Source organism: uncultured Tenacibaculum sp. (assembly GCF_947502995.1).
In the GTDB taxonomy this organism is placed as follows: Bacteria; Bacteroidota; Bacteroidia; order Flavobacteriales; family Flavobacteriaceae; genus Polaribacter.
Map to the genome: position 1 here is coordinate 173,015 of NZ_CANNBW010000003.1, position 57,671 is coordinate 230,685.

A 57,671-nucleotide genomic window follows, 5' to 3' on the forward strand; every position below is an offset into this window, starting at 1 on the left:
ATTTATAAAAAAAATCTTAGTGTTCACTTTACCGCTTTCAGCTAAAAAACCTCCTTTTTTAACTTTCTTTGCTTCTCCTTGATTTATAAAATTTTGTATTTCATCTTCAGATAAAATCTGAAAACTTTTCAAATAATCTTCTAGCATTATTATTTTATAAAATTCACTTGTAAAAATAAAAAAACCGGATAATTTATCTTATCCGGTCTTTTCTCTATTATTTTAAAAAATATTAAATAATTAACATCGCATCTCCATACGAATAGAATTTATATTTTTCTTTAATTGCTTCTTGATAAGCTTCCATTACAAAATCGTGACCAGCGAAAGCTGAAATCATCATTAATAATGTTGACTTAGGTGTATGGAAATTTGTTACCATACTATTTGCAATACTAAAATCATATGGAGGAAAAATAAACTTATTTGTCCACCCTTCATATGTATTTAATCTTTGACTAGCAGAAACTGAAGACTCTACAGTTCTCATTACAGTTGTTCCTACTGCACAAATTCTTCTTTTCTTTTCAATAGCATTGTTAACTACATCACAAGCTTCTTGAGGAATAATAATTTTCTCAGAATCCATCTTGTGCTTCGATAAATCTTCTACTTCAACTGGATTAAAAGTACCTAAACCAACGTGTAAAGTCATTTCTGCAAAATCTACTCCTTTAATTTCTAAACGCTTCATTAAGTGCTTAGAAAAGTGAAGTCCAGCAGTTGGTGCAGCTACAGCTCCTTCATGCTTAGCGAAAATAGTTTGGTAACGCTCTTCATCTTCTGGCTCTACATCTCTTTTAATATATTTTGGTAATGGTGTTTGACCTAATTCGATAAGTTTTCTTCTAAACTCATCGTAAGAACCATCAAATAAGAAACGTAATGTTCTTCCTCTAGATGTTGTGTTGTCAATTACCTCTGCTACTAAGCTTTCATCTTCACCGAAAAATAATTTATTTCCGATACGAATTTTACGAGCTGGATCTACTAAAACATCCCATAATCTATGCTCTGCATTTAACTCTCTTAATAAAAAAACCTCGATTCTTGCTCCAGTTTTTTCTTTATTACCGTACATACGAGCAGGGAATACTTTGGTGTTATTCAACATCATTACATCTCCTTCATCAAAGTAATTAATTAAATCTTTAAACAACTTATGTTCAATAGTTTGTTCTTTACGATTTAATACCATCAAACGAGCTTCGTCTCTGTGCTCAGAAGGATATTCTGCTAATAATTCACTAGGTAAATCAAAGTTAAATTGAGATAATTTCATTATAGTTATTTATTAATGGCGGCAAATATACGATTTCAATATAGGGCTTGTCAAGCGTTTCATCTTTTATTTTAAGACTTCTTGTTCAATCCCAACCTTTTCAAAATCAGACCAAAAATCTTGATATGACTTTGTTACAACGGTAGCATCTGCTATTTTTATTGGAACTTTTAAGGCTAATGGCGCAAAAGCCATTGCCATTCTATGATCGTGATATGTCTCTATCGTTACGTTTTCTTGTATTGAATTTGAAGTATTTAAAAATAATTCTTCGTTCGTAACAGAAATATCACCACCTAATTTAGTAATTTCTTCTTTTAACGCTTCTAAACGATCAGTTTCTTTTATTTTTAATGTGTGTAATCCTTTTAAAGCACAAGGAACTTTTAAAGCAAAACAAGTAACAGCAATAGTTTGAGCAATATCTGGTGCTTTTACTAAATCTAACACTAATTTATCTTGAGTTCCTAATCTTTCTTTCTTTAGCGTAATTGTATGATTATTGAATTCGGTAGTTACTCCAAAATGCTCATAAATTGAAGCCAAACAACTATCTCCCTGTAAACTTTCTTTTTTGTATGAAGATAACGTAATTTCTGTACCTACCTCACTTAAAGCAACCAAAGAATAATAATATGAAGCCGAACTCCAATCCGCCTCAACAATAATATTTTTTGAGGAAACACTTTTTTTATTGAAAACTTCTATTGTATTTCCTTCAAAATTTGTTTCAATTCCAAGCTGATTCAATAAACTTAAAGTCATTTTGATATAAGGAATAGATGTAATTTCTCCAGTTAATTCTAACTTTAATCCGTTAGGTAAACTTGGCGCAATTAACAATAAAGCTGAAATATATTGACTACTCACATTTCCTGCAATAGCAACATGATCTTTCGTAAAAGCTTTTCCTTTTATTTTTAGCGGAGGATATCCTTCTTTTTCTAAATAGGTAATATCTGCTCCTAAATCTTGTAATGCATCTACTAAAATTTTAATTGGTCTGTTATGCATTCTTTCAGATCCCTGTAAAACTTTAGTAGTTCCTTCTTGTGAGGCAAAAAGTGCTGTTAAAAATCGCATTGTTGTTCCTGCGTGCCCTATATCTGCTACTTCTTCATTACTATTTAAGGCATTTTGCATATGTACAGAGTCGTCCGAACTAGAAAGGTTTTCAATAACCAATTCTGGGAATAACTGCTGAAGAATTAACAATCTATTCGATTCACTCTTAGAACCCGAGATAACTATACTATTTTTAAATAATTGATTTTTAGGAATCTTTAACAATAAGTCCATTAACAAAATTTTATATTTAGCTTCTTAATCAACTAAATCAAATGAAAAAACTACTTTTTGGAGGAGTAATACTGCTCCTTTTCTTGAGTATCAAAGTTAATGCTCAAAATAACAATAGCCAATTTTCTGAAGAATATTTTAACGCAATCGATTGGAGAAACATTGGTCCGCATCGTGGAGGACGAAGTTGTGCTGTAACTGGAGTTCCTAAAAAACCGAATTTATTCTACATGGGAACTACAGGTGGTGGTATCTGGAAGACGATTGATGCTGGAAATACTTGGCAGAATATTTCTGATGGATTTTTTGGTGGTTCTGTAGGTTCTATAGCTGTTAGCGAATGGGATAACAACATCATTTATGTTGGAATGGGAGAAAAAACTGTTCGCGGTAATGTTTCTTCTGGTGATGGTGTTTGGAAATCTGAAGATGCTGGTAAAACTTGGAAACATATGGGATTACCAAATTCTAGACATATTCCTAGAATGCGCATTCATCCTAAAAATCCAGATATTGTTTATGCTGCCGTTTTAGGAGATTTATACAAGTCTACCACAGAAAGAGGTGTTTATAAATCTACAGATGGTGGAAAAACTTGGAAAAAAGTTTTATACAGCAATGCAGATGCTGGAGCTGTAGATTTAATTATCGATCCAAATAATCCTAGAACTTTATATGCTTCTACTTGGAATGTAAGAAGAACTCCTTATAGTTTATCTAGTGGCGGTGAAGGTTCTGGAATTTGGAAAAGTACTGATGAAGGTGAAACATGGACAAACATTTCTAAAAACTCTGGATTACCAAAAGGTATTTGGGGAATTTCTGGTTTAGCAGTTTCTCCTGTAAATTCTGAAATTGTTTACGCACTTATAGAAAATGAAAAAGGTGGTGTGTACAAATCTTTAAATGGTGGAAAAACTTGGAGATTAATTAATAGCGAACGTAAACTTCGTCAAAGAGCTTGGTATTACACAAGAATTTATGCAGATACTAAAGATGAAAACATTGTATATGTTATGAATGTACGTTATCATAAATCTACTGATGGAGGAAAAACCTACAAAACATACAATGCTCCACATGGAGATCATCATGATTTATGGATTGCGCCGGAAGATAATCAGCGTATGATTATTGCTGATGACGGAGGAGGACAAATATCTTTTGACGCTGGTGAAAACTGGTCTACTTATTTAAACCAGCCTACTTCTCAATTTTATCGCGTTACTACAGACAATCATTTTCCATATAGAATTTATGTAGCTCAGCAAGATAATTCTACTATTAGAATTGCGCATAGAACAGACGGAAGATATATTACTTCACAAGATTGGGAATCTACTGCAGGTGGAGAAAGTGCTCACATCGCTGTAGATCCTTTAAATAATGATATCGCTTATGGTGGAAGTTATGGTGGATTACTAACACGTGTTGACCATAAAACTGGTGCATTTAGAGCAATTAATGTTTGGCCAGATGATCCTATGGGACATGGAGCCGAAGATTTCAAATATCGTTTCCAATGGAATTTCCCTGTATTATTTTCTCCTAACAACAAAAAGAAATTATACGCTGCTTCAAATCATTTGCATGCAACTACGAATGAAGGGCAGTCTTGGGATATTATCAGTCCTGATTTAACAAGAAATGATCCTAAAACTTTAGGACCTTCGGGAGGACCAATTACCAAAGACAACACTGGTGTTGAATACTATGGAACTATTTTCGCAGTTGCTGAAGTTCCTGGTGAAGATGGGGTTATTTATACTGGCTCAGATGATGGTTTAGTTCATATTACTAAAGATGGTGGAAAAAATTGGACAAACATCACTCCTAAAAAAATGCCAGAATGGATGATGATTAATTGTATTGAAATTGATCCTTATACAAAAGGTGGTGCTTATGTTGTAGGAACAAAATATAAAACAGGAGATTATCAACCTTATATTTATAAAACGGAAGACTACGGAAAGTCTTGGAAAAAAATAACTTCTGGAATTGGTAATGAGGATTTCACAAGAGCTTTACGTGCTGATCCTAAAAGAAAAGGATTATTATATGCTGGTACAGAAAGAGGAATGTATATTTCTTTTAACGATGGTAAAAACTGGCAAAAATTCCAATTGAATTTACCTTTAGTTCCTATTACAGATTTAGCTATTAAGGAAAATAACTTAATTGCAGCTACTCAAGGACGTTCTTTATGGATTATTGATGATTTAACTCCATTACATCAATTAAACAGTAAACTTACAAACCAAGATTTCTTTGTTTACAAACCAAAAGAAAGTTATAGAATGGGTGGTGGAAACGGAGCTAAATCTAGAAGAAATGGAACAAACTACCATGGAGGTGTTCCAGTGAACTTTTACGTTAAAAATTACACCAAAAAAGATACTGTTTCTCTTAAGTTTTATGATAGTTCTAAAAATTTGATTCGTGTATTTAGCACCCATCCTGACAAAAAACAAAAAGAAGGAAAATTAAAAGTAAAACAAGGTGATAATTTATTTTACTGGAATATGATGTATACTGGAGCAGACCGAGTGAAAGGCATGATTTTATGGTGGGCTTCTTTAAGTGGACCAATGGCTTTACCTGGTGAATATAGAGTTAATTTAACTGTAAATGGAAAAGCTAAATCTGAAAACTTTACTATTAAAAATAAGCCAAACTCTGAATCAACTCCAGCTGACTTAAAAGCGCAATTTGATTTTATTAATAGCATCAATTCTAAAATGACTGAAATTCATAAAGCATTAAAGAATGTAAAGAAAATTAGAGCTCAAGTAAATACTTTAAAGAAATCTATTAAAGATAAAAAGAAACATAAAGACTTATTAGATTTTGCGAATCAATTGGTAAAAGACATGACTGTTGTTGAAAACAACTTATATCAAACAAAAAGCAAGAGTAATCAAGATCCTTTAAACTTTCCTATTAAGTTAAATAACAAATTAGGACATTTAAATTCTTTATCTCGTATTGGTGATTACAAACCTACAGATCAAGCTGTAGCATTTAAAAATGAAATCACTAAGCAAATTGACATTGAATTAAATAAGTTATACGATATTTTCAACAACAAAGTGAAAGATCTAAATCAAAAAGTTAAAGCTAGTCAAATTGATTTCATTCAATTAGATTAAAAAGAACTTTTAACCTATAAAAAAAGGCTGTTTAAAATATTTTAAACAGCCTTTTTTTATTTAAGGATTATATAATTACTTAACTATAATTTGTTTTGTAATTTTCGAATAATCATTGCTTAAGTTTAATAAATAAACTCCTGTAGCTAAATTATCCGTAGCTATTTCTGAATTCTCTAATCTTCCAGTTTTTAATGCTTGTCCGAATGTATTAAAGATTGTGTAAGAAGTGTTTGTTAATTCTTTAGAAGAAATTATTTTTAAAACATTTCCTTTTACAACAGGATTTGGTCCTATTTTTACTGAAGCTAATAAATCTTCATCTTCATCTCCTAAAAGATCATTTCTTACGTCAAAATCTTGAGCTGAAACCACGGCAGCAGAAGATGAACAAGATCCTTCGTAAATTCTAACGTTAGTAAACGTAGATGTATTTCCTGAACCTCCATCATTATCATTGATAAAAACTAATCTATTCATTGTTCCTGTGTAAGAAGCTCCAACAGTAATTGCATACGTACGAGTTCCTCCAGCATAATTATCAAAATTAGTAACTCCGTAATTTTGAGTTCCATGAAGTTTGAAATAATTATTAGCCGATAAGTTATTATCGGTTTCAAAACCAATACCATGAATTTCACCTTCAGAAGTACTACTAAATTCAAATTCAATTACTGTATTAGCTGTTACTGTATAATCTAAAGGAATAGATTTCCATGTATTGTTTGTTAATGTAATAGAAGATCCATCAGTACTTACAGAGAAATTTCCTGCATTATCCTGATTTGAAAAACTAGACACTGTAAAGTTGTTAAAGTCTAAAGCCTCACAAGCAGGACTTGTTGGGGTTCCTGAGTTTCCTCCAGCAGTTAAAGCAAGATTATCAATTGCAATATCACTAGACCAGCTTGTTCCTGTAACTCCTACAAAACGTAAACTAACCGTTCCTCCTAAATAAGCTGCTAAATCTACAGACACATCATTCCATTGGTTACCTTGGTTACCAGAATCTGTCCATAAATTCACCCAAGAAGTTCCATCTGTAGACGCTTGTAAAGTTAAAGAACCTACACTTGTTCCAAACATATGGTTGCTGAAAGAAAAACTTGCAGAAGACTCTCCAGAAAGATCAAAACAAGGGCTTTGTAAAATTGCCGTAGCATTATTTCCAATTTGTCCGGCACTATTATTTGTTGATGCTTCTAAGAATAAATAAAAACTTCCATCAGCTCCATTACTTGGTCCAGTTCCACTTGAAGGAGTTCCTCCACTATCTCTTAACCAGTTTCCATCATCACCAGTAACTTGAGTCCATCCATCATTCGTTTCAAAACTTTCACTGTATGGGAAAGAAGCAACTGTTGAAGTACATGATGAACTAGCTCCTCCAGATGTAGTTACATTCACAGCAGCACTTGCATTAGATTCGTTATTAGCTGCATCTTTTGCTCTAACTGTAAATGTATAAGCTGTATTTACGGTTAAACCTGTAATATTTGTAGAAGTTGATGCTGTAGTTCCTATTAAGGTTGATCCTTGATACACATCATACCCAGTTACTCCTACATTATCTGTTGAAGCACTCCAACTTAATGTTAAAGAAGTAGCAGTTACATTAGAAGCTGTAACATTATTTGGTCTACTTGGTGCTTGCGTATCTGCAGCTGTATTCGCTGTAAACTCTCCCGTAAACACTCCTCTACCATAAGTAGAAGCTATAATTCTGTTTTCTGTATTATTTCCGTTAACGTTCCAGTAATCGAAAGCAGTTACACTTACGTCACTCATTCCGTTGTAAGCTTGCGTCCAATTTGGAGCAGTATCATTAAAGTTTGAAGTTGACCAAACCCCTAATTGAGTTGCTAAAATTGCTTCATTTCTATCTAATGGATTTTGTAAGATATCTCTAACAGGAATGTTTGGTAAGTTACCTTCTCTGTTTACCCAGTTTGCTCCACCATCTGTAGTAGCCCAAACACTTACAACTCCATAGTTGTGCATTGTTACAAAAATATCATTCTCGGTAGCACCAAATCTTACAGAAGAAATAGAACCTACGAAAGGTGTATTTATTTGAGTAAAAGTTGCATTACTATTATTCACTCCAGAAAGTCTTAATAATCTACCGTTAGCTAAACCAACAAACCATCTGTTGTTTGTAAAAGGAGAAGCTCTGAAAGCTGTAGGAGATGCATTTAATAAAGTGTTAGTTAATGTACCTCTTGAATTTGCAGCTACATTAATACTTAAGATAGAAAAAGCAGCTGGTGTAGTACTTGTAGCTCTTGTTGAGTTATTCGATAATAAGCGATTCGCATCACTATCATAATCCATTGGATTTACGAAATCACCCGTAGTTTGACTACTCGATAAAGTTGTAGCACCACCTTGAATTCTACTTCTTCCATTCCATGGTAAATTAAAACGATAAATTACATTGTTTGTAAATGTAGAAATCATAAACTGACCATCTTTATCAACAAACGTATAGAATCCATCACCATCACTTAATTCAGTAGAACTATTTACACCAGGATTAGCGTTTCTAAAAGCTTGTGTTCCGTTATCTTGAGCTCCAGCAGTAAAAATTCCATCTCTATCACCTGGACCATCTGGTCCAATTCCAGCTTTTACAAATTGAGTTACATTGTAACCTCTGTTTCTAGCTGCAATTGTTCCTCCACCATTATTTGAATAGTACACACCACCATCATTACCAAATAACATTCTTGTTGAAGAATTACCTGCAAAAACAATTGCATGATGATCTGCATGAACAAAACTAGCATTTCTTAGACCTAAATTTCTCCATTGAGAGATTTGAGTCCAAGCTCCACCACCATTAGTACTTCTAAATAAATCGATACCACCAACATAAACTACATCATCATCATTAGGATCAGCTTCAATAACTAAATCATAAAATGCTTGTCCTCTTGTAAAATCATTTGCAGGTATACCATTATCCGCATCATTAGGTAAGTTTAATGTTCTTACTGTACCAAAAGCATTTGTAGTTTCAAAAATACGTACTGGTGCAGCATTTGTTGTTCCTTGTGCTAAAGCATATAATCGATTTGGATTTGAACTTGAAGGCTCTAATTCTACTCTATTAGACTCCACTAAAGGAGAAGCAGCAGCTTCTGTCCAAGTAGCACCATTTGTAGAACTAAATACTCTTCCTCCTCCTTGACCTAAACCAGGAGTTGTGATTGTTCCCATCCATAATCTGTTATCAGAACCGATTTCTAAATCATTAGGAATGAAATAATAGTTTGCTCCACTAAACTCAAAACTCATTCCAGCATTTTCTACTCTATTCCATGTGTTTCCATTATCAGTAGAACGATATAATCCAGCAGATTGTAACCCTAACCAGTTAGTAGGAGAACTAGCATCTGCATATACGTTAGCTCCAACTCCAACAAACAATTCTGTAGAAGTTCCATTATCCCAAGCTAAAATATCATTCACATAGTTAATTCCTGATAAGAAAACATTACCAGCATTAAAATCGAATGTAGCAGCTCCGGCAGCTGGAATATTAACAGCAGTCCAAGTTGTACCGCCATCTGTACTTCTATACACTCCATTACCAACAACATCTCCAGCTGTATATTGTTCTCCAGTTCCTAAATACCAGTTATTTGAATTTCTTGGATCTACTGTAATTGATGTTACAGATAAATTCCCAGGAACATTTTGTACTCTTTGCCATTGTGAATTTGCATTAGTGATGTCGTTATTTACCCATAAACCGCCACTAACTCCACCAGCATAAACACGTCTATTACTAGAATCATTAGGATCAAACAACATCGCTCTAGTTCTTCCTCCAACGTTATTTGGTCCTCTTTCTACCCAAGGAGAATTACTATCCCCTGGTACTCTACGAGCTATACGTTGAGCTGTTAACTCTTCACGAAGTTTAATTACATTTTCGTCTTCCAATCTTCCCGTTGCTGGGTTAATTGTTAGCTCCCACATTTGCTCGAAATACTTGTTTGGTGGAAGTCCATTTAATTTTCTTGTTTTTTTATCCCATTGTAATCTTTCGTTGAATGGGCTATTTTTTAGGAATTTTGCGTGAGTTTGTCTTTTTTCTTCAATTTCCTTTTCAGCTTTATAAGACGCATACTCCTTATAACTTAAAGTGGCAATTAATGATAATGACAAACCTCCAATTAAAAGTTTTAAATTACTTTTCATTGTAATGAAGGGTTTTTAGCGGGTTAATTTTATTAGAAAATACTTTTAATATTTTCTTAATTTTTAAAAATTTGGTCACCAAAAATACAAAAACAATGAATTATTCTCATTAAAACAGCTAATTTATTAGCAAATTAATACTCTATCAAAATAATAGGCTATTATTAAAGTGTTATCTATTTTTTTAACCTTTAATTTATATTTAATTTAAAATATTAAGTTAAAATCAATAAATAATTAAAAATAAAAACACTTAAAAGACAACTTTTATTATAATAATTGTTTTTTTTACTAAAAAATATCGGTAAAACAAAAGCAGAGCCTTTTGACTCTGCTTATTTAAATTATCTCTATTTTTTTGAAAGTTTATTTCATTTTTTTCATCGTAGTATACATACCATATCCAAAACTTATAATAAGCCTTGGCACTAAAAAATTGATCCATTTTCCATTTTTAAACTCTTTTTCGAATACCGCATCGAAATCTCCTGAAAACACTAATTTTCCATTATAGAAAAGCAATGAAAAAATAATTACAAAAATGAAAAAAGGAATAGCTACTTTAACTACATTTTTCCAAAATAAAGGGTTCTTTAACTTCTCTATAGCTCCCATTATTTTAGTTTTTCATTATTATGATGACGATCGTGATCTCGTTTAGTTTTGATATCTAATTTCTTATCAAATGCTTCTTGTAAATTAACTCCTGTTTGATTCGCCAAACACAATACTACAAAAACCACATCTGCTAACTCTTCACCTAGATCTTTTTGTTTATCACTTTCCTTTTCACTTTGTTCTCCATATCTGCGAGCAATAATTCTAGCTACCTCTCCTACTTCTTCAGTAAGCTGAGCCATATTTGTTAACTCATTAAAATAACGAACACCGTGATTTTTAATCCAATCATCTACTTGTTTTTGTGCGTCTTGTATATTCATATTTATATTGAATTTTCACTTTCAAAAATACTATACTTATCACAAAAAATAAGTCACCATTATAAAATTTATATCAATTATTTTTTGATAAATTTTATTTTAACTCCATTGCTATTGATAAAATAAATTCCTGAAGGAAGTTGAGAAACATTTACCATTTCCATATTAGAATTCTTTACATCTGTTGTCATGATCACTTTACCTAACATATTATATATCTTAACTTTATTCCCTAACTTAAAATTTACTAATCGTAATTCATTTGTAGTTGGGTTTGGATATACAATTACATTCTTTTTTTCTTGCGTAACTTCTTCTGTACTTAGGACACCAGAAACTGGATTAAATAAATTTCCAGATAAAGTAAACATATACAACACTCGTAAAGTAGTTGCAAAATAAGCTGTTGATGTTAAGTTTTTAGTAGTTGTGTAAGCATTATCTACAGTACTTTGTCCAGAATTCATTAAAGAAGCAGCAAAAGAACCTGTGTAAGTAGGGTCTTTAAATGTGTGTATTTGAGTTCCATTTTGATTATATCCTGCAGTAATATTATCAATTCCTCCTACTCTATTTACAAAGTTCTCGCATTTTTTCAAATAATCTGAAGCTTCTGTTTTTCCATACCAAAGAAAATCTGTTGCAATTCTCCAAGGAGTTCTAGCTGCATCATAGTAAAAAGATTTCCCAGAATTAAACGCCCAAGGAACAATATCGGAATATGATCCGTCTGCCTTACACCAATCTGAAACCAAGCAATCTACTGCATTATTTACAGATAAATTTGCATTTAAAATTTCATATGTTTTGGTTGTAACATTATTCCAAAATTGAACATCATTTGTGAATTCTCCATATACTCTGAAATACCCTGGAGCAAAATAAGATGGATTTGTATTATTAGAACCACCCCAAGCATCACCAGGCTTTAAAACATATGAATTCGCTTCAACTTCATGCTGTTTCATTATAGCAATTAAATCTTTTGCATCTTCGTGATAATCGATTCCGCTAGTATTACCAAAACGGTTTCCTGCTACTATAAGTGCTATTGCAACATCTAACTCAGCATCAGTTGCTCCATTTTGACCATTTACAGTATTACAGCCTTCAATTTTCCAATGCATAACTCCATTAGCATTAGTATGACTTTGATAGTATTTCCATAAACCATCAAAAAGTTCTTTATCATTTGCATAAGCAGACAATAACATTCCGTATGCAATTCCTTCAGAAACCGTAAAATTAGGATCATCGAATTTTACTCTTGCTCTTCCATTAGTACAGTTGGTATCTACAAAAGCATTCTTCCATTGAATATACGCATCTCGTAGATCTGAAGTTTGCACATTAGTAGGCATATCTCCAAAAGGATAAGCTATATTTTCAAATTGAATATTAGAATTTTGAGAAAAAACTGATACAATAGACAATAAACAAAGAAGTGTAATTTTTTTCATTATTATTTGGGGATTTGGTTAATTACATACAATAACTACTTTTTTATGTAAAAATTATAATCCCCAAATAATTTTATTTCACAAGAATTGTCAATCTTCTATGCTTTTTCTACTTGCTTTGTTTTATAATGTAATATCAATAAAAACACTCCACTTAGTAAAGACAAACCAAATATGATATACCAAGTATTATCAAAACCAATTTTATCAACTAAATGCATTCCAGAGAAATGACCAAAAACATGAGCTAAAGAAAATGAAATAGCATACCAAGACATGTATTGTCCTTGATTTCCTTTTTTCGCTCTTTCCATTGCGTAAGCATTAGAAAAGGGAAACATTATCATTTCGCCAATCGTCATTAAAAACATTCCAACTAGTAAAATTCCAACCCAGCTAGTCATATTCAACACAATAAAACTTAAGGTTACTAAAATTCCTCCTCCGAACATTAATGCTATTTTGGTTTGTTTAGATTCTTCCAACCAGGTTACCAAAGGCATTTCTAATAAGAAAATAATAAAACCATTCGCTCCTAATAATAAACCTATTTCTAATTCTGACAAATGATGTACATCTCTATAATACAAAGGAATTGTAGAGAAGTATTGCAAAAACACAACTCCAAATAATGCCATAGCTACAAAGAAAATCCAAAATAGTTTATCTGAATAAACAGAAACCGGATTTTCATTCTCTATTTTATCCAATACTCTTGCCTTTTTAGGATGTAAAACATTCACTAATAAAACTGTAGCTAAAACACAAGTAACACCATCTACCCAAAATAATCCTTGATATCCTAATGTTGTAATAATTAGACCACCAAGTGCTGGACCAGCAGAAAACCCTAAATTAATTGCTAAACGTATTAATGTTACCGACCTTGTTTTATTTTCTGGTTTACTATATGAACTTAAAGCTACGAACATTGCTGGGCGAAACGTATCTGCTACTGTCATTAACACAAAAATTGAAACACAAAATCCAAAAAGCGTTGTTACATATTGCAGCAATACAAATAAAACACCGGTTAAAAATAAACTCACCTGCATTACTTTGTAATACCCAATTTTATCGGTTAAATACCCACCTAATCTAGATCCTGCCACAGAACCTAGCCCGAAAAAAACCATAATTAGTCCTACATCAGAAAATGAAAAACCTAAGCCTTCTTTTAAATACAATGATAAAAATGGAATTACCATTGTTCCTGCTCTGTTGATAAGCGTAATTAAAGACAACCACCAAACCTCTTTAGAGAGCCCTTTGAAAGTTGCTAAGTAATTTTTAATTAACTTTTCCATAATTGTTTGTTTTAAGTTGACATGATAAAAAATAAAAAGTCCGGCTAAATAGCCGGACTTTTGCAATTGTATATTCCTATATTGATATAACATTTACACATAAATAGCCCGACATGACGGTGGTCTTACAACCGACGTCCACTGCTTATATGTACAAATGTTTTTCATGTTTACTTTTTAATTACTTTACAAACATAGACAAAAAATAAATAGGTTGTATATGAAACACTTATTTTGTTTTTAATTCTATTTCGAGTAATTTCGTTACTGTCATAATTTATTATGGTACTAACCAAAATCTACTACGTTATGAACAATGAAAAACTCTTTAGCATTCTAAAACATTATGCAGATGAAATAGAAGGAAATGAAGGATATTGGAATTTTCAAATTAATGAGATTGCTTTTATGTGTTTAACAGATAAGCTTCATAACAGAATGCGAATTATAGCTCCAATTTCTGAAGCAAACGACCTAACAGATACACAATTAAAAAAATGTATGGAAGCTAATTTTCATACAACATTAGATATTCGTTATGCTATTTCTGACGACATTCTGTGGGCGGCTTTTATTCATCCGCTAAAAGAGTTAACAGAACATCAAATAATTGATGCACTTTCTCAAGTATATTCTGGCGTAAGAACTTTTGGCTCTACATACAGTAGTGGTTCTTTAAGTTTTTTAACTGAAGAAGAACGTAAATTTCGATTTAATTAATTCAACTTATTTTATTAGCACTTATTTATGAAGAAAGTTATTACATTTCTTTTCTTATGTATACTAATTATATCTTGTGATTCTGGAAAAAGAAAACCTTTAGGAAAATCTGAATTTCAACGTAAAATGAACACTAAATTTAAAGATGCTTCAACTTCTCCTTTAACTAAAAGTGGTTTACGAAAATTTAAAGGTTTAGCTTTTTTCCCTATTAATGAGAAATTTAAAGTTTCAGCGAAATTAACTAAAACTCCAAACGGAAAAGTGTTTAACTTTCCTACAACCACTTCGGAAACTGTAAAATATAAAAAGTACGGTGTTATTCAATTTTCAATAGATGGGAAAGACTTTGAATTAGATATTTACAAAGATCCAAACCCAAGAATTGATTATAAAAACCACTTATTTCTTCCTTTTTTAGATGAAACTAATGGAAAAGGTTCTTATGGTGGTGGTCGTTTTATTGATGTTTTAACTACAGATATTAAAGAAGATGGAACGGTTACTATAGATTTCAATAAAGCTTATAATCCTTATTGTGCGTACAATAAGCTCTATTCTTGTCCGATTACGCCAAGAAATAATTCTTTAGCTATTGCAATTGAAGCCGGAGTGATGGATTATAAAAAATAGTTTATGAAATTCTATCGATATACACTTTTAATTATTTGTCTGTATTTCTTAACATCTTGTAAAAAAGATGAATATATACAACTAAAACTTCCAAAAGAGAATTTAGAAATTTATTCTTTCAGTTTAGAACAGAGAGGTATAAAAAATAATATGATAATTCTGAAAAACTCTAAATCCTATAAAGAGTTAGAAAAATATATCTCACAATTAGATAGTTTGAAAATTACTGACAACATTAACTTTCAACCAGAATATACGATTATAAGTGATAGTTTTAAACTTAGTCTTAATTATGAAAAAATAGGAATTGAATATTTAACTAAGGAAAACAAACATGTAAAACTTATTAAAGACATTCATTACGAAGAAGTTTTTTCTTTAAATTTTCTTGGTAGTGAAGCTAATGAATATAAAAAGTTTGGAGATTTTTATGGAATTGGACAATTTAAAAAAGATACTTATTTTTTTTGTGGAATTGTACCTGATTCTGTAAAATACTGGTATAAAAAAGGAGATTGGAAATTCTTAAACAAAGAAAAGCAATTGGTTGCTGAAGGAACATTTGATGTTTTCACAGATACAATTAGAAGTTATGGAGGTTGTTCTTTTCCTTATAAATACTCTAAAATTGACACGAAAAAGTGGAAGTTTTATAATAGTGAACAAGAGCTAACTACTCCTTCTTTATCATTAATCTATCAACTTGAAAAACTTAAAATAACAGATTAACTAAATCGTTATTTTTCTATAAACAATATTTCATATTATTGTTAAGTATTCTTCTCTTCAACAGACTTCACAAACTATTGATTCACATAAAAATACATTTAAAAAACCTTCAAATACAACTGTTTTTATCTTAATACATATTTAATAATCAGCATGTTTTTTCATCACATTGTGAAAGTAGTTTTGATCCTATTAACCTCAAAATTTAAACTCATGAAAAAACATTTCAAACTTTTAGCTTTTACAATCTTATCAACACTTTTTATGATAAGCTGTAATAATGAAAACAACACTCCAGAAGCAGAAGCAATTGGACTAGAGCAACAAGAAGAACAAATTTTCTCTGGTGAAAAAACAATCAGTAAGCATTTAGTAAACTATAAAGTTGTTGCTACAAATGAATTTGTTTTTACTGTAACTGTATTAATCGATCATCTTACATTGGAAGCTTCTATAAACTATCAAGATCAATCTATAGATTTTGATGGAAAAGATGCTGTATTGACTTTAGATCAAAAAGAAACTTTATTGGATTTAGGAAAAGAGATTTCTAAATATTTATTTAAAGGAGAAACTACAGATCAATTTTCAATGGCTGAATACACTTTATTACGTTTATTAGAATATTGGGCAAAATCTCCAACAGGATACCCACATAAAAAAACACGTGTTACTTCTCAAATAAATGAAGATCAAACATTAAAAAATAGAGACGAAGGAATTACTTGTATTAGAAAAAACACTTTTGTAACTGCAGAATATGATGACGACCGTGGAAATATTCGTGAATCTATTTTAGTAAATGGTGAACGCTGTATTGGTCGTTGTGGATCTGGTTGTGGTTCATTTTTTACTATTGCTAGTGCTTGGACGAAAGATTGTTTAGATCATGATAGATGTGGCCGTGTAAATGGAAGTAGTACTAATCCTTTTGATAGTGAATGTGGTGATGAATACAGAGAAGCTGCTGACGATTATTTATTCGGAATAATTCGAGGATGTAGAGGATAAACCATCTGACACATAAAAACCCCACTTTTTAAAAAGTGGGGTTTATTTTTTAAGCATCAAAAGATAATTCTTGAGCGATATCTTCTTCTATGGCTTTCTCTAATCTTTCTAAAGTTTCTTTACGAACTTTTAGTTTCGTATCTCTGTGTGCTTTTTTATTTAGTTGTCCGAACATTTGCGCCACTTTAGTTGATGTTGGTAATAAATGTTCTTGAGGCACAATTTTATCTAAGAATCCAGCTACTACAGCATCTTCAGGATTATACATTTCTGCATTAGCTACACTTCTTTGGAAATACACTGGAGTTAATTTTCCCCTTGCAATTTCAACACCAGCGTTGTGCATTGTCATTCCGATCATTACTTCATTTAATCCGATTTTAAAATCCCCGGCAACTCCTAATCTATAATCAGCAGATAATAATAAGAAAGCTCCTTTTGCTACTGCATGACCTCCACAAGCTACAATAACAGGATAAGGAAAAGATAATAATCGAAGTGAAAGTTTAGAACCTTTAGTTACCAATTCTTTTGCAGCATCAGGAGATTTAGTCATTATTTTTAAATCAAAACCACCAGATAAAATACCATCTTGCCCAGCAATAATAACTACTCTTTCTTCTTGTTCTGCTTTATCTAAATAAGTATTTAACTCATCGATAACTTCATGAGAAATCGCATTTACTTTTCCATTTGCAATTTTTAAAATCGCATAATTTGCTTCTGTACTATAGTGTACTACATTACTCATATGATATATTTTATTAAATAAATTCCTAAAAACACAGCTAAAAAGCCTAACACGAAACTAGCTATCGTATATAACGCAAAAGACGTAAAGTCTCCTGATTTTAAAAACACATGATTTTCATAAGCGAAAGTTGAAAATGTTGTGAATCCCCCACAAAAACCAGTGGCTAATAATAATGAGTGATTTTGAGTTAATATTTCATTTTTTGCAGCTAAACCTAAAATAAAACCTATAAGTAAACTTCCTAAAATATTAGCTAAAAAAGTACCTAAAGGAATACCTGTTTCTGAATTATTTAAAGCTTTACCTAAAAGAAATCGTAAAACACTTCCAAAACCTCCTCCAATAAATACTAAGAATAACTGTTTCATGAATCACGAAAATAAGAAAACCTCACATTTTTGTGAGGTTCTTCTTCTATTTATTTTAAGATCTTTTATTCTACTAAATAATAAATATCTGTTTGTATGTCATGCTCTTTTACTTTAGAAGGATCATTAACATACAATTCATAAAGTGGAAATTTAGGTGTTAACTTATTATCTTTAATGTAACTTCCTATTTTGTTATGTGCTTCTACATCACCAATTCCGTAAGCTCCACATTTGGTTAATGTCACATATTTCCCTCCAGAGACTGTAATTTTATCCATTCCATCAGCCGCAGGAATATCTTTATTTAATAATAAACCAATATGAAAATCTGCTTCTCCTGTTTTTTCATCCCATTTGTGATATAAACCACCAGGAACGTAATCTCCTTCCTTTAAACCTGACTTAGCAGCATACATTCCTGCTTTCGGTAATGCTTCCATAAAAGCTTTTTCCATAGCATCTTGATCAATCTTCAATTTATAATGATAACCAATGAATGATTTATCTTCATGCTCTATAGTTCTAATTTCTCCTAAACGGAAAGGATCTGGTGTTAATGTAACTACTTCATCTAAATTATTTAATCCATTTTCTAACATAGGACCTAACATACTATCCCAACCTCCACTAATTGCAGAAAATATTTTAAAAATAAATGGTGCTTTATCATCTTTCATAGTCCAAGTTACCTTGGTACCATCCTTTATCTCTTCAAAATTCCAAAGAATTTCTCCAGGTTCATTATCTCCAAACTTAATTTCTTGTGTAATTGATTTGTTCGACTCTAAAGCAATTGTTTTCATACTTCCTGGACCATCTTTACTAGTCCAACTATCACTTGCTCCAACTCCAACAGTTTTTTCTCCATAAGTTACTACTATGGTTGAATCTTCATCATGCCAAGGACCCCATTTTTCCCAAGTTTTAAGGTCGTTAACTGTATTGAAAATTTTACTAACTGGTTGATTAATAACTTTAGATCGATTTACATCATAATCTGATGGTTGAACTGTAACATACAGCAAACCAATTAACACCAAAGTTAGTATAAGTAACAAGATGTATTTTAAGACTTTCATAGTATAAAGTTTTGATTAACAGTTCCTAAATATAGGAATTAAACTGATAATTAAAACTTTATTTCATCTGCGTCTCTCCACTTCTTCTTATTTTTTATCACTCCTTTTTCTACAGTAATAATACCCGGGTTAGCTCTAATTGCAGTTTTAATTGCTTTCTCATCACAACTACCAAAAGTATAAGGTAAGTTATATTCTTTAGTAAAAGCATCTAGTTTTTCAGTGTTATCTTCATAAATAACATCAGCCATCATTATATCTGAAGTTAACACGTAAATTTCATATCCGTTTTGTTTTGCTTTAGCAGCAGTTTCAGAAACAGCTTTTAAACCTTCTTTATTAACTTTTTCAAGAGTTGTCATTAGAATAAGCATTGCTTTATCTTTACTAAGCATCTCTTCTAACATATCTCCTTCTGAAGTACTAATTTCAAAGTCATGAATTTTAGGATCTTCACCGTTAGGTCCAAATGCCATTCCTTCTTGAATATTAGTTCCAATAGCATAAGCTCTAAAGTCTATGATTGGTAAATGTTGTAACACGTAATATGCTATGAATGAAGAAATCACTAAAGCTCCAACTGTAGCATAAGAAGCTATCTTATCTGAAATTAGAGGCTTTATATATTTCACTCCTACAATTAAGATTACGATAAATATCATAAAAATGATATTCTTATAAAACGTTTCTTTAGGTGTTAACTTAATAGCATCACCAAAACAGCCACAATCTGTTACTTTGTTATACGCATAAGAATACCATGTTAAAAACAAGAAGATTAAGTTAATCCCAAATAAACTCCAAACAGTAATTTTAGATTTATAACCTACTAAAAGCATTACACCCAAAACTAATTCTGTTATGATTAATAATATTGAAAAAGCTAAAGCAACAGGTATTAAAAACTCAAGATTTAATACATCTGCACTAAAGTATTCTTCGAACTTGTATTTAGAACCTACAGGGTCTACTAATTTTACAAATCCAGAATAAATAAATAATAATCCAACAAGAACTCTTGAAATGTGTGTAAGTATTTTTAACATGATTATAGGGATTTTATGATGTCGCCTCATTAAAGTGAATCATCGCAAATACAGCATAATTTATCATATCCTGATAATTTGCATCAATTCCTTCAGAAACTAATGTTTTACCTTTATTATCTTCTATTTGTTTTACTCGTAATAATTTTTGTAAAATTAAATCTGTTAAAGAAGAAACTCGCATATCTCGCCACGCTTCACCATAATCATGGTTTTTCTTCTCCATTAATTCCTTCGTTATTTTAACATACTTATCGTACAAGACAGTTGCTTCTTCTGTAGATAAATCTGGCTGTTCTACAACTCCTAAATCTAGTTGAACTAAAGCCATAACAGAATAATTTATTATTCCGATAAACTCAGATCTTTCACCTTCATCTACCTTTCTAACTTCATTTTCTTGCAACTGACGAATACGTTGCGCTTTAATAAAAATTTGATCTGTTAACGATGGCAAACGTAAAATTCTCCATGCGCTTCCATAATCTTTCATCTTATTTATAAATAAGTTTCGGCATTCATTTACAACCGAATCGTACTGCTCTGAGGTATTATGCATTTTATATATTCAGAAAAAACTACGTAAAAATAGCAAATCAATTAGGTTTTCAGTTATTTTTACGTAGAAATTTGTACCAATAACCAGTAAAAAGGTATCAATGACAATTAATTGCAAAGGCACACTTATCGATTTATCTTCTCCTAAAGTAATGGGGATCTTAAATATTACACCAGATTCATTCTATGATGGAGGAAAATATAAAAGTGATGTAAGTATTTTAAACCAAACAAATAAAATGCTTACAGATGGAGCTACTTTTATTGATGTTGGCGCATATTCTTCTAGACCTGGAGCTCAACATATTTCAGAAGAAGAAGAGCTAAAACGTATTGTTCCTATAATTGAATTGTTGCTAAAAAACTTCCCTGAAATTACTATCTCAGTTGATACTTTTAGAAGCAAAGTTGCAGAAGAAACAATTATAGCTGGAGCTAGCCTTATCAACGATATTTCTGGAGGAAATATGGATAACAAAATGTATAATACAGTAGCCAAATTACAAGTTCCTTATATTTTGATGCATATGCAAGGTACGCCACAAAATATGCAAAAAAATCCTACGTATGAAAACATCATAGCTGATTTGATTTCTTTTTTTGCTGAAAAGATTTTCGAACTCCGTCAACTAAAACTCAATGATGTTATTATTGATGTTGGTTTTGGTTTTGGTAAAACAATTGATCATAACTATCAACTTTTAAAAGACCTTGATCTTTTTAAAAAATTAGATGTTCCTATTTTAACAGGAGTATCTAGAAAATCGATGTTATACAAACTTTTAGATATTACTCCGCAGGAGGCTTTAAATGCAACAACTGCTGCTAATACTATAGCCTTATTAAATGGTACAAATATTCTTCGTGTTCACGATGTAAGAGAAGCTGTAGAAGCTGTAAAAATCGTAGAGTACGTTTTATAAAATTCAATACCTAAACATTTAAAAACTAGTTTTTAAACTAATTCCTTTCTTTGCTTTTCTATTCTTCGGCATCGTTTTTGCTAATACCTCTTCATACCAAAAATTGCCTAGTAGCCAAACTTTAAACTATTTATTAATTTTTAAAAACTACTAATTATGAAAAGAGGAGCTAATCCTGAAATCAATGCCGGATCAATGGCAGACATCGCATTTTTATTACTCATTTTTTTCCTTGTCACGACAACTATGGATGTAGATAAAGGTATTTTTAGAAAAATGGCCGAAAAAAATGATAATCCACCTCCTATTGAACTCCATGAGAAAAATCTTTTTGATGTTAACATTAACATGAATAATGAAATATTAATAGGAAACGATCTTGTTAACATTAATGAAATTACCGATTTAGCCATGAAATTTATTGATAATGGCGGTGGTAAAGACATTAATGGTCAAGTTTGCGATTGGTGTAATGGTGAAAAAAGAGCAGATTTATCAGATCATCCTTCTAAAGCTTTAATTACAATTACTGCGGACAGAAGTGCTACTTACGAAACTTATATTAAGGTTTTAAACAACGTAAACCGTGCTTATAATCAACTTCGTAATAAACTAGCTTTAAAACTTTACAACACAAGCTTTACTGCTATGGAAGAAGAATTTAAACGCACAAGGAATGAAGAAATTTTTGGCAAAATTAAATTTATTCGTAGTAAATATCCTCTTTTAATTGGAGATATTGAAACTACTATGGCTCAAAAATAATTTCAATTTATATTTTTATTAAAGAACAAAACCAGTTACAAAAAGTAACTGGTTTTTATTTTTTCAACTATTTCTATTTGATATTAAAATGCACAAATACCAGAAATAAATAATGGAGTTCCATTATTATCTACAGTAATTCCACACCCACTACTACATGGAGGACAATCTCTGTGAGAATCACATTGAAGCAATTGTGGCTGGCATCCAAAAAATCCTCCTTTAATGTTTTTTTGATCGTTTTTAGAAAGTGCTTTTCCTAAACTTGAAATTTGATTTTTCATAATAGTAAGGTTTAAATTAAAAATATTTGATTTTATTATACTCCATGAAAATACAAAATTCTGTCTCAGAGTTTACGCTTCTTCTATTCTAAAGTTTTGTTAATACTCTTCATATGATATATCAAAGTGATGACTGAGCAATACAACCAAATTATTAGTACATTTACGCAAATGCAAATGATTACATGCTAGATTTTTTAGATTTCTCTTTTTTAGATGTATTAGATATCATTTTAGTAGCAGTACTTCTTTACTATACATACAAATTATTAAAAGGAACTGTAGCTATTAATATTGTTATTGGAATCACCGTAATTTTCTTAATCTGGAAAGCTACTCAAGCACTTCATATGGAAATGCTTAGTGGGATTTTAGGTTACTTACTTTCTGGTGGAGTAATTGCTTTAATTATTGTTTTTCAACAAGAAATAAGAAAATTTTTGCTTATGGTTGGAACCAATAACTTTACTAATAAAAGAGGATTTTTAAATCAATTAAAATTTTTACAATCTGAAATAAATACAGATACAGACACGGATACTATTATTAAATCTTGTGTTACTTTATCGAAAACTAAAACTGGAGCTTTATTAGTTATAGAACGAACAAATAAACTTGACTTTTTAGTGAGTACTGGAGATAAAATGAATGCACAGATTAATGATGCAATTATTCAAAGTATTTTTTACAAAAATAGCCCATTACATGATGGAGCAACGATAATTAGAGATAATTACATTATAGCAACTCGTGTTATTTTACCGGTTTCAGATAATACTAGAATTCCTTCAAGATTTGGGCTTCGCCATAGAGCTGCAATTGGAATTACAGAAAAAACAGATGCTGTTTGTGTTATTGTTTCTGAAGAAACAGGAGAAATATCATATGTTAAAGATGGTAGTTTTGTGTTATATAAAACCAAAGAAGAACTATCTAATATTTTAAAACAAGATTTATCTAATTAATTTAGACTAAAAACTTTTTTTCCTAAGAATCAAGTTTTTCCTTTCTATATTTTTTCAGAAATATTGAATTTAACTCTCTGCAAAACAAACAGAATTTCCTAAAGACGTACAATAATAGTTTAAATTCGTTAGCCTTTCATTATTTATAACAGACTCTAGGAAATCTGTAAAACATACAAAACACAAACAATTATGCATTAAGATACTGGTGCTAAACTATAAGGGAAAGATGAATGATGAACGTCTATTTTCAACTCTCCATCTTCTAATTTATATCCGAACGTATATTCTACTTTTGCTTCATTTCCATCTAAATCAGTAAAGAAATAATTCCCCATAGCAATTGCTCTTTTTTCTTCTAAAATTATTCCTGAATTTTCAAATCTAACTTTTGCCCAAGGTTGTAAAGCAAAACCTTTATCTTCATCACACTTACGATCATCTCCTGCTATGAAATAAGAAACTGCTTCAGCTTTAGTTGGTCTAAATTGTTCTATTGCACATTTAGTAGGCTTAAATACTACTGGACCATTTTGATAAGAATAGCGTTCATCTATAAAATTACTTGTGAATGTTTCACATTCAGTTCTGCTATCTTTTAAACTTCCTATTTTAACTACACCATCTCCCCATTTTTTCTGTACTTCTAATACCTGTTCTTTTGTTACCATTAATTATAAGTTTTAAATTATTTTGTGATTTTAAGAACTATTCATTTAGCTCTACTGCAATATAAATATTTTATTGCAACATTGTTGCGTTTAAAAAATATTATAACATACTATTAAGTTTTTTGATGTAAAAAAAGCCAATATCGATTTCTCAATATTGGCTTTAAACACTATCCCAAATTACTCTATTTTATAGCAATCTTTTTTGTTGTTATTTTTCCTTCATCAATATTTATAATTTCTAATATATACAGCCCTTTTGCTAAATCTTCAACAGGTAAAATAACATACTGTTGACTATTGAAATCTTTCTGTTTTACAATCTGCCCATTCATATTGAATAAGCGTAATTGTCTTTTAGCTTTTAAATTCTGATATATTGGAATTGTCACTGAAATGTACTCTGAAGCTGGATTTGGTCCAATTGCAAATACTTCAGTTTCTAAACTTTGTTCATTTTGAATTCTAGATGCAACAATACTTCCGCAGTTCGGTGTTGTATTTGTTGTACTGAAATACAAAGTAAACCCTTCTGTTTTTGAAACTAGCACAAAGTTGTCAGCATCTAAGGTTACCCAATATGCTCCATCTAAACCTGTAAAACCAGAACCTGTTATTGTTATTTCTGGCTGTACTTGATTGAAATTATGTGTAATACTTGGTATTAAGTTATTCCACCAAGATGGAGAACCATTAGTTGTATTAATTGAAAATTGCCACAGTCCATTTGCATTCGCATCCCAGTTTACAGTGAACTTTGCGATATTACTTAAGTCTGGGCCATTTCCTGACACAAATACATAATCATAAGCTTTATTAACAGATGCTAAACTTGTGGCTATTGGCGTACCAAAACTACAACCTGAAGGATTCGGGTTTGAATCATCAATTACGTTGATTGTAATACTTTTAGAATCTTGTAAAACACCATCACTTGCCGTTAATACTACATTGTAACTATTTGGCTGTAAAAATTCATAAGCAATTGTTTCTCCTGTTGCAGTATTTCCATCGCCAAAATCCCACGTATATATTAATACATCTCCATCTGGATCTGTTGAACTTGAAGCATCAAACTGAACTAATAAAGGTGCATTTCCTGAGATTACATCTGTAGTAAAATTAGCTATCGGAGCATTATTTATCGGTTGATCTGTTACTGTAATCACCGAAGATTTTATGTGTTGTTTTTCTCCATCACTAACCGTAAGTTCAACTGTATAGTTATCAGGTTGTGTAAACTCATGTGAAACTATTTCTCCTACTGCTGTATTTCCATCACCAAAATCCCAAGTATAGGTTAATACATCTCCATCTAGATCGTAAGAACCTGATGCATCAAACTGAACACTTAACGGACTTTGTCCTGAACTTACATTAGACGTGAAATCTGCAATCGGAGCTCTATTTTCAGCAACCGAACCATCGGGTTCTAATCCCCAAACCAACTGTCCTTTGTAATATAACGTGACTAAAACATGTGGACTTAAAGCATTCTTAGCTGCATCATAAGAAAAATCATTCAGCTGATTGTGTGATTGAAATCCAGAATGATGCAATCTTGTTACGATTTGTCCTGATTTTGAGTTCGCATTAATATTTCCTGAAGTAGTTGTAAATCCTAATTCTAAATAATTTTCTGCACCTAATGCTTCGTATTGTCCTGTAATTCCTTTTGGTTGAGAATAATCTATATTGAATACCATAGGAACATTATGATCTGGTGTAAACCAATAACGAATTGTGAAATCTTTCAACGCTAAACTCTCATTAGAACCATTTACAATTTGAAATACAGGTTTTAATTCTGAAGAATTTGCTCCTGAACTATTATCTCTATACTCAACACTAAAATCAGTATCTGGTAAATTTGCTAGTCTTTCATCTACTGTAAATGTCACTTCTTTAAATTCTCCTGTAAGTGTACCATTGGCTTCTACCAATTCTAACTTGATGGTATGAACGCCTTCTGTTAAATTTGATACAGGAATTGGAGTAACTGAATACACATCTTGCTGTTCAATTCCATCTAAAGAATATTTCACATGCCTTCCATTAGGTGAAAGATCCCACAAGATTGTAGAAAATTCAATAGAAAAATTAGGTCCGACTAAACTTCCATTTGTTGGCGATTCAATTAATACTGTTGGATCTTTTGGAATTGGATCTTTGGTTACCATAACCGTTATCGTTTCTCCAAGTTCCGTTAACGAATTGTCACTTCTTTCCATTTGAAGTGTTAATTCATGTGGACCTTCAGATAAATTTGTTAAGTCTTCATGCACACCTTCCGAAGTTATTAAACCTCTATCTTGTCCATCTATTCTATATCTTAACTGAAATTGTTGTGACGGTAAATCCCAACCTTCAGTTTCAAATTCAATACTAATTGGAGCGTTTACTAATTGCCCGTTAGTTGGTGAAGTAAAATATACATCAGGTAACGGTCCGATTGGCGTATCTGCATCACCTCCATGAAGTGTCCATAAAATAGCTGCATCAAACATTTTTAAACCTTGAGGCGTTAATAAATGCATGAACTGATCTCGTAACGGAAACGCTGTTCTTCTCGATGGAATAGTTGCACTTGCTTCATAACCAAATAAAATAGGCTGTGTACCTGCTTTAGCAATTACAATAGCTTCTGTTGATGGACTTCCAAAAGGTAAACTTTGTGTAATATCATATAAAGCAGTTGTTATTCCTGCATTTGCTGCCATCGGATGATTTGGAGCTGAAATTGTTACTTGATCGAAGCCTTCGTTTGTAATTCCAAAGCCTGTATTTAACGATCCTGAAGTCATTCTTAAACGATTGTACATAAAAGGATTCCAAGTTAATAACGGTACTTTTGCTCCTTCTAAATCATTTCCGAGTTCTCTTGGATCAACAGTAGAAGAAATTAAAACTAAATCATACGGATTTGCAGATTGCGGACTCGTAGCTTCTTCATCTGAAAACAAAGTAATAGAAAAGCCAAATTGTTGTGCTAATCTTGATTTTATACGTTGATCTTCATTGGAAAGATTTGTCTTATCTCCAACAACAAACATTACGTTGATTGTATTCTTAAATGTAACTTTTGATTCTGGAGTTATAGAAGCTGTTTTTCCATTGTTATAAAATACTTTAGCCGCTACTGTGTATGTTTTCCATAGAATAGGTTGCCAAGAACTTTCGAAAGGTGCTGTAGTAACTTCTTCAACCAAATCGTTATCTACATAATATTCAACTTTAGTTACACCTTCAATGTTAGTATTTACAGCTAATTTTACTTTTTCTGATGTATTTAATTTAGATCCATTTACTGGTGATGCCATTTCTAAAACTTGAGTATCATCTGTATTAATCTCATCGCCATCAATTTGATTAATGTATGCTACTAACTGATCAATTTGATTTTGACTTAAAGTAGAAACTGCTCCATGTGCATCTCCAATATTCTTTGTTGTTAAAACTTCTTTAATTGTTTTTGCTGAACCGTCATGTAAATATGGAGCTGTTGCCCAAACATCTTTTAATGTAGGAACATCTAAACCTAGTAATGTTTTTTGAAGACGTTGACCACTTTGAGTTCCTAAAGTACCCACATCGTGTAATTTTCCTGAAGGGCTATCTGTAAATGTTTCTCCACTATGACAAGAAGCACATTTTAAGTCTGAGAAAATAGCTTTTCCTGCAACTCCATCTGCAGTTAACGATCCGTTTGCATTTTTATATGGGCTTGGCTCAAAAGTATCTAACGATTCTATGTAAGCTGTTAAAGCATCTAAATCTGCTGATTTTCCTGTTTTCGTATCTCCAAGTGTTAAGGCTGTTGTTCCATCGTTAAAATCATCTGTGGTCATAAAACCTTGACCTTTGAAATGCGCACGAATATCATTTTCAAAATCTTGAATCTCATCAAAATTCGCACTCCAATGTACTCTTCCGTGAGCAGTTCCAGCACGACCAACTAGTGAAATCGTATTTCTTAACCCTTCTCCACGATCAGTGAAATCCCAAGTTCTTCCATCTTGAGTTCCATCAACATGACAACTCGCACAGCTGATATAACCATCGGTTCCCATTTTTAAATTAGAAGCATCATAAAAAATTTGTTTCCCTTTTAATACTTCAGCACTTAAAAACTCCATCCCAACAGTATTAATAGTCGCTAAATTTTCTAGCACTGGATTTCCATTGGTCACCATAGTATTGGCATCTAAAACAGTAACCGAACGATCCATAAAGTTTTTTACAAAAAGTCGGTTGGTATTTTTATCAAAAGCTAAACCTTGTGGAGATTTTCCTACATCTGTTTTTAAAATTTCGATACCCGTTTTCGGATCAATTACAATAATTCTATTGTTTCCTTGCATGGTAACAAACAAATAATTTCCTGTTGGAGAATACAAAGCTGATGAAGGCTGACCATGATTATCAAAATCTAATCTATTTCCTAAATCTTCTTTTCCTGTTGTTAAATTGATCGGAGAAATAGCTGTTCGAACAGCATTATCGAAAGTTAAGGTTTTTCCATCTCTCGCAAATCCTCTTAAAATATTATCTTTCTTTGCTACCGACCAAGCTGATTTATTATTAGGATGAATACTAACTCCTGAAATGTAATTTGGTAATCCGCGAGCTGCATTTCCGTTATCTACAGTGAAATCATCTAATGCTAAGTCAATCGTTTTTTTAGTTAACGTATTTAAGTTTACCTGCCAAACTTGACCTTCTTCATCTGGTGAAATAAAACGTGTGACTAACATTTTGTTTCCATCTCCAGTAATTGCTAAAGCTCTTGGTGTATTTCCTATTGAAATTGTATTTGCAATTACTTTTGTTGACGGATTAATTTCGATAATCTTTCCTGAACCAAAAGCAGAAATAAAAGCACGTGTTTGATCTGGAGTAAATACCAATCCGTAAGGTCGATCACCTCGATTTAATTGAATTTGATCTTGAACGATTCCTTGAGAATTTAAAATATAAACCTCATCTGAATCTCTACAAGTAATCCAAGCATTTTGTTGTGCATCTAACGCCACACTAATAGGATCTTTACCTACCGAAACTTCTTTTATTACAGTAAAATTATCGGCATCGATTAATGTAACGGAATTATTATCTGGATTTACAGACCATACAATCCTATTTGATTCATCAACTACAATTGGTCCAGATTGTGTTGGAGAAGTGTTTGGTAAGTTTTCTGAAACAACTATAGCTTTTGAAGCCACCACAAAACCTCCGTTGTTATCTGAAATTTGAACTTGCACATTATAATTTCCTGCTTCAGCAAAGTCATGATTTACCGTTTTGTTAGTCCATTCTGTTTTTGGAGTTCCATCACCAAAATCCCAACGATAACTTAATGTATTTCCATCAGCATCTGTCGCATTTGCTGTAAATTCAACCTGAGTATTCTCAATTACCGGAGAAGGTTTATTAGCTGTAATTCCTGTTACTTCTGGAGATTGATTTGAAGAATCACCACCTGTAGTAAAAAAGAAACTATACTCTTCCATTCCATTACCAACTGCATCTTTAATTCCGCCTTCAACAAACTTTACTTCGTAAGTTGTATTCGGTAATAATGGATTTTTAGGCGCGTAATTAATTACTTGATATGAGGTTGTAGTAACATCTCCTTGAATTGGATTCCCTCCAAGTGGACTTACTTGAATTGTTTGATCATTTAATGTTAAATCATTCAAAGTTTCATTAATTACAAAACCAATTGTAGTTGTTACTGGCTGATTAATTGCTCCTGAAACTGGAAAATGATGCCCAACAGAAGGTCCTTTTGTGTCTAACTCATCTTGATGTGCAAAAATTGAAGTTTTATCATCTCCACTAGCCACTAAAATATGTCCGATTGGCATCCATTGATTATCGATAAATTGAAGTGTTTCATCACTTGAAGGAGGAAAAAATTCATGATCAATTTCCATAGTTTCAAAATTGAATTTCACCCCTCTGTCAAATCTTCCAGAGAAACCAAATTCGTCTTGAAAAATCATATATCTTCCTAATGTAATTTGATCGGAGTGCAAACTAAATCCTCTTGTTACATTTGTTGGGTCACTAATATCAAAACCAACTAAAGCACCTGGTCCTTGATTTCCACTCATAAAAATCAGGTAATTTCTCCACAATTGAATTCCTGTGCTATATTGCTCATGCGGAATGTCTCCTCCAAAAGATCCTAAAAATTTAATATTCCTTGGATCTCCGAAATCGAATACACTAATTGCACCTGTTTGCGGTGCATAAAACACATAGTTTCCTACTCTTACGACAACATCTGGAACTGCAACATTTACTGGAATATTATCGACTTGTTGACCAGAACGCATGTCGAAAACTCGATTTCCGACAATGGTGTGCGGAAACGTTTCTAGATTATCGTAATTCGCTTGCCCATCTTGTACTGTATATAAAATATCTGAAGATGTTACTGGTTTCCTGTCCAGCATATTAGATAAATCGAGATATTTATACCCTGTTCCTTCAACTTCTGGCACAGAATATTCTCGATAAAATAAATCTCCTTCTAATTTCCACCAACGATGACCATTATTTGCTGCATCACTAAACTGAACTCGTTTTGGAGCAGTTGGATTTGACACATCCCAAACACCTGTTCCTGCTTGTCCGTTAATCATTAAATAATTACGATGATATGTGTTAATTCTGTCTCCTTCTGGAAAGTTTGAAAGAAAAGTTCCTTTAGGCCAAGTTTGCTTTGTCATTTCTGGACCTTTTGTACCATCGTACATTGGTAATATTGATTTTACAGCAACACCTAAAGAGATAAAAATGATTGCAAAATACCAAATAGGTCGTTTTATTTTCTCTTGGATATAAGTGAATATCCAAAGATTTATTTTTTGTTTAAGTTTCATGATTTCGATTAATTACTTTGTTAGGTTATTTCTAATCAAATGTATTTTTTGTCCCTACTTAAACCTTTTTCACGAAAGACAAACCGAGGTAATTCTCGATTTATCTTTACATGAAAATTAAATCCCATTAATTATTTTTTTGAATTATTCTTTTATAATTTTTTGAATCGTTACAGCTCCTGAATCTTCATTATTGATTTTTAAAAAGTAAATTCCTTTTGCTAAGTTTGAAATTGGAATATTAATACTTTGCTGTTTATTAAAACTTTTATATTTCACAACCTGGCCATTTATATTTAATAAACGTAATTCTCTTTTAGCATCTAAATTTTGATAAACAGGAATTGATAGAGAAATTAGTTCCGAAGCTGGATTTGGTCCTATTGAAAAAACCTCAGTTTGTGGAATTGTATTTATACTTCTAGAAACTACGTTTGTTTCACAATTTGGCTTACTATCTGTTGTGCTACAATAAATTGTAAAACCATTATTTTTAGACACTAGCACTAAGTTCCCTCCATCTAAAGTAACCCAATAACTTCCATCTAAACCTGAAAAACCTGAATTTGCAATTGTAATTTCTGGTTGCGATTGACTAAAACTTTGTGTGATTTTAGGTAAGAAATCTACCCACCAAGAAGGTGAACCATTATTAGTATTCATAGAAAATTGCCATAATCCATTATTGGTTAAATCCCAATTTATTGTAATATCGTTTACATTACTTAAATCCGGACCATTCCCTAAAACAAATACATGATTAAATGTTGTATTTACAGATGGTAAAGCTGTATTTATAGGTGTATTAAACTCACAGCCTGTAGGAGGCGTATTACTAGAAACTGAGATCGTAATTGCAACTGTATCTTGCAAACTACCATCACTTACAGTTAGTATAACATTATAATCTCCAGCTTGAGTAAACTCGTGATTTATAATTACTCCTGTGCCTGAACTTCCATCATCAAAATTCCATGAATATATTAATGTATCTCCATCTATATCTGTAGAATTAGATCCATCAAACTGAATTGTTACTGGAGCAACTCCTGCTGTTATATTAGCTGTTACATTTGCTACGGGAGCCGTATTTCCTCCGCCTCCATTACCATTAATAACATTTGGAATAAATGGAGCTAAATGTGGTGTTAGTACGTCTAACTTCCACTGGTTTACAGAAGACCAATTGTCTTGTAAAATTCCACCTGTGTCTCCTGAATTTGGATTCATACTCCAAAATGTCCAAGAGTAACGAGACCCCATAAAATTTACAAACTCTGTAAACCAAGTGTAAGCTATCCCTCCAAAAGCATCCTGCTCTTTAATACCAAATTCTCCAATAAATAGCGGAGAAGTTCCATTATCATATAAATATCCATAATTTTCTTCCCAAATACCTGGCATATTTTGAGGAAAATCTGGTGTCTCAAACCAATCTTGCTGTGAAACTTCTGGTCCATATTCATGTGCAGAATACATTAATTTACTCTGATCTGTTAATTGAATAGGATATTGTCTTGCTCCCATTAATTGTCCGCCCCACCAATATGAGTTTCCTTCGAATTCACCAACTCCTTCCACAATAATTAATACATTTGGATTTACATTTAATATTGCATTTCCGCATCGTTCTGCGGCTTTATTCCAATCTGTTAAAGGATTACTATTTCCCCAACTAGAACCGTGAGGTTCGTTATTTAAATCCATTCCTACTACAGCAGAAAAATTCTTGTAACGCTCTGCCATAAAAATCCAATCATTGATCCAACGCTCTTCAGAATATTCTGTGGTATACCAAAATGCTTCATTTAAAAAACCATCGGCAGCTCTGGAATGATTATCTAAAACAATTTTCATATCATTATCTTGACACCATTGCACAAACACATCTAACAACTCTATTGGACTCGTTATATTCGTTTCTTCTTCATTCATAGGAGAAATACCCGTATATGCATCGGAACCGTATGAAGGAATATCAATTGTTGCTCCTGGATCTAACATTTCGTTACACCAAGGCACTCTAATTGTATTAAAACCTAAATCTTTTATTTGTTGTAAAACACTTTTCATATCGCGTGTCCAGATTCCATGCGGAAAGTAGTTTTGAGTTTCAAAACCGAACCAATTTACTCCTGTTAATCGCACTTCTTGCCCTCTTGAATCGAATAATTTATTTCCTGAAACTGACAACCAGTTTTGTTCTTGACCTGAAACAATTAGACTTAATAAAAAGCCTAATAACACTATTATTTTTTGTTTTATTTTTTCCATTTTTGAAAGTTTTTGATTGATGTAAGTCATAAAAACCACTTCTACTTGATAATTAGTAGAAGTGATTTTTTTTCTGAATTATCGTTTAATAATTAATCGTTTCCTAACTCTTCTCTGTGTTTTAGGATTAGTAATTTCTACGATATATAACCCATTAGAAAGTTCATCTATTCTGAGATCTTTAGATGTACTACTAATAACTGGTAATCCGCTTAGATTTAAAATTTTAATAGTTAAATCATTTAAATTTTCATCCATTTTGATCGTTACTTGATCCACTGCTGGATTTGGATATAATGTTGCTTTAGATAACATTATATCTTCATTCGATTGAGCTGTACTTGCAGAAGTTGGTTCTGTTCCCCAAACTAAAGTTCCATTTGAATAAAGTGTTATCTTATCATTGGCACTATAACTTGTTGCAGTAACATCATATGAATAATCATTAAGTTCATTGAAAGGAGACCAATTCGTTTTAGAAAATCTTGCTTGAATTGGACCTGTATTTCCTGAAGAAGCAATACTTCCTGCTGAAGTTTCAAATGATAATTCTAAATAATCCATTCCATTTGCTACTCCAAAAGTTCCATTTACAAATGAACTTCCTAATTGTGCCCAATCACACCAGAAATTTAAATTGTTATTATCTTCAGAAGTAAACCAGTAACGAACAGTAAGCATACTTAAAGCGACAGCCTGATCTCCATTATTGACAATTCGTAAATGTGGATTTACCATATTATCTGAAGCATTCGCTCTTCCTCCATCGGTATATTCAACCATTAATGAAGCATTTGTAACCTCTTCTGTAACTTTAATAGTTTTACTGCTAGACACAGGCGCAACAATACCATTATCTACTGTTAATGTTACCAAATAATCACCTGGTGTATCATAAGTTTTAGCAACTATAATTCCCGTTGCTGTTGTAGTATCTCCAAAATCCCAAGTATATGTTAGAGAGTTTCCTGTTGGATCTGATGAAGCTGAGGCATCAAAATTCACAATTAAAGGAGCAACTCCTTGTAATTGATCTGCTGTGAAACTTGCAATCACTTCTGTAGAACTAACAGTTATTGTTTCTTTAGCTACACTTGTTAAAGTTCCATCACTGACTCTTAACGTAACTTCATAAGCTCCACTTTGAGTAAACTCATACGTGAAAATTGCATCTGTAGCTGTGACTCCATTTCCTAAATCCCACTCGTAGGTTAAAACATCTCCTTCTGGATCTGAAGAACCTGTAGCATCTAAAGTAATCGTTAATGGTTCGTTTCCAGATATAGGTGTAGCTGAAATTACCGCAATTGGAGCTTGGTTTATATCTCCTGAAGGTTCTATTCCGCTTATTAATTTTCCGTTTAAATATAATGTTACTCTATTCCAAGGCGCAAAATCATTCTGGGTGGCATTGTAGGAATAATCATTAGCTTGATTCATATCTGACCAAGTTTGATTTGCAAATTTCCCTTCTATTCTTCCAGAGCTTTCATCGCTTCCTAAACTTCCAGCAGCAGCATCGAATGTAATTTCTAAATACTTGGAATCACCAGAAACAGTTACAAACTTTCCTTTTACATTACTTGAGCCAATTTTAGCATAATCTGTAAAGAAATTTATGTCTTGATCATCATCTGAATTAAACCAATAACGAATGCTTAAATCTCCATAATTTACTGGAGTTGATGCATTATTTTTAATTCTGAAGTGTGGTTTAATAATGTTTGTTACTGTAGCAATCGAAGCATTTTTATATTCTAATTCTACAACACCTTCTCCTCCTACTTGAATTGTTCTTCCTGATGAAGTTTTTGTATTACCGTTTACGCCTGTTGCGATAGATGTAATTACATGGTTTCCGTCTGGTAAATTCGCTTCAAATTCGAAAGGAGCAGTTGTATCTTCTCCTAACAAAACACCATCTGCATAAAAAGCTACTTTAGCTACAGAGTTTGATGCATTAATAAGATTTGTTGCTATTTTCACTGAACTTCCAGACACATAAATATCTCCTGATTTAGGTGACATTAGCGATAAATAAATCACTTCTCCACCGGACATTTCTTCCATCTTTTGTGCGTGACGTTTGTAAATATCTAACTCAACATCGCCTTCAAAAACAGCAAATTTATCTCTAGGAGTACGATCATCTGGAAACCACCAAAATGCACTTCCTCCTATTTTCTTTTTCTCTATAAACCCATAGATTTCTTCCCACCATTCGCTTCTTTCTATTCGTTCTACATTAAACTCTCCAATGTACAACGGCTTTTTAATCACATCATGAGATTCATCTGCCCATTGACAAACTAAAGCCATGGTTTCATCTAAAGTGAAATTTGACCAACTTTCTCTAATGTATGGATGCGCTGAAGTAAAGTCGATATATGGAGATTCATGAATTTTAATAAAATCATTTCCTTCGTCACCTCCAAAACCATATTTTAATCCGTGAGCCTCCAAACCTGTTCCTAGTAAATGATTTGAATCTATATTTTTGATAAAAGCTCCCATATCATCTACCCAAGCTCTTAAAACATCTGAAGTTAAATCATCTCCAAAACCTTGATATCTTGGTTCGTTCATTAACTCCCAAGCTAAAATCGTTGGATCGTCTTTGTAAGCAACTCCGTCGTAATGATTTACTCTTGTGATAAAATATTCTACGTAATCTTTATATCCTTGAATTGCTGAAGCATTGGTAAAGAATTGTCCTTGATCGTGAGTTCCAGCTCCTTCTACTTCTATACCTTCCCACTTCAGTCGATCTTTAATTCCTCCGTAATCGTTCCAATAATTTTCTAACGCAATAATGAGTTTAATTCCGTTAGCTTCTGCTGACTTAACAATGTAATCGAATAACGAAAATTGTGCTTCGCTATACACTCCTTTTTCTGGCTCAAATCCATGCCATTCTTCATGACTAAATCCCCAGATTCGTATAACTCGAATTCCGTTTACATATAATCTTCTCATATGAGCGTCGATACGCTCTTTATCCATAAATTGAGTTTCTATATCTCCACTAGAAGACCCGTAAGTAAAGAAATCATATACATTCGCTCCTGAAATATAAAATGGTTGTCCATTTAACATGAATTTGTCTCCTTCTGCATACACAAAACCTGAAGTATTTTTATTGGTTTGTGCGTTACTATTTAATGAACTTAAAAGTAGCATCATAGCAGATGCTAAAGCTTTTAAGAATAAGCTTTTCATAATTAGGGGGTATTTTTTTGGTTGGTTTTTTATAAGAAAAAGAGGAGCGCAAAATTGCACTCCTCTAATGACCATTAATTACTTGACAATAATCTTTTTTCTAGAAACGATGTTTGCAGATACATCTTTAGTTTCTAAAATATAAACTCCTGTTGGTAATCCGTTCACTGAAATTGTTGTTCTATTTTGCTGGCTTTCTAAAGTTTTACTTGTAATAACTCTTCCTGATAAGTCTATCAATCTTAGTTCTACATTATCTTTCGTGTTGAAAACCGAAACATTTATTAAGTCTGAAGCTGGATTAGGACCAACTCCAACAGACATTTGCGTTGGTTTTGTTCTAGCAGCAGTTGTTGCTCCTCCAAAGAAGAAACCATATTCCGCATTTGCTAAAGCAACTTCAATTTGTGCCCAACTTCTGTGGTAACGTTGCGTATATTCTTGTCCGCTATTGTAAGCTTCCTCTAATCTTGCAAAATCTGGATCATTTCTATAGTTTGATCTGATGTCTAAGAAAGTAACTCCAGGTTCAATTACATCGCCATTTGGCATTGTTCCTGTGAATCCGTTTGGCACATAAACTTCTTGCTCAAAAATACGCGTAAAATCACCTCTACTTTCTGGAGCTGCTACTCCTTTATCATCTCTATATGTTCTCCACATTCTATCTAATACTTCTTTAGCTAAATCGCGAGAAGCTGTATCTAGAGTTTCATACTTTTCTGTAGCAGCAGCATAATAAATTAAAGCTTTAGCCATCGAAGCAGCAACACCTAAATCTTTACCATAATCTGTTACAGTAACACTTAATCCGTCGTTAGAACCAGGATTATCAGGATTCCAAGTATCTGGTTCACCTGTCCACTCTAAAGTAGCTGGAATATCGAAATCATCTTCTCCAATTAATACTACAACATTTTTCACCCAATTCGCCCATTTGTCCATTAAGTTTTTCGCCATAGTATCATTAGTAATATAGTAATACTCAGCAATACGCTCCATAGACCATGCTTGCCATCCGAACCAAGTTCCACTTCCTGGATCTTCGTATACTGGATTATCATCGTAAGCCATATCATAGAATGTAGATTTTCCTGCTGGATATGTGCTATAATCTCCATTCCAACTATTCGTTGCACCACCTGCAATTCCACCTTCTTTAGATTGTAACCAAGTATAGAATTCTAACTGACGTTGTAAACTTACTCCCCAGTCTCTTGCTCCTGTTGGAGTTCCTGGCTTCATTTCATTTACTTGCGACATTGCATAAGCTGCTACTGGATTTTGATATCCGAAGTGACAGTGACTAGAACTAATTCTAAACGCCCAAGGTGCAGAAGTATCTACAGCTCCACCCCATGAAATATACCAAGACATTAAATAATGTGCACTATCGTAACCTGTACCGGCTCCAGACACATCGCTTTGTACTCCTAAAGGTTTAAAATACTTATCGAACATTCCTATTCTTAGGTAATCTCCCATTTTAGTCGCTTTATCTAAGTCTAAAAGATTTAAACTAACGTTTTGTTCTTTAGCATAAACTTGCGCCCAATACATAGCCTGAACAGCTCTTGCATCTGCATCAGTTGCACTTGTATACCTCCACTGTCTTGAATAGTTTTGATCTATAGTGAATAATGGTAAATATCCGTCAGGTCCTCCCCAATCAAATCCTTCCCAAGATGGATGTGGAATTGTTTCATAAACAGATTCTTGTTCTCCTCTTTGGAACGTATTAATGTAAGAGGGGGTACTTACTCCATCTCCTCTATTTCCATATCCGTAGAAATTATCATTATCTAATAACCAGTGCATTTGATAAACTTCTGGTCCATAAGCCGCAGTTAATTCTGCAGATACTGGATCAACACCTACCGGAGCTGAAAATTCTAATGGAGCAGGATAACCGCTAGGTAATGCAAACTCTGGAGCATATGCTGCAGGACTCGAAGGATTATAAGCGGCATTTGTAGGTTGATCTGCCTGAGTCGGAATAATAAACTCTTCAATTCTATCCCAAACTGTACCAATTGAACCCCAATCTCCATTTATTCTAGCATTCATTACTTCTAACCATAACCAATATGAATATAATTCACTTGTTGACTCATGTCCGTGATCTGGAGCTTCAACAATTAATGATTCAATAGAATGATGTGGAGATCCATCTGCACTAAAATATCCATTTTCTGGTGCGTAAAATTTAGCTCTCATTTCATTGAAACGATCTAAATATTCATTTCCAGTTGGACCTGGATCTACAATAACTACAGGATCCGAAACTCTTATTACAACTGTTTTTGTTGCAGTTCCTCCATTTCCATCATTGACAGTTAATACTACACTGTAGTTTCCTTTAGCTGTAAATGTATTTTGAATTGTAACTCCTGAACCAGAATTACTATCATTAAAATCCCAGCTATACCCTAGAGCATCTCCATCTGCATCTGAAGAAGCAGAAGCATCGAAAGTTACCGTTAAAGGTGCTTCACCTGAAATAGGACTTGCAGTAAAATCTGCTACTGGATCAGTATTTCCTGATCCACCACCACAATTTGGTGCTGTATCTGTAGTACTAAAATAAATTGTAAAATCTCCTGCTTTTGATACTAACACAAAGTTATCAGCATCCATAGTAGCCCAATATGAACCATCTAAACCTGAGAAACCCGAGTTTGTAATTGTAACCTCTGGCTGTGCAGAATTAAAATTCTGAGAAACTTTTGGTTTTAAATCATTCCACCAAGAAGGAACTCCATTGTTAGTTAGCATTGAAAATTGATACAATCCATTATTTGGTAAATCCCAATTGATTGTAAAATTAGATACATTATCTAAACTCGGCCCACCGTTTCCTAAAACAAAAATATTATTATACTGTCTTTGTACTGATGGTAATGCATTTGCTACCGGTGTATTGAATGTACATTCATTAACCACTCTTGCATTTCTGGTAGCTAATATTGAAGAGTTACAATTTGGTGCTTGATCTGTTTCGCTAAAATAAATCGTAAATCCTCCAGTTTTAGAAGCTAAAACAAAATTACCATTATCTACAGTTGCCCAATACGAACCATCTAAATTTTGGAATCCTGAATTACTAATTGTTACTTCTGGATTTGCTTGACCAAAGTTTTGCGTAACTTTAGGTTTAAAGTCATTCCACCAAGAAGGAACTCCATTATTAGTTAGCATTGAGAATTGATACAATCCGTTATTTGGTAAATCCCAATTGATTGTAAAATTAGATACATTATCTAAATTTGGTCCTCCATTTCCTAAAACAAAAATATGATTGAATTGTTTATGAACTGTTGGTAATGCATTTGCGGTTGGTGTACCAAAACCACAAGAAGTATTTCCATCTGTTGCTACAATAGTTTGAGTTACTGAATCTGATTCTCCATCAGCATTTGTAACTGTTAAAGTAACTGAATATTGATCTGGCGTACTATAAGTTGTTGCACTAGTAACTCCTGTAGCTGATAATCCATTACCAAAACTCCAGTTGTAAGTTAATACACCTCCTTTAGGATTTACAGATGATGAAGCATCAAAAGTTACATCAAAAGGAACTACTCCGCTATCTACATTAGAAGTAAAAGCAGCTACTGGACTTCCGTCAGTTACGTTAATTACTGTAGATTTTGTTCCTGTTTTACTTCCATCGCTTACAGTTAATTTTACGGTGTAATCTCCAACAGTTGCATAATCGTGACTAACAGTGACTCCTGATCCTGACGTTCCGTCTCCAAAGTCCCAACTATAACTTAATGCATCTCCATTTTCATCTGAAGAAGCAGAAGCATCAAAACTTACTGTTACTGGCGCTATTCCTGTTTCTGGCGTTGCGGTAAATTCAGCAACTGGAGCTATATTTCCATCTGAAACTTCTATCGTTTTAGTAACTGGCGAAGATGTATTTGTTCCATCACTTACAGTTAAAGTAACCACATAATTATCTATTCCTGTAAATGTTACTTTAGGATTTACCAATGTTGAAGTTGTTCCATTTCCAAAATCCCAACTATACGTTAATGCATCTCCATTAGGATCTGAAGAAGCAGAAGCATTGAACTGCACTTCTAAAGGTGCAACTCCAGATTCTGGTGTCGCTGTAAATGAAGCTGTTGGTGTATCTCCACCGTTTGGCTCTTGTCCGCCAACTAATTCTCCATCAACATAAATAGGCACATTTTGTACAATTTTAAGTGTATTATTTAACCCTGTATATGAAAAATCATTCGTAGGATCCCAGGCTGAAGCACTTGCACTATTTGGCAAAGAAACTCGCACTTGAATTTCACTTCTGTATTCTCCTTGTCCTCCTGGGAAAGGCATACGATCTTGACTAACTTCTACTTCAGCATAATAAATGTTATTTGCAGCATCCCAAGCTTGCAAACTAGGATTGATTGTTCCTGCTCCTCTTCCATTTACAACATAATCACTAGCAGTTAATCCTTCAGCAACTCCTTCAGAAATATCAACAAAATAACGTGCTTTTAATGAGTTTGGAACTCGTGCTGGCCATGCTGAACGGTTATTTAGCCATATTGCAACCTCAGTAGATTTATTTTGATCGTTATTAATTCTTACTTCATTAATAAACTCTAAACCTGGAGTTTCTGGCTGTGGGAAATTTGCTAATTCTGTTCCTCCGAAGTCAATAATCATTTTTGCTAATACTCCTTGATAACAAGCATTGTAATCTGTTGCAACTTCATTAGCTTGAAAATCATCTCTATCTTCAACAAAAACATCGTTGGCTTCCATTGGTCCGCCCATTAAAGCGCCCCATAATGTATGTCTAGATTCTACTGGTACAGCAGAACTTCTAGTCCAACTTGCATGCTGACCTCTATGGTGCGGTTTAGTAGGTGGATTTACTCCAAAACCAGTAACTAAACTTCTGTTATTAGGATTATCTCCTAAAATGTAATTGATCTGATTTACTGCAAATTGATAATACTGATTCTTTTTTGGAGTAGCAACATTGTCGCTGTAAATTAATGCAGTTAAAGATGCATTCATGGCATGACGAGAAGAACCCCATTGTGTTAAATGTGCCTGTCCGCCAGGAGAATAATTAATTCCTCCTCCTTGTTGCCAGAAATCTAAATGTCGTTCTGCATCTGCTTTATAATTACTTTTTCCTGTAATCATTGATAATAAAACCATATTTCCATACGATTTATCATCCCATACTAAACTCCAAAGAAAATCTGGCAATGTGTATTCTGCTTCAGCTTTTTGTAAATAAGTTACATCTCCTGTAGCTTTATATAACCATAATGCTCCCCAAGTTAACTCATCTTGATAACCTCCTGAAGAATACGTTCCTGTCGCAGGAATTCCTCCATCTTCGTTGTACAATCCTCTGTAGGTATCTCCGAACTCATATAATTCTTTTGCATGCTGTAATAAGGTTGCACTATAAGCTGGATCACTATCTTTAAAAATTATACTCGCCGAAGCTAAAGCTGCTGCTGTTTCACAAGCAACCTCTGTTCCTGGAGCTGAAGGTGATAATTTATATGATTTACGCTGACCATATTGTGGATGAACATCTACCATTTCTGGAGCCATCCAAAAGTTATGATCTTGAGATTTACTATCAGCAACCTGTGCGTAAAACTCGTTAGGACTTGGGTGACATTTAATAAAATAATCTGTTACCCATTTTATATTTCTCTTGAAAATTTCAGATTGATTTACAGCATCATATCCAGCTTTATATTCTAAAAAGCCCCAATTTAATGCTGTTACCGAAAACGCCATAGGAAAGCCAAATTTTACGTGATCTCCAGCATCATGCCATCCACCAGTTAAATCTAATCCTACATCTTGTCCATCGTTGACTCCTGCGTTAGATCGCCAACTAATTCTATTCCAATCTGGAAGAACTCCAGACTGTTGTGTTTCGTAAAATAATAATGACTTCTGTAAAGCCTCTCCGTAATTATATTGTGCCGAGCCTAAAAAAGGTAAAAAACACAATACGATTATTACATAAAACATTCGTAGTTTCATATTCAATAATTTAGTTTGATTATTTACATTACTTTCCCTTTCCAGTAAATGCTTTCGCATAAACCAGTTAAGATTTTATACTATTCTCCTTTTCTGATTAGGAATAATTACTTTGAAGCTTGAGTTTAGAGATAAGTATACCATGCTGACTTTTTTCTATTTTTTAAAGTCAGTTCATTTTTTATAATACTATCCCTTTCTAGCTAATGTAAATACACTATCCAGTTAAGGTTTTTAATAAATAAACTAGAATTACAAACTTTTGAAGAACACTTTGGGGGATTCTTAATTTGTAGGTTAATTCTAGAAGGTTAATTTTAATAACTTAATTCTAAGCTCATGACCTTCGAACATTGTTATTTGGTTGTCTTAGGATATCGATATCCAACTTAAAGTTAACGAGAAAAAAACATAAATTCAACAGTTTTATTGCACATTGTAAGTTTTTTTTAATAAAATGAACTATTCGTACAATCACATAAATTCGAGGTGATAAAAAAATATTAAAAACCAAACATAAAGTACTGATTATTAGTTTCTAAAACACAAAAAGACCTTAACATATGTTAAGGTCTTTTTTTAAAATTATTTTTTTTGAAGCTTATTTAGCAGGTGCCATTTTAGCTTGGATAGCAGCTAAAGTTTCAGAAAACTTTTTAGCTGTTTCAGGATCTTTAATTGCTCCAGCAATCTCTTGTCCTTTCTTAGCTAATTCTACTCCTTTAGTAGCTAAATCTGCATTTTTTACTACGTCTTTACCAGCATCTAAATAAGATTTAGCATAATCTGCATAAGACTTTAAGTATTCTCCTACTTTAGGATCTTTAAATTCAGGAATAGATACTCCTTCTAAAGCAGATTCTACAGTTTTTACAGCTTCTCCTACAGCTTCTTTTGTCTCTTCTACTGCTTCTTTAGTTTCTTCAACTACAGTTTTAGCAGCTTCTTCTGTTTTTTCAACAACAGTTTCAGTAGTTTCTTTTACTTCTTCTTTTGCTTCCTTTGCTTGTTTACAAGAAGTAGCTAATAAAGAACCAACTACGAAGACAGATAAAATTACTTTTTTCATCGTTTTATGATTTTAAGTTTAAGATTGAGTAACAAATGTAATGTTTTGATAGAATTACACAAGTTTAACGCAAAGAATTACATTACATTGTTTCTGCGCTAAATTGTTTCTCATATAAGTTTCTGTAGTAGCCTTCTTGTTCTAAAAGTTCTTGATGACTACCTAACTCTACAATCTTTCCTTTATCCATTACGATGATCTTATCTGCTTTCTTAATCGTTGCTAATCGGTGAGCAATTACTATAGAAGTTCTATCTTTTGTAATTCTATCTGTAGCATACTGAATCATTTGTTCAGATTCTGTATCTACAGAAGAAGTTGCTTCATCTAAAATTAAAATACTTGGATTACTTACATATGCTCTTAAAAAGGCGATTAATTGTCGTTGCCCAGAAGACAACATTGCTCCACGTTCTTTTACATTGTAATTATATCCATTTGGCAAACTTTCTATAAAATTGTGAATTCCTATTTGTTTTGCCGCTTCTTGAACTTCTTCTAACGAAATATTCTCGTTACGTAAAGTGATATTATTTAAAATTGAATCTGAAAATAAGAATACGTCTTGTAATACCACAGCGACTTGATTTCTTAAACTTTCTAAATTATAATCTTCAACTGAAGTTCCATCTACCAAAATTTTCCCGCTATCGATCTCATAGAATCGACTAATTAGATTAATAATAGTTGATTTTCCTGCTCCAGTAGATCCTACAATTGCAATCGTTTCTCCTTTTTGAGCTTGAAAAGAAATTCCTTTTAAAACTTCTTCTCCTTCAACATAACTAAAATGAACATCTTTAAATTCTATGTTTCCTTTTAAATCACTTGCAGAAATTGTTCCTGATTGGCTGATATAACTTTCTGTGTCTATAACCTTAAAAACACGTTCCCCAGATACAATTCCCATTTGTAATTGATTAAACTTATCTGCTATTTGACGCAATGGTCTGAATAACATTTGAGCCATTTGTACAAAACTAATAATCGCTCCAACCGTAATTGTATCTTTTGCTATTACTTGTAAACCTCCGTACCAAACTATTAAACCAATAGCTATAGATGATAAAATTTCTGCTATTGGAAAGAATATTGAATAATACCAAACTGTTTTAACGTGTGCTTTTTTATGCTTTTCGTTAATTGCTTTAAAGTTTTCGTATTCTATTTTTTCTCTATTAAATAATTGTACAATTTTCATTCCTGTAACGCGCTCTTGTACAAACCCGTTTAAGTTTGCTACTTGATTACGTACATCTTGAAATGTTTTTTTAATTGCAATTTGAAATAACTTCGTTGCATAAATTAAAATTGGTAATACGGCTAAAGCAATTAAAGCTAATTGCCAGTTGATTACAAACATAACGATAACAACTACCAACATTTTTAGCACATCACTCACAATCATGAACACACCTTGAGAGAAAAAATTTGCAATAGTTTCTATATCTGAAACTACCCTTGTTACCAATCTTCCTACAGATGTATTATCGAAATACGACATTTTAAAACGTAAAATGTTTTTAAAAATAATGGTACGTAAATCTTTAATAATATGCTGACCAACCCAGTTGGCATAATAAATAAATGAAAATTGAAGTATTACCTGAATCACTAATACTCCTAACATCACCATGGTAAAAAATAGCAATCGTGCTAAATCTTTATTTACCGTAAAATCATCTATCGCTCTGTATAAAATTACTGGACTTGCTGCTGCAAATATCGCCAATGAAATGGTAGATATTGTAGCAACCCAAAATTGAAAACGATAGCGTTTTGCAAAGCTCATTAAGCGTGCAAAAATTTTAATATCAAATGCTTTTCCTGAACTACTTTTACTCACAATTTAAATATAATCGTATGTTACTTCTGTTAAAAATAATGCTTTCGCAGGTACAGAAACACCCGCTTTACTTCTGTTCTTACTTTCTATAACTGCTTTAAAATCGTTTACTGTTATTTTTCCTAAACCAACATCTAATAAAGTTCCTACAATAGCACGAACCATATTTCTTAAAAAACGATTTGCAGAAATAAAAAAAGTTAATTCACTTCCTTGTAAAATCCACTCTGCATTGGTTACCTCACAGTTAAACGTATGTACATCTGTTTTTACTTTCGAAAAACACTCAAAATCTTCATACTCGTAAAGTAATTTTGCTGCAGTATTCATGGCTTCAATGTCTATATTTTTATAATTTAATTGCCATGAAGTATCTAACACAAACGGATTTCTTCCTAACCATATTTTGTATTCGTAACTTCGGCTTGTTGCATCAAAACGAGCATGTGCATCATCAGCAACTAAAATAGTTCTATACACTACAATATCGTTAGGTAAAATTGCATTTAGTTTATAAGTGAAATTTTCATCTAAAACCGAATCGAAATCAAAATGCGCATACATTTGCGACGCATGAACACCTGTATCTGTTCTACCAGCACCTACAATACTTATTTCTTTTCTTAAAATAGTACTTATGCTTTTGGTTAGCTTTTCTTGAACTGAAATTACATCAGGTTGTACTTGCCAACCATAATAGTTTTTACCGTGGTATGCTAGCTCTAAAAAATATCGCAAAGAAATCCTTTTTTTAAAGAGCTAAACTACGGATTTTATTTGGTTATTTGTACTTTCGTTTTGTGAAGAAAATCTTATTATTATCGGATACACACAGTTATATTGACGATCAAATTTTAAAGTTTGTACAACAAGCAGATGAAGTTTGGCATGCTGGTGATATTGGTAACTTACGTGTTACCAACACTATTAAAGAAAACAAACCTTTGCGTGCTGTGTATGGTAACATTGACAATGCAGAAGCTCGTGCAGAATTTCCTTTAGATAATGCTTTTGAAGTGGAAGGTGTTTCTGTTTGGATGACGCATATTGGTGGTTATCCCGGAAAGTATAAAACTCGTGTTTATGGGGAACTTCAAAAAAATAGACCTAAAATTTTTATTTGCGGTCATTCTCATATTTTAAAAGTACAATTCGATAAGCATTTTAATTTACTTCATATTAATCCTGGCGCCGCTGGAAAGCACGGTTTTCACAAAGTTCGTACTATGATCCGTTTTGAATTACGCGCTGGAGAAATTGAAAATATGGAAGTGATCGAGTTGGCTAAGAATTAGTGTATAGTGTATACTTTTTAAATTTAAGCAGACGCCATTTCTTTTTCCTTTTTTCGAACTACAGGAATACTTGCAATTACTTTGGTTCCGTTTCCTTTTGAAGATTCTATGATAAAATTACCATTCATCATATTAATTCTGGCTTTTATTTGATTTAAACCAATACCTGCGTCTTCGTCGGAAGCTTGTTCGAAACCAACACCATCATCTTTTACAATAAGGTTAATCATTTCACCTTCTTCTTCTAACATGATGTATGCATTTTTTGCCTTACTATGTTTTAAAATATTGTTGATTAACTCTTGAATGATATTAAACACCTTAATTTCAAAATCTTGTGAGTAACGAAATACATTTAAAATTGCTGTACTAATTTTAATTTCTGAGTTTGAGAATTTTTTCGCCACATCTTTTGTTGCATATTCTAAACCGAATTTTAATAATACAGATGAAACTAAATTGTGTGATAAATCACGAATTTTTTCTGAAGCTTCAGTAATTATTTGTTGCGTTTTTTGCAGTTCTTCTGGAATATTATCTCCGTATTGCTTTTGCGTAGCTTCTAAATGCATGTTTGCAGAAGATAATAGTGCACTTACGTTATCGTGCAAAATTTCAGCAATTTGTTTACGTTCTGTTTCTTTACCATCTAAAGTTGCATTTAAAATTTTCACTTGGGCTTGTGAATTTAAACGTTCTAATTTTCGTTGCTGACGTAATTCATTTTGTGATAGTTTTAAACTTAGGTTACGTTGGCGTAGTTTATATAAGTTTGCCAAATACAATAGTAATATAGATATTACAACGCCAGCTGTACCTACAGCCCAAGTTTTTTGTTCTTGCTTAGACTTTTGTACATCAGCCTCTTTTTTAACTTTATCTACATTATTTTCAGCTAAAATTCTATTTAAATCTTTTTTTAATTTGTCGTCTTTTAAACTATCTCTTATACTATAAGATCTAGTAACAAAATCATATGCTGTATAATCTTTTAAATTATATAATGCCCATGCTATATTATCATATAACAATTCTCTGTATCTTATAGCTTTTAAAGATTTTTCATTCTCAAGAAAAGTTAAGGCTTCACTATAAAGTTTTCTTCCTTTTTCAAATTCTTTCTTTTCAACATGTACAGTTGCCAAATTTATGTATGAAATAGCTATAGACATATTATTCTGTAGCATTAAATTCATATCTAATGATTTTTTTATATAATCTTCTGCATTTGACAAATTACCTTCCATCATGGAAACTCCTCCTAATTGAGAGTAAGTTTTAGCTTTATATTCAGTAATCTTATCCGATAAGTTATTTATATCTAATATTTTACCATAATAAAGTTTAACACTATCTATTATTTTTTTTCTTCTGTAATATTCTGAGATTTTATAATAAATATCTGCTTTTAAATAATCTCGAGTTTCAGCATTAGCATCAGCTAATCCTTCATCTTTTAACAGAACTAAAGATTTATTTAAATATTTAAACGCTATTGGCACTACATTTCCTAATGAATCTTTAACTAGATCTATATCTATTTTTGATAATGAATCTTTGAGAACATTAAAAGATGTTCTATTTTTTACATCTTCTAATAATATCTTACCTATTAATAAATTAATTTTTGCTTTTAGTGTTTGGTTTTTTATTTCTATTTCTGAAAGTGGTAGTATCTTTTTTAAAGCTTTTGCGTATTCTTCATTTTCATATAGGACATTAGCATATTCATATGTATTAACTTCTATACTATCTTTCTGAATTTGATAAATTTTATAATGAGTCAAAGCCGAGTGGGCAGACTCAGCTTTAACTTTCAAACATAAAAATATAAAAACAAGGGGGACAATATTTTTTACATTTTGCATAAATGCTACATTTGTTTTTTTATACTCTAATTATTCCCAAGCATATCTTGGAACTCTCTTAGTTTGTGCAGATTGACTAACTAAACTTTTAGACATTGCAAGGCTAGATGATTCGTTTATCAAATAATTAACGAAATCAATTTTTAACGGTAGATGTTCAGCTTTCTTGTATAGTTTTGTAAAAGAAGTGCCATTTGAAACACCTTCCTTTAAATGAACTTCATAGATATTTTCATCTGGATTGTATTTAAAATCAACAGTAACTCCTTGACGAACTGTAAAATCAAGAACAAATTCTCCTTCACCTAAATACTCTACACTGTAAGTCTGTAAAAAATTTGCATTAATCTCTCCTTTAGCTAAGATAATGTTTTCATCTTCAACTGTTATCGAATTACGTTGTTCTCCGTTTTCATATACACCTAAATCTATTTTATTATTTTGTAATTCTATATCAGATATGTTACTTGCTGTTTTATATGATAATGCATTTTCACTTTCAAAAGCATGTAAATTTGTAGTTTGTGTAGCATCATCTTTCACTAAGTTTGCTTGCGCATTTTTAGCTAAAGTATAATCTATTGTATATTTTCCTGAAGCATCTCTGCTTATTTTGTGTGATTGTAAAAGAGATTCGTTAACTCCTTCTACATCAGCATTAATCATATCATTTTCTTCTGTGCTACAAGATGAAATTAATGTAGCAACTATCATTAAAAAAGGTAAGTATCTTTTTATCATCGTACTAAATTTTGAATGTTGGATTATATTAAACTTTTATAAAAAAGGTAGTAATTCGGGGGGACTACGTTATTTATAAAAAAGAGTGAAAAAGTAGTAGGCTTGACAATACTTCGTATAATACAGCTTCTGGGGGGGGGAACATATATAAGGACGGGGAACCTCTATATAAAAATTGAAGGGAGGTCGATTAAACTATATTATTTTTAACAGCATATATTGCCAAACCTACTACATTTTTCACCTTTAACTTTTTGTATAAGTTTCTTCTGTGAGTTTCTATTGTTTTGACCGTTAGGTCTAATTTCTTTGCTATTTCAGAAGTGCTTAATTCTTGTGTTATTAATTTTAAGACTTCTATTTCTCGTTCTGTTAACGGCTCTGTTACAGAACTGCTTTTAATAGCATCGTCGGTTTTGGTATCGTTAATATATAAATCGAATAAACTTTCTTTTATATTATCACTGTAATACTTTTCTCCTCGATGCACAGCTTTAATAGCTTTTATAATGTGGTCGCTTGCCGAACTTTTCTCTATGAAACCTTTTGCACCAAGTGCAATCATTTCATGAACAAGTTTCGGGTCGCTTAAACCAGATAGTATTATGGTTTTTTGATCTACGTTTCTATTTTTAAACGCTTTTAAAACACCTATACCATCTAATTTTGGCATGTTAATATCAAGTACAAGAACGTCGGCTTTGTTTTTACGAGCCCATTCAACAACATCTTTGCCCGTAAGTGAGTAGCCTTCTAACTCAAGTTGATCTTCTGTCTTTATTAACGCAGATATTCCGTCAATAATAATCTGGTGATCGTCTGCGATATGAACTTTGATTTTCTTTATCATTGTTACATGTACAAATTTATAAGGTTAATGCGTTGTAGCCAAATTACAAACACCCTGAAAACCCTCTCAGGGTTTACCCTGAGCGTCTAAGGGTTTTCCCTTAGATGGATATTGCGGAGGCCTTTATTTATCTGGTATTAGCTTTTCAAAAGTAGGGATTAAAATTTTACTTTTCGGCATAAAAAAAATGTAAAAAAAGCTAGTTGACTCCAAATTTTAACATAATAGTGTTATAACATAAAAAAACCGAGAATAGTATTATTCTCGGTTTATTCGCACTAAATATATTAAGATGTTAGGTTTATCGTAATCTATCTACTGATTTTACAAGATCTTCATCCTTCTTAATGGCTTTGTTTGCAAACACTAGCAAAACTAATGTAACAACAGGAATGAACATCCCAATACCTTTCTCAGAAACCGCGGTTTCTCCAGATAACGTTAGAGATAAATATACCAACACCCCTAATAAAAAAAGGTTTGTCAAAATATTAAGACGACCTACTACAAATTGCAACTGTCTGTTCTTAAATAAAAAGATAGCTACTACAGATAATATGGCCGATAAAAAAAATGATACTGGAATACTTTTTTGTAAAAAAGAAGCTGCTTGTAACAAATCTAAAGAAAAGATTGTGCTTTTAGCAGTGCTCCATAAGTTGAATACAAAAGTTAATCCTCCAGAAATAATTCCGGCTAATAATAGGTATAACGTTTGAATTCTTTGTATCATATTTAAAAATTGGATTGCAAATTTACATTTTCTTTTTTTAAAAAGAAACTTTGCATATCAAAATATTTATATATATTTGTCGGGTAAGGAAACCTCACACCACTTACTTGTTGCAAGTAAGCTATTCAAGAAAACAAAGATCTAAATTATCATCCCCTTATTTTCAAAAAGATACCTATAATTTAAAAATATTCTAATGTTCGAAATCTCGGATTTAAAAGCTAAAAAATTAGTTGAATTACAAGAAATTGCAAAGAAAATTGGTTTAAAGAAAACAAGCCAGTTAAAAAAGCTTGATCTTATTTACAGGATTTTAGACACTCAGGCAGAGACTTCTAAAGAGCAGAAAAAGGAAAAACCTGAACCTAAAACAACTAAACCAGCAGCTGCTAGTGAGAAAAAAGAAGCAGAAAAACCTGCTGCTACTGAAGCAAAAGCTGAAAAACCTAAAAGAAAACGTATTTCTAAATCTGTTGAGCAAGCAGCTAGTACTGTAAAACAAACTACTAGTGCTCATACGAATACTGCTAAAAACGAGCAGAGAAAACCTCAACATTCTAGTAACAACAACCAGAATAACAACAATCAAAATAATAATAGAGGTCAGAAAAATTCTTCGAATGATCAGAGCAATAAGTCTCAAAATAATCACCAGAAGAATAATAACCAGAATAGAAATAACAATCAAAACAGAAATAATAACAAACATCAAAATAAAAATCAAGGACCTAAACACAAGAGCGGAAATCGTTACCGTGACCCTGATTTTGAATTTGATGGAATTATTGAAAGTGAAGGTGTATTAGAAATGATGCCAGATGGTTATGGTTTCTTACGTTCTTCTGACTATAATTATTTATCATCTCCAGATGATATTTATGTATCTCAATCTCAAATTAAATTATTCGGATTAAAAACAGGTGATACTGTAAAGGGAAATGTTCGTCCTCCAAAGGAAGGTGAAAAGTATTTCCCATTAATTCGTGTATCTAAGATTAATGGATTAAATCCTAATATTGTTAGAGACCGTGTTTCTTTTGAGCATTTAACTCCTCTTTTTGCAAATGAAAAATTCAATTTAGCAGAAAAAGGTAGTTCTTTATCTACGAGAATTATGGATTTATTCTCTCCTATCGGTAAAGGACAACGTGGTATGTTAGTAGCACAACCAAAAACTGGTAAAACGATGTTACTTAAAGATGTTGCTAATGCAATTGCAGCAAATCATCCTGAAGTATATCAAATTGTTTTATTAATTGATGAGCGTCCTGAGGAAGTTACAGACATGAAACGTAGTGTTCGTGGAGAAGTTGTTGCTTCTACTTTTGACGAACCAGCTGATAAACATGTTCGTGTTGCTAATATTGTTTTAGAAAAAGCAAAACGTTTAGTAGAGTGTGGACACGATGTAGTAATCTTATTAGATTCTATCACTCGTTTAGCTCGTGCATATAATACTGTTGCTCCGGCTTCTGGTAAAATCTTATCGGGAGGTATAGATGCTAATGCATTACATAAACCAAAACGTTTCTTTGGTGCGGCTCGTAATATTGAAAATGGTGGTTCTTTAACAATTATTGCTACTGCATTAACTGAAACTGGTTCTAAAATGGACGAAGTAATCTTCGAAGAATTTAAAGGAACTGGTAACATGGAACTTCAATTAGAGCGTAACATTGCTAATAGAAGAATTTATCCTGCTATCGACTTAATTAAGTCAAGTACTCGTAGAGATGATTTATTATTAGACCCAAAAACAGTACAACGTATGTGGGTGTTACGTAAATATTTAGCGGACATGAACCCAATAGAAGCTATGGAATTTATTCAACAACGAATTAAGACATCGATTAACAATGAAGAGTTCTTAATTTCTATGAATGGATAACATTTGTTTTGACAAAAAATACGACAAAAAAAATACCCATTATTGGGTATTTTTTTTGCGTCTTATTAACATATGTTAATTCAACTTATCTTCATATATATTAATTTCATCGACACATTTCCTACCGTTCGTCTAAGGTTTTAATACTCAAGAGGATATTTGAGGTATATTTAATATCAGAAGCAAGGGACATATATTTGGTCACAAGCATTTTAATAATTTGGGAGCGATTTTAACATTTTTACATTAAATAGACAGGCTCAAATATATTGTCACATTCCCCCGATTGACATATGGATTTGGATAATTTACATTATCCAAATCTTTATTTTTTATACCTATCCTAACTCTTTTTCATTTTTCTGATAAAACTAAATAAATTAACATATGTTAATTTCATCGACACATTAACTACCATTCATCTAAATTTAAAAAAGAAAACAACAGTTCCACTATATCTTTGATATCATAAATGAGGGATTATTTAAGTCTATAGCATTTTAATTATTTATTTGGGAGCGATTTAGCATTTTTAAAAAGATAGATTTAAAGAATTATTACAACCCAACTGACTTAAAAATATGGATAACCAAAAGTTATCCATATTTTTTTGTTTTATTAAAGCTAACAACAAAAAGTAAAAACAACTATTAATCAAAAGAAAAACCAAAAAAAAAATTAACATATGTTAATTTTACCGAAACTTAAGCTTCCATTCATCTAAATTTTAAAATTAAAAAAGTACTCTATTATATATTTGTAACATGAGTAAGGGACTATATTAGTTCATTAACAAGCATTTAATAATTTTGAGAAAATTTAGCATTATATAAATTGAACTAAATATAGTGGGATACCCAGAAATTATAAAATTTGGATAATGGTTAGTTATCCAAATTTTTTTATCCTTAATTTAAAACTTAGGGTAAATTACTTTTTGTAACGAAACATCAAACTCATTTAAATCTCCAATTAAGTCTACTGGTTTAAAAAAGTTTAATCCAATTGTTTGTACCTCATCTTTACAATCACTTAAAAATCGATCATAAAAACCTTTACCATAACCAACTCTATATTTTTTTTCATCTGAAATTAACAAGGGCACAAAAACTAAATCAATAGTTTTTACATCTACTTCTTTTGCTTCTTCTGGTTCTGGAATTCCGTATTTATTCACGTGTAAAACTGTATCTTTTTCAAAAAGATAGTGTGTTAATGTAGCATCGGTAAAATTACTTTTACTGATGATTATATTTTTTCCTTGACTCCTCAGGAAATCAATAATTGGATACGTGTTAATTTCTTTCTGTTTTTCTATTGGAAGAAATATGTGAATATTTTGAACTGTAGAAAAATCGCATTCAAATATTTGTTTGTAAATATCTCTTTCTAGCGTATCTATAGTTTCTTTAGATAATTCTTTTCTTTTTTCTTTATAGATTTTTCTTAATTCATTTTTATTCATGCTACAAAAATACTAAGAAAATCGCTCGACATTAAAAGAGTTAATATTCATACTTGTTTTCTTATTAAAGATAACTTCAGTAATTAATTTTCCTGTCGCTGGTCCTAAACTCCATCCCATCATTGCATGACCTGTTCCTACTGTAACGTTATTAAAATTAGATAGTTTTCCTATATACGGAAGACCATCGGGGGAGCATGGTCTTAAACCGCATTTAGCTGAAGTTTTATCATCTTCATTTATCTGAATCTCATTGTAATAACTTTCAGCAGCGTTAGCAATAGCATTTACTCTTTTAGGATTAATCGTATGATTTATTCCTCCTAACTCCATAGTGCCAGCAAAACGAGTTGCATTTTCCATTGGAGTAACAGCTACTTTTGCCTCTAATAATATAGAAGGAATATTGATCTTAGTTGGTTTTGTTACATCTATTCTATATCCTTTTCCTGCTTGAATCGGAACATTAATCTGTAATTTTTTCAGTATCTGTTGAGACCAAGAACCACTGGCGATAACGACCTCATCAAATTTTATGAATTCATTTTTAGTTTTTAAACCTGAAACTACATTTGATTGAATTTCAAAATCTTCTACTTCAGTATTCTCTTTAAAAACTACACCCTTATCTATTAGAAAACGCTTCATTTGCTGCATAAATTGATGCGGTGTCATATGAGCGTCCGACAAATAGTGTATTGCACCTTTAATTGTGCCATTCACCGTTGGCTCTATTTCTTGTAATTGTTTTTGAGAAAGATGCTCTACTTTTAAACCACAATCAATTGCTTTTTTCCCTACATTCCATTCTTGTTCACCAGCTTTATCCGTTTTATACAACATCAATAAACCTTTATGCTTATAAAAGAAATTAAAATTTTTATCCGATTTCATTTCCTCATAAAGCCTTCTACTAAGCAAGTTAATATCTCTAATTACGGGTATTGAAGAGGCTACTTTTTGAGAAGTCGCTGATTTTTTGAATAACCAAGACCACTGTAAAAAATCATAATTCAATCTTGGTTTTACATAAAATGGACTAGAAGAATTAAACATCCATTGAATTCCTTTGGTAATTATTCCTGGACTCGCTAAAGAAATAATATGACTCGGAGTAATTAACCCTGCATTTACATAAGAAGCCCCTGAAGTAAAATCTGATTTATCAATCACGATAATCTCAGCAGCTTCTTTTTGTAAATAATAGGCTGTACAAAGCCCAATTATTCCCCCTCCAATAATAACCACTCTTTTTTTCATCTTATATTACTTGAAATCCATGTGCATAAGGATCATCTTCATCGTCAATTACGATCGTATTGTAACCATATATTTTTGCCCATCCTTGTACACTTGGTATAATTGCTTTTTTATTATTTATTGTAGTTTCTTGCTCTACTCTACCGACAAATTTGCTACCTATAAAACTCTCATGAATAAAATCTTCTCCAATCGTTAATTTTCCTTTAGCATATAATTGTGCCATTCTTGCTGATGTTCCTGTACCACAAGGACTTCTATCAATAGCTTTATCACCATAAAAAACAGCATTTCTTCCAGAAGAACTTTTATCTAAAGGATCGCCAGTCCACAACATATGAGATACATCTCTAATAGTATCATCTTCTGGATGCACAAAATAATTCGGGTATTTTTTATTAATACGGTCACGTAATATTTGAGAATACTGTATGATTTTTGATGCGGTAAAATCTTGTATTCCTGAAAAGTTCTTTTGCGGATCTACAATTGCATAAAAATTTCCTCCATAAGCAACATCAAAAGTTAACTCTCCCAACTCTGGACAATCAATTGTTAAATCTTCTGCTGCTAGATAACTTTTTACGTTTTTTAGTTTTACCCACTCTACTTTTCCGTTATTTTCTTTGTATACGATCTCTACTAAACCAGCAGGAGCTTCCATTTTAATAACTCCTTTTGTTTTAGGTTGAATTAAACCTTCTTCAATCGCTATTGTAATCGTTCCAATAGTTCCATGACCACACATTGGTAAACAACCAGAGGTTTCTATAAATAAAATTCCAAAGTCATTTTCTGGATTTTGAGGCGGATATAAAATTGAACCACTCATCATATCGTGCCCACGAGGTTCAAACATTAATCCTTTACGAATCCAATCGTATTCACGGAGAAAATGTTGTCGTTTTTCACTCATTGACCTACCAATAAGTTTTGGACCTCCTTCTTTTACAACACGAACAGGATTTCCGCATGTATGTCCATCAATACATGTAAAAACGCTTCTCATTCGATTAAACTTTGTTTATTTGTCCGTTTTTTACTACTCGTGAAATTCCTAATGGATTTTCATCTTTTAATTCGTCTGGTAATAACTCATTTGGCCAATTTTGATAACTAAATGGACGAACCCAACGTTTTATAGAATTTACACCAACTGCGGTAAAACGACTATCTGTAGAAGCAGGATACGGACCACCATGTACCATAGAAGGACATACTTCAACTCCTGTTGGAACTCCATTAAAAATTAATCGTCCTACTCTGTTTTGCATTTTAGCTACTAAGCTCGAATATCTTGATATTTCATTATCATCTGAAATTATAGTTCCTGTTAACTGCCCTTCTAAACTTGAAATAATCTCCTCTAGTTGTTCCAAATTTTCACATTGAACTACAATTGAAAATGGACCAAAAACTTCGTGATGTAAAGTTGAGTTTTCTAAAAACGTTTTTCCAGAAACGGTTGCAACTACTTGAGAAGCATAATTTGTTTGAATCTCTTCATCTAAATTAGCCACAATCGTTACATCGTTTTGATTCATCGCTTGTTGCTTTCCTTTCTCGTAAGCTCCATGAATGTTTGGATGCAACATACAAGAAGGATTTATTTCTTTAATTTTTGATCCTAATTCATTAATAAAACCAGACAATTCCTCTCCTGCTATTCCTAAAATTAAACCAGGATTTGTACAAAATTGTCCTGTTCCTAATGTTATTGATCCTGCATATGTATTTGCTATCTCATTCCTTCTATTTTCTAAGGCTTTTGGCAACAAAACTACTGGATTTATACTTCCCATTTCTGCAAAAACAGGAATTGGTTCTTCTCGTTTAGCCGCAATATCTAATAAAGCTCTTCCTCCTTTAATACTTCCAGTAAACCCAACTGCTTTTATTTTTGGATGACTCACTAATTGTTGTCCCGCTGAATAATCTTTCGCATTAATATTTGAAAAAACTCCATTTGGCATTCCTGTTTTTTCAGCAGCTTTCACAATTGCAGTTGCAATTAACTCTCCTGTTCCTGCATGCATTGGATGTGATTTCACAATTACTGGACAACCTGAAGCTAAAGC

General features: G+C 32.1%; 40 protein-coding genes (2 of these 40 running past the window's edge). 10 read left to right on the top strand and 30 right to left on the bottom strand.

Annotation, left to right across the window (positions count from 1 at the left end; translation table 11 throughout):
• The 3 genes from Q1A46_RS03580 to Q1A46_RS03590 all read right to left on the bottom strand — a co-directional run.
• On the bottom strand, positions 1 to 147 hold the 5' portion of the coding sequence (locus Q1A46_RS03580) for a Crp/Fnr family transcriptional regulator (RefSeq protein WP_299674029.1). The gene continues 417 nt to the left of window position 1, outside the view; only the first 147 of its 564 coding nucleotides appear in the window; its start codon is at positions 145 to 147; its stop codon lies off the left edge, out of view.
• Positions 148 to 232: 85 nt separating this feature from the next.
• On the bottom strand, positions 233 to 1,282 hold the full coding sequence (gene queA, locus Q1A46_RS03585; RefSeq protein ID WP_299674031.1) for a tRNA preQ1(34) S-adenosylmethionine ribosyltransferase-isomerase QueA: 1,050 nt from the start codon (positions 1,280 to 1,282) through the stop codon (positions 233 to 235).
• Positions 1,283 to 1,348: 66 nt separating this feature from the next.
• Complete coding sequence (locus tag Q1A46_RS03590; RefSeq protein WP_299674033.1) at positions 1,349 to 2,581, bottom strand: 3-phosphoshikimate 1-carboxyvinyltransferase; 1,233 nt, start codon at positions 2,579 to 2,581, stop codon at positions 1,349 to 1,351.
• Positions 2,582 to 2,622: 41 nt separating this feature from the next.
• Between Q1A46_RS03590 and Q1A46_RS03595 the strand changes: the two genes are divergently transcribed.
• A complete protein-coding gene (locus tag Q1A46_RS03595) occupies positions 2,623 to 5,730 on the top strand; it encodes a glycosyl hydrolase (RefSeq protein ID WP_299674035.1) in 3,108 nt (1,035 codons plus the stop codon).
• A 75-nt stretch (positions 5,731 to 5,805) separates the two neighbouring features.
• Here the strand turns inward: Q1A46_RS03595 and Q1A46_RS03600 are convergent, their stop codons facing one another.
• From Q1A46_RS03600 to Q1A46_RS03620, 5 genes are all read right to left on the bottom strand, one after another.
• On the bottom strand, positions 5,806 to 9,939 hold the full coding sequence (locus Q1A46_RS03600) for a fibronectin type III domain-containing protein (RefSeq protein WP_299674037.1): 4,134 nt from the start codon (positions 9,937 to 9,939) through the stop codon (positions 5,806 to 5,808).
• Positions 9,940 to 10,305: 366 nt separating this feature from the next.
• A complete protein-coding gene (locus Q1A46_RS03605; RefSeq protein ID WP_299674039.1) occupies positions 10,306 to 10,554 on the bottom strand; it encodes a hypothetical protein in 249 nt (82 codons plus the stop codon).
• Positions 10,554 to 10,880: a nucleotide pyrophosphohydrolase gene (locus Q1A46_RS03610; protein ID WP_299109156.1), complete on the bottom strand. Its 327-nt coding sequence runs from the start codon at positions 10,878 to 10,880 to the stop codon at positions 10,554 to 10,556. The genes Q1A46_RS03605 and Q1A46_RS03610 overlap by 1 nt, the downstream gene beginning before the upstream one ends.
• A 77-nt stretch (positions 10,881 to 10,957) precedes the next feature.
• Entirely contained in the window at positions 10,958 to 12,340 is a 1,383-nt protein-coding gene (locus Q1A46_RS03615; RefSeq protein ID WP_299674041.1) for a glycosyl hydrolase family 8, read from the bottom strand.
• A gap of 98 nt (positions 12,341 to 12,438) precedes the next feature.
• Positions 12,439 to 13,647: an MFS transporter gene (locus Q1A46_RS03620; protein WP_299674043.1), complete on the bottom strand. Its 1,209-nt coding sequence runs from the start codon at positions 13,645 to 13,647 to the stop codon at positions 12,439 to 12,441.
• A 309-nt stretch (positions 13,648 to 13,956) separates the two neighbouring features.
• Here Q1A46_RS03620 and Q1A46_RS03625 point away from each other — a divergent pair, with 309 nt between their 5' ends.
• The 4 genes from Q1A46_RS03625 to Q1A46_RS03640 all read left to right on the top strand — a co-directional run bounded on the left by Q1A46_RS03625 (position 13,957) and on the right by Q1A46_RS03640 (position 16,740).
• Positions 13,957 to 14,367 carry a hypothetical protein gene (locus Q1A46_RS03625; RefSeq protein WP_299674045.1) on the top strand — a complete coding sequence of 137 codons (411 nt, stop codon included), beginning with the start codon at positions 13,957 to 13,959 and terminating at the stop codon, positions 14,365 to 14,367.
• Positions 14,368 to 14,394: 27 nt separating this feature from the next.
• Positions 14,395 to 15,000: a DUF1684 domain-containing protein gene (locus tag Q1A46_RS03630; protein ID WP_299674047.1), complete on the top strand. Its 606-nt coding sequence runs from the start codon at positions 14,395 to 14,397 to the stop codon at positions 14,998 to 15,000.
• 3 nt (positions 15,001 to 15,003) lie between these two features.
• Positions 15,004 to 15,729, top strand: coding sequence for a hypothetical protein (locus Q1A46_RS03635; RefSeq protein ID WP_299674049.1), 726 nt, complete (start codon positions 15,004 to 15,006; stop codon positions 15,727 to 15,729).
• Positions 15,730 to 15,942: 213 nt separating this feature from the next.
• Positions 15,943 to 16,740 carry a hypothetical protein gene (locus Q1A46_RS03640; protein WP_299674051.1) on the top strand — a complete coding sequence of 266 codons (798 nt, stop codon included), beginning with the start codon at positions 15,943 to 15,945 and terminating at the stop codon, positions 16,738 to 16,740.
• 49 nt (positions 16,741 to 16,789) lie between these two features.
• On the opposite strand, the gene Q1A46_RS03645 is transcribed toward Q1A46_RS03640, so the two are convergent.
• The 5 genes from Q1A46_RS03645 to Q1A46_RS03665 all read right to left on the bottom strand — a co-directional run bounded on the left by Q1A46_RS03645 (position 16,790) and on the right by Q1A46_RS03665 (position 20,549).
• Positions 16,790 to 17,491, bottom strand: a complete 702-nt coding sequence (locus tag Q1A46_RS03645) for a crotonase/enoyl-CoA hydratase family protein (protein WP_299674053.1) — start codon at positions 17,489 to 17,491, stop codon at positions 16,790 to 16,792.
• Positions 17,488 to 17,862, bottom strand: coding sequence for a fluoride efflux transporter CrcB (crcB, locus tag Q1A46_RS03650; protein WP_299674055.1), 375 nt, complete (start codon positions 17,860 to 17,862; stop codon positions 17,488 to 17,490). Before crcB ends, Q1A46_RS03645 begins: the two co-directional genes overlap by 4 nt.
• Before the next feature lie 65 nt (positions 17,863 to 17,927).
• On the bottom strand, positions 17,928 to 18,944 hold the full coding sequence (locus tag Q1A46_RS03655; protein WP_299674057.1) for a GyrI-like domain-containing protein: 1,017 nt from the start codon (positions 18,942 to 18,944) through the stop codon (positions 17,928 to 17,930).
• A 50-nt stretch (positions 18,945 to 18,994) separates the two neighbouring features.
• Positions 18,995 to 19,990 carry a DoxX family protein gene (locus Q1A46_RS03660; RefSeq protein ID WP_299674059.1) on the bottom strand — a complete coding sequence of 332 codons (996 nt, stop codon included), beginning with the start codon at positions 19,988 to 19,990 and terminating at the stop codon, positions 18,995 to 18,997.
• A gap of 13 nt (positions 19,991 to 20,003) precedes the next feature.
• Complete coding sequence (locus tag Q1A46_RS03665) at positions 20,004 to 20,549, bottom strand: DUF1599 domain-containing protein (RefSeq protein WP_299674061.1); 546 nt, start codon at positions 20,547 to 20,549, stop codon at positions 20,004 to 20,006.
• Positions 20,550 to 20,649: 100 nt separating this feature from the next.
• On the opposite strand from Q1A46_RS03665, the gene folP reads away from it, so the two are divergent.
• Both folP and Q1A46_RS03675 read left to right on the top strand, forming a co-directional pair.
• The gene (gene folP, locus Q1A46_RS03670) at positions 20,650 to 21,471 is read left to right on the top strand and encodes a dihydropteroate synthase (RefSeq protein ID WP_299674063.1); all 822 of its coding nucleotides are present in this window, start codon (positions 20,650 to 20,652) and stop codon (positions 21,469 to 21,471) included.
• 156 nt (positions 21,472 to 21,627) lie between these two features.
• Positions 21,628 to 22,236: a biopolymer transporter ExbD gene (locus Q1A46_RS03675; protein WP_299674065.1), complete on the top strand. Its 609-nt coding sequence runs from the start codon at positions 21,628 to 21,630 to the stop codon at positions 22,234 to 22,236.
• A gap of 83 nt (positions 22,237 to 22,319) precedes the next feature.
• Here the strand turns inward: Q1A46_RS03675 and Q1A46_RS03680 are convergent, their stop codons facing one another.
• Positions 22,320 to 22,520, bottom strand: a complete 201-nt coding sequence (locus Q1A46_RS03680; RefSeq protein ID WP_299674067.1) for a hypothetical protein — start codon at positions 22,518 to 22,520, stop codon at positions 22,320 to 22,322.
• A gap of 185 nt (positions 22,521 to 22,705) precedes the next feature.
• Between Q1A46_RS03680 and cdaA the strand changes: the two genes are divergently transcribed.
• On the top strand, positions 22,706 to 23,485 hold the full coding sequence (gene cdaA / locus Q1A46_RS03685) for a diadenylate cyclase CdaA (protein WP_299674069.1): 780 nt from the start codon (positions 22,706 to 22,708) through the stop codon (positions 23,483 to 23,485).
• Positions 23,486 to 23,682: 197 nt separating this feature from the next.
• On the opposite strand, the gene Q1A46_RS03690 is transcribed toward cdaA, so the two are convergent.
• The 8 genes from Q1A46_RS03690 to truA all read right to left on the bottom strand — a co-directional run bounded on the left by Q1A46_RS03690 (position 23,683) and on the right by truA (position 46,231).
• Positions 23,683 to 24,156: a hypothetical protein gene (locus tag Q1A46_RS03690; RefSeq protein ID WP_299674071.1), complete on the bottom strand. Its 474-nt coding sequence runs from the start codon at positions 24,154 to 24,156 to the stop codon at positions 23,683 to 23,685.
• Positions 24,157 to 24,341: 185 nt separating this feature from the next.
• Positions 24,342 to 31,049, bottom strand: coding sequence for a PKD domain-containing protein (locus tag Q1A46_RS03695; RefSeq protein ID WP_299674073.1), 6,708 nt, complete (start codon positions 31,047 to 31,049; stop codon positions 24,342 to 24,344).
• Positions 31,050 to 31,193: 144 nt separating this feature from the next.
• Complete coding sequence (locus Q1A46_RS03700; RefSeq protein ID WP_299674075.1) at positions 31,194 to 33,323, bottom strand: cellulase family glycosylhydrolase; 2,130 nt, start codon at positions 33,321 to 33,323, stop codon at positions 31,194 to 31,196.
• Positions 33,324 to 33,401: 78 nt separating this feature from the next.
• Positions 33,402 to 36,542, bottom strand: a complete 3,141-nt coding sequence (locus Q1A46_RS03705; protein WP_299674077.1) for a cellulose binding domain-containing protein — start codon at positions 36,540 to 36,542, stop codon at positions 33,402 to 33,404.
• Between the two features lie 78 nt (positions 36,543 to 36,620).
• Positions 36,621 to 42,638 (bottom strand): glycoside hydrolase family 48 protein, encoded by a 6,018-nt coding sequence (locus tag Q1A46_RS03710; protein ID WP_299674079.1) that lies wholly within the window; start codon positions 42,636 to 42,638, stop codon positions 36,621 to 36,623.
• A 541-nt stretch (positions 42,639 to 43,179) separates the two neighbouring features.
• Positions 43,180 to 43,647: a hypothetical protein gene (locus tag Q1A46_RS03715; RefSeq protein WP_299674081.1), complete on the bottom strand. Its 468-nt coding sequence runs from the start codon at positions 43,645 to 43,647 to the stop codon at positions 43,180 to 43,182.
• An 82-nt stretch (positions 43,648 to 43,729) separates the two neighbouring features.
• Positions 43,730 to 45,439: an ABC transporter ATP-binding protein gene (locus Q1A46_RS03720; protein ID WP_299674162.1), complete on the bottom strand. Its 1,710-nt coding sequence runs from the start codon at positions 45,437 to 45,439 to the stop codon at positions 43,730 to 43,732.
• A 57-nt stretch (positions 45,440 to 45,496) separates the two neighbouring features.
• Complete coding sequence (truA, locus tag Q1A46_RS03725) at positions 45,497 to 46,231, bottom strand: tRNA pseudouridine(38-40) synthase TruA (RefSeq protein ID WP_299674083.1); 735 nt, start codon at positions 46,229 to 46,231, stop codon at positions 45,497 to 45,499.
• A 62-nt stretch (positions 46,232 to 46,293) separates the two neighbouring features.
• Here truA and Q1A46_RS03730 point away from each other — a divergent pair, with 62 nt between their 5' ends.
• Positions 46,294 to 46,788 carry a metallophosphoesterase gene (locus Q1A46_RS03730; protein ID WP_299674085.1) on the top strand — a complete coding sequence of 165 codons (495 nt, stop codon included), beginning with the start codon at positions 46,294 to 46,296 and terminating at the stop codon, positions 46,786 to 46,788.
• 23 nt (positions 46,789 to 46,811) lie between these two features.
• Here the strand turns inward: Q1A46_RS03730 and Q1A46_RS03735 are convergent, their stop codons facing one another.
• The 4 genes from Q1A46_RS03735 to Q1A46_RS03750 all read right to left on the bottom strand — a co-directional run bounded on the left by Q1A46_RS03735 (position 46,812) and on the right by Q1A46_RS03750 (position 50,980).
• Positions 46,812 to 48,608, bottom strand: coding sequence for a tetratricopeptide repeat-containing sensor histidine kinase (locus Q1A46_RS03735; protein ID WP_299674087.1), 1,797 nt, complete (start codon positions 48,606 to 48,608; stop codon positions 46,812 to 46,814).
• 78 nt (positions 48,609 to 48,686) lie between these two features.
• Positions 48,687 to 49,397: a hypothetical protein gene (locus Q1A46_RS03740; protein WP_299674089.1), complete on the bottom strand. Its 711-nt coding sequence runs from the start codon at positions 49,395 to 49,397 to the stop codon at positions 48,687 to 48,689.
• A 190-nt stretch (positions 49,398 to 49,587) separates the two neighbouring features.
• Complete coding sequence (locus tag Q1A46_RS03745) at positions 49,588 to 50,247, bottom strand: response regulator transcription factor (RefSeq protein WP_299674091.1); 660 nt, start codon at positions 50,245 to 50,247, stop codon at positions 49,588 to 49,590.
• Between the two features lie 301 nt (positions 50,248 to 50,548).
• Complete coding sequence (locus tag Q1A46_RS03750) at positions 50,549 to 50,980, bottom strand: DUF4293 domain-containing protein (protein WP_299674093.1); 432 nt, start codon at positions 50,978 to 50,980, stop codon at positions 50,549 to 50,551.
• A 196-nt stretch (positions 50,981 to 51,176) separates the two neighbouring features.
• Between Q1A46_RS03750 and rho the strand changes: the two genes are divergently transcribed.
• Positions 51,177 to 52,868, top strand: a complete 1,692-nt coding sequence (gene rho / locus Q1A46_RS03755; RefSeq protein ID WP_299674095.1) for a transcription termination factor Rho — start codon at positions 51,177 to 51,179, stop codon at positions 52,866 to 52,868.
• Positions 52,869 to 53,781: 913 nt separating this feature from the next.
• Here rho and Q1A46_RS03760 read toward each other — a convergent pair.
• The 4 genes in view from Q1A46_RS03760 to Q1A46_RS03775 are tightly spaced (at most 12 nt apart) and all read right to left on the bottom strand, a layout consistent with a single transcriptional unit that may run on beyond the window.
• The gene (locus tag Q1A46_RS03760; protein WP_299674097.1) at positions 53,782 to 54,333 is read right to left on the bottom strand and encodes a 5-formyltetrahydrofolate cyclo-ligase; all 552 of its coding nucleotides are present in this window, start codon (positions 54,331 to 54,333) and stop codon (positions 53,782 to 53,784) included.
• Between the two features lie 12 nt (positions 54,334 to 54,345).
• Positions 54,346 to 55,593 carry an FAD-binding oxidoreductase gene (locus tag Q1A46_RS03765; RefSeq protein WP_299674099.1) on the bottom strand — a complete coding sequence of 416 codons (1,248 nt, stop codon included), beginning with the start codon at positions 55,591 to 55,593 and terminating at the stop codon, positions 54,346 to 54,348.
• Position 55,594: 1 nt separating this feature from the next.
• Entirely contained in the window at positions 55,595 to 56,602 is a 1,008-nt protein-coding gene (locus Q1A46_RS03770) for a 4-hydroxyproline epimerase (protein ID WP_299674101.1), read from the bottom strand.
• Positions 56,603 to 56,606: 4 nt separating this feature from the next.
• Positions 56,607 to 57,671: the 3' portion of an aldehyde dehydrogenase (NADP(+)) gene (locus tag Q1A46_RS03775; RefSeq protein ID WP_299674103.1), read on the bottom strand. It continues 516 nt past the right edge of the window; 1,065 of the gene's 1,581 nt are visible here — the last part of the coding sequence; its start codon lies beyond the right edge, outside the window — the gene reads right to left on this strand; it ends in the stop codon at positions 56,607 to 56,609.

Bases quoted from the DNA above. Each gene is read 5' to 3' on its own strand.
- Q1A46_RS03655 (WP_299674057.1), bottom strand. From the start codon at position 18,944: ATGAAAGTCTTAAAATACATCTTGTTACTTATACTAACTTTGGTGTTA.
- Q1A46_RS03690 (WP_299674071.1), bottom strand. From the start codon at position 24,156: ATGGTAACAAAAGAACAGGTATTAGAAGTACAGAAAAAATGGGGAGAT.
- Q1A46_RS03695 (WP_299674073.1), bottom strand. From the start codon at position 31,049: ATGAAACTTAAACAAAAAATAAATCTTTGGATATTCACTTATATCCAA.
- Q1A46_RS03720 (WP_299674162.1), bottom strand. From the start codon at position 45,439: ATGAGCTTTGCAAAACGCTATCGTTTTCAATTTTGGGTTGCTACAATA.
- Q1A46_RS03630 (WP_299674047.1), top strand. From the start codon at position 14,395: ATGAAGAAAGTTATTACATTTCTTTTCTTATGTATACTAATTATATCT.
- Q1A46_RS03740 (WP_299674089.1), bottom strand. From the start codon at position 49,397: ATGATAAAAAGATACTTACCTTTTTTAATGATAGTTGCTACATTAATT.
- Q1A46_RS03615 (WP_299674041.1), bottom strand. From the start codon at position 12,340: ATGAAAAAAATTACACTTCTTTGTTTATTGTCTATTGTATCAGTTTTT.
- Q1A46_RS03590 (WP_299674033.1), bottom strand. From the start codon at position 2,581: ATGGACTTATTGTTAAAGATTCCTAAAAATCAATTATTTAAAAATAGT.
- Q1A46_RS03680 (WP_299674067.1), bottom strand. From the start codon at position 22,520: ATGAAAAATCAAATTTCAAGTTTAGGAAAAGCACTTTCTAAAAACGAT.
- Q1A46_RS03660 (WP_299674059.1), bottom strand. From the start codon at position 19,990: ATGTTAAAAATACTTACACACATTTCAAGAGTTCTTGTTGGATTATTA.
- Q1A46_RS03700 (WP_299674075.1), bottom strand. From the start codon at position 33,323: ATGGAAAAAATAAAACAAAAAATAATAGTGTTATTAGGCTTTTTATTA.
- Q1A46_RS03765 (WP_299674099.1), bottom strand. From the start codon at position 55,593: ATGAAAAAAAGAGTGGTTATTATTGGAGGGGGAATAATTGGGCTTTGT.
- Q1A46_RS03715 (WP_299674081.1), bottom strand. From the start codon at position 43,647: ATGAAAAAAGTAATTTTATCTGTCTTCGTAGTTGGTTCTTTATTAGCT.
- Q1A46_RS03640 (WP_299674051.1), top strand. From the start codon at position 15,943: ATGAAAAAACATTTCAAACTTTTAGCTTTTACAATCTTATCAACACTT.
- Q1A46_RS03620 (WP_299674043.1), bottom strand. From the start codon at position 13,647: ATGGAAAAGTTAATTAAAAATTACTTAGCAACTTTCAAAGGGCTCTCT.
- Q1A46_RS03665 (WP_299674061.1), bottom strand. From the start codon at position 20,549: ATGCATAATACCTCAGAGCAGTACGATTCGGTTGTAAATGAATGCCGA.
- rho (WP_299674095.1), top strand. From the start codon at position 51,177: ATGTTCGAAATCTCGGATTTAAAAGCTAAAAAATTAGTTGAATTACAA.
- queA (WP_299674031.1), bottom strand. From the start codon at position 1,282: ATGAAATTATCTCAATTTAACTTTGATTTACCTAGTGAATTATTAGCA.
- Q1A46_RS03645 (WP_299674053.1), bottom strand. From the start codon at position 17,491: ATGAGTAATGTAGTACACTATAGTACAGAAGCAAATTATGCGATTTTA.
- Q1A46_RS03770 (WP_299674101.1), bottom strand. From the start codon at position 56,602: ATGAGAAGCGTTTTTACATGTATTGATGGACATACATGCGGAAATCCT.
- Q1A46_RS03635 (WP_299674049.1), top strand. From the start codon at position 15,004: ATGAAATTCTATCGATATACACTTTTAATTATTTGTCTGTATTTCTTA.
- Q1A46_RS03705 (WP_299674077.1), bottom strand. From the start codon at position 36,542: ATGAAAAGCTTATTCTTAAAAGCTTTAGCATCTGCTATGATGCTACTT.
- Q1A46_RS03600 (WP_299674037.1), bottom strand. From the start codon at position 9,939: ATGAAAAGTAATTTAAAACTTTTAATTGGAGGTTTGTCATTATCATTA.
- Q1A46_RS03605 (WP_299674039.1), bottom strand. From the start codon at position 10,554: ATGGGAGCTATAGAGAAGTTAAAGAACCCTTTATTTTGGAAAAATGTA.
- Q1A46_RS03760 (WP_299674097.1), bottom strand. From the start codon at position 54,333: ATGAATAAAAATGAATTAAGAAAAATCTATAAAGAAAAAAGAAAAGAA.
- Q1A46_RS03625 (WP_299674045.1), top strand. From the start codon at position 13,957: ATGAACAATGAAAAACTCTTTAGCATTCTAAAACATTATGCAGATGAA.
- Q1A46_RS03750 (WP_299674093.1), bottom strand. From the start codon at position 50,980: ATGATACAAAGAATTCAAACGTTATACCTATTATTAGCCGGAATTATT.
- cdaA (WP_299674069.1), top strand. From the start codon at position 22,706: ATGCTAGATTTTTTAGATTTCTCTTTTTTAGATGTATTAGATATCATT.
- Q1A46_RS03745 (WP_299674091.1), bottom strand. From the start codon at position 50,247: ATGATAAAGAAAATCAAAGTTCATATCGCAGACGATCACCAGATTATT.
- Q1A46_RS03675 (WP_299674065.1), top strand. From the start codon at position 21,628: ATGAAAAGAGGAGCTAATCCTGAAATCAATGCCGGATCAATGGCAGAC.
- Q1A46_RS03595 (WP_299674035.1), top strand. From the start codon at position 2,623: ATGAAAAAACTACTTTTTGGAGGAGTAATACTGCTCCTTTTCTTGAGT.
- Q1A46_RS03710 (WP_299674079.1), bottom strand. From the start codon at position 42,638: ATGCGAAAGCATTTACTGGAAAGGGAAAGTAATGTAAATAATCAAACT.
- Q1A46_RS03610 (WP_299109156.1), bottom strand. From the start codon at position 10,880: ATGAATATACAAGACGCACAAAAACAAGTAGATGATTGGATTAAAAAT.
- folP (WP_299674063.1), top strand. From the start codon at position 20,650: ATGACAATTAATTGCAAAGGCACACTTATCGATTTATCTTCTCCTAAA.
- crcB (WP_299674055.1), bottom strand. From the start codon at position 17,862: ATGAAACAGTTATTCTTAGTATTTATTGGAGGAGGTTTTGGAAGTGTT.